The 55,917-nt window shown below is 34.8% G+C and carries 53 protein-coding genes, 3 tRNA genes, 1 pseudogene and 1 other annotated feature (1 of these 58 only partly in view); of the genes and pseudogenes, 35 read left to right on the top strand and 22 right to left on the bottom strand.

The genetic code is table 11. From position 1 onward, the window contains the following. Positions 1–235: 235 nt before the first annotated feature. Entirely contained in the window at positions 236–1,009 is a 774-nt protein-coding gene (locus tag DQM45_RS10090; protein ID WP_003082863.1) for a ParB/RepB/Spo0J family partition protein, read from the bottom strand. Between the two features lie 76 nt (positions 1,010–1,085). Beyond that, positions 1,086–2,288 (bottom strand): S1C family serine protease, encoded by a 1,203-nt coding sequence (locus DQM45_RS10085; protein WP_003084040.1) that lies wholly within the window; start codon positions 2,286–2,288, stop codon positions 1,086–1,088. 196 nt (positions 2,289–2,484) lie between these two features. Between DQM45_RS10085 and rlmH the strand changes: the two genes are divergently transcribed. Continuing rightward, the gene (gene rlmH, locus DQM45_RS10080; protein WP_039984949.1) at positions 2,485–2,964 is read left to right on the top strand and encodes a 23S rRNA (pseudouridine(1915)-N(3))-methyltransferase RlmH; all 480 of its coding nucleotides are present in this window, start codon (positions 2,485–2,487) and stop codon (positions 2,962–2,964) included. A 58-nt stretch (positions 2,965–3,022) separates the two neighbouring features. Here rlmH and DQM45_RS10075 read toward each other — a convergent pair. Next, positions 3,023–3,096 (bottom strand) — tRNA-Arg (locus DQM45_RS10075). Between the two features lie 177 nt (positions 3,097–3,273). Here DQM45_RS10075 and DQM45_RS10070 point away from each other — a divergent pair. Together DQM45_RS10070 and DQM45_RS10065 are read left to right on the top strand one after the other, a co-directional pair. Beyond that, a tRNA-Glu gene (locus DQM45_RS10070) sits at positions 3,274–3,345 on the top strand. A 38-nt stretch (positions 3,346–3,383) separates the two neighbouring features. After that, positions 3,384–3,457: transfer RNA gene (locus DQM45_RS10065), tRNA-Asn, on the top strand. Positions 3,458–3,483: 26 nt separating this feature from the next. On the opposite strand, the gene DQM45_RS10060 is transcribed toward DQM45_RS10065, so the two are convergent. From DQM45_RS10060 to DQM45_RS10050, 3 genes are all read right to left on the bottom strand, one after another. Beyond that, the gene (locus tag DQM45_RS10060; RefSeq protein ID WP_003083566.1) at positions 3,484–6,072 is read right to left on the bottom strand and encodes a YfhO family protein; all 2,589 of its coding nucleotides are present in this window, start codon (positions 6,070–6,072) and stop codon (positions 3,484–3,486) included. A gap of 57 nt (positions 6,073–6,129) precedes the next feature. After that, on the bottom strand, positions 6,130–7,749 hold the full coding sequence (locus DQM45_RS10055) for an ATP-binding cassette domain-containing protein (RefSeq protein ID WP_003084840.1): 1,620 nt from the start codon (positions 7,747–7,749) through the stop codon (positions 6,130–6,132). A 79-nt stretch (positions 7,750–7,828) separates the two neighbouring features. Beyond that, positions 7,829–8,701 carry a YitT family protein gene (locus DQM45_RS10050; protein ID WP_003084548.1) on the bottom strand — a complete coding sequence of 291 codons (873 nt, stop codon included), beginning with the start codon at positions 8,699–8,701 and terminating at the stop codon, positions 7,829–7,831. A gap of 125 nt (positions 8,702–8,826) precedes the next feature. Further along, positions 8,827–9,053 (top strand) — a binding site (T-box leader). 42 nt (positions 9,054–9,095) lie between these two features. On the opposite strand from DQM45_RS10050, the gene trpS reads away from it, so the two are divergent. The 3 genes from trpS to DQM45_RS10035 all read left to right on the top strand — a co-directional run bounded on the left by trpS (position 9,096) and on the right by DQM45_RS10035 (position 12,829). Beyond that, complete coding sequence (gene trpS, locus DQM45_RS10045; protein ID WP_039984714.1) at positions 9,096–10,118, top strand: tryptophan--tRNA ligase; 1,023 nt, start codon at positions 9,096–9,098, stop codon at positions 10,116–10,118. 206 nt (positions 10,119–10,324) lie between these two features. Further along, positions 10,325–11,806 carry an IMP dehydrogenase gene (gene guaB / locus DQM45_RS10040; protein ID WP_003085743.1) on the top strand — a complete coding sequence of 494 codons (1,482 nt, stop codon included), beginning with the start codon at positions 10,325–10,327 and terminating at the stop codon, positions 11,804–11,806. Positions 11,807–11,968: 162 nt separating this feature from the next. After that, positions 11,969–12,829, top strand: coding sequence for a GRP family sugar transporter (locus tag DQM45_RS10035; protein WP_003083633.1), 861 nt, complete (start codon positions 11,969–11,971; stop codon positions 12,827–12,829). A 58-nt stretch (positions 12,830–12,887) separates the two neighbouring features. On the opposite strand, the gene recF is transcribed toward DQM45_RS10035, so the two are convergent. Next, positions 12,888–13,979, bottom strand: a complete 1,092-nt coding sequence (recF, locus tag DQM45_RS10030) for a DNA replication/repair protein RecF (RefSeq protein WP_003084807.1) — start codon at positions 13,977–13,979, stop codon at positions 12,888–12,890. Position 13,980: 1 nt separating this feature from the next. Beyond that, positions 13,981–14,358 (bottom strand): S4 domain-containing protein YaaA, encoded by a 378-nt coding sequence (gene yaaA, locus DQM45_RS10025; protein ID WP_003084093.1) that lies wholly within the window; start codon positions 14,356–14,358, stop codon positions 13,981–13,983. Positions 14,359–14,667: 309 nt separating this feature from the next. On the opposite strand from yaaA, the gene yfmF reads away from it, so the two are divergent. From yfmF to DQM45_RS09985, 8 genes are all read left to right on the top strand, one after another. After that, complete coding sequence (gene yfmF, locus DQM45_RS10020; protein WP_003082930.1) at positions 14,668–15,915, top strand: EF-P 5-aminopentanol modification-associated protein YfmF; 1,248 nt, start codon at positions 14,668–14,670, stop codon at positions 15,913–15,915. Beyond that, a complete protein-coding gene (gene yfmH, locus DQM45_RS10015; RefSeq protein WP_003085043.1) occupies positions 15,912–17,195 on the top strand; it encodes an EF-P 5-aminopentanol modification-associated protein YfmH in 1,284 nt (427 codons plus the stop codon). Before yfmF ends, yfmH begins: the two co-directional genes overlap by 4 nt. 49 nt (positions 17,196–17,244) lie before the next feature. After that, positions 17,245–18,294 carry a helix-turn-helix domain-containing protein gene (locus DQM45_RS10010; protein WP_003083086.1) on the top strand — a complete coding sequence of 350 codons (1,050 nt, stop codon included), beginning with the start codon at positions 17,245–17,247 and terminating at the stop codon, positions 18,292–18,294. 15 nt (positions 18,295–18,309) lie between these two features. Beyond that, positions 18,310–18,852 (top strand): CDP-diacylglycerol--glycerol-3-phosphate 3-phosphatidyltransferase, encoded by a 543-nt coding sequence (gene pgsA / locus DQM45_RS10005; protein ID WP_003085588.1) that lies wholly within the window; start codon positions 18,310–18,312, stop codon positions 18,850–18,852. 2 nt (positions 18,853–18,854) lie between these two features. Continuing rightward, the gene (locus DQM45_RS10000) at positions 18,855–19,694 is read left to right on the top strand and encodes an energy-coupling factor ABC transporter ATP-binding protein (RefSeq protein ID WP_003083216.1); all 840 of its coding nucleotides are present in this window, start codon (positions 18,855–18,857) and stop codon (positions 19,692–19,694) included. Then, positions 19,670–20,512 carry an energy-coupling factor ABC transporter ATP-binding protein gene (locus DQM45_RS09995; protein ID WP_003085148.1) on the top strand — a complete coding sequence of 281 codons (843 nt, stop codon included), beginning with the start codon at positions 19,670–19,672 and terminating at the stop codon, positions 20,510–20,512. The genes DQM45_RS10000 and DQM45_RS09995 overlap by 25 nt, the downstream gene beginning before the upstream one ends. Further along, the gene (locus tag DQM45_RS09990; protein WP_003082660.1) at positions 20,505–21,305 is read left to right on the top strand and encodes an energy-coupling factor transporter transmembrane component T family protein; all 801 of its coding nucleotides are present in this window, start codon (positions 20,505–20,507) and stop codon (positions 21,303–21,305) included. The genes DQM45_RS09995 and DQM45_RS09990 overlap by 8 nt, the downstream gene beginning before the upstream one ends. 151 nt (positions 21,306–21,456) lie before the next feature. Further along, positions 21,457–22,098 carry a transglycosylase SLT domain-containing protein gene (locus tag DQM45_RS09985; RefSeq protein WP_003084441.1) on the top strand — a complete coding sequence of 214 codons (642 nt, stop codon included), beginning with the start codon at positions 21,457–21,459 and terminating at the stop codon, positions 22,096–22,098. Positions 22,099–22,153: 55 nt separating this feature from the next. On the opposite strand, the gene DQM45_RS09980 is transcribed toward DQM45_RS09985, so the two are convergent. Genes DQM45_RS09980 through sdaAB form a run of 3 tightly spaced genes read right to left on the bottom strand, consistent with a single transcriptional unit; the run spans position 22,154 to position 24,362 of the window. After that, entirely contained in the window at positions 22,154–22,792 is a 639-nt protein-coding gene (locus DQM45_RS09980) for an HAD hydrolase-like protein (RefSeq protein ID WP_003083082.1), read from the bottom strand. Between the two features lie 13 nt (positions 22,793–22,805). After that, on the bottom strand, positions 22,806–23,678 hold the full coding sequence (sdaAA, locus tag DQM45_RS09975; RefSeq protein WP_003085868.1) for an L-serine ammonia-lyase, iron-sulfur-dependent, subunit alpha: 873 nt from the start codon (positions 23,676–23,678) through the stop codon (positions 22,806–22,808). A gap of 12 nt (positions 23,679–23,690) precedes the next feature. Further along, positions 23,691–24,362, bottom strand: a complete 672-nt coding sequence (sdaAB, locus tag DQM45_RS09970; protein WP_003082625.1) for an L-serine ammonia-lyase, iron-sulfur-dependent subunit beta — start codon at positions 24,360–24,362, stop codon at positions 23,691–23,693. Positions 24,363–24,569: 207 nt separating this feature from the next. Here sdaAB and mnmA point away from each other — a divergent pair, with 207 nt between their 5' ends. The 9 genes from mnmA (at position 24,570) to rpsD (ending at position 33,956) form a co-directional block, all read left to right on the top strand. Next, positions 24,570–25,691 (top strand): tRNA 2-thiouridine(34) synthase MnmA, encoded by a 1,122-nt coding sequence (gene mnmA, locus DQM45_RS09965; protein WP_003085256.1) that lies wholly within the window; start codon positions 24,570–24,572, stop codon positions 25,689–25,691. Between the two features lie 34 nt (positions 25,692–25,725). Next, positions 25,726–26,337, top strand: coding sequence for a MarC family protein (locus tag DQM45_RS09960; RefSeq protein ID WP_003084160.1), 612 nt, complete (start codon positions 25,726–25,728; stop codon positions 26,335–26,337). Between the two features lie 222 nt (positions 26,338–26,559). Further along, entirely contained in the window at positions 26,560–27,009 is a 450-nt protein-coding gene (locus DQM45_RS09955; RefSeq protein ID WP_003083026.1) for an NUDIX hydrolase, read from the top strand. 16 nt (positions 27,010–27,025) lie between these two features. Then, a complete protein-coding gene (gene mnmG / locus DQM45_RS09950) occupies positions 27,026–28,927 on the top strand; it encodes a tRNA uridine-5-carboxymethylaminomethyl(34) synthesis enzyme MnmG (protein WP_003085153.1) in 1,902 nt (633 codons plus the stop codon). A gap of 87 nt (positions 28,928–29,014) precedes the next feature. Further along, a complete protein-coding gene (locus DQM45_RS09945; RefSeq protein WP_003085979.1) occupies positions 29,015–30,988 on the top strand; it encodes a DHH family phosphoesterase in 1,974 nt (657 codons plus the stop codon). Then, positions 30,988–31,440, top strand: coding sequence for a 50S ribosomal protein L9 (gene rplI / locus DQM45_RS09940; RefSeq protein ID WP_003084698.1), 453 nt, complete (start codon positions 30,988–30,990; stop codon positions 31,438–31,440). Before DQM45_RS09945 ends, rplI begins: the two co-directional genes overlap by 1 nt. 37 nt (positions 31,441–31,477) lie before the next feature. Beyond that, the gene (gene dnaB / locus DQM45_RS09935; protein ID WP_003084286.1) at positions 31,478–32,839 is read left to right on the top strand and encodes a replicative DNA helicase; all 1,362 of its coding nucleotides are present in this window, start codon (positions 31,478–31,480) and stop codon (positions 32,837–32,839) included. A 12-nt stretch (positions 32,840–32,851) separates the two neighbouring features. Continuing rightward, the gene (locus DQM45_RS09930) at positions 32,852–33,124 is read left to right on the top strand and encodes a Veg family protein (RefSeq protein ID WP_003085324.1); all 273 of its coding nucleotides are present in this window, start codon (positions 32,852–32,854) and stop codon (positions 33,122–33,124) included. A 220-nt stretch (positions 33,125–33,344) separates the two neighbouring features. Beyond that, entirely contained in the window at positions 33,345–33,956 is a 612-nt protein-coding gene (gene rpsD, locus DQM45_RS09925; protein ID WP_003084382.1) for a 30S ribosomal protein S4, read from the top strand. Between the two features lie 78 nt (positions 33,957–34,034). Here rpsD and DQM45_RS10310 read toward each other — a convergent pair. After that, positions 34,035–34,159: pseudogene (locus DQM45_RS10310) on the bottom strand (site-specific integrase); the annotation flags it as partial. Positions 34,160–34,586: 427 nt separating this feature from the next. Between DQM45_RS10310 and DQM45_RS09920 the strand changes: the two are divergent. After that, on the top strand, positions 34,587–35,267 hold the full coding sequence (locus DQM45_RS09920; protein WP_003085909.1) for a hypothetical protein: 681 nt from the start codon (positions 34,587–34,589) through the stop codon (positions 35,265–35,267). Between the two features lie 272 nt (positions 35,268–35,539). Here DQM45_RS09920 and DQM45_RS09915 read toward each other — a convergent pair whose 3' ends face one another. Further along, positions 35,540–36,079 carry a TetR/AcrR family transcriptional regulator gene (locus DQM45_RS09915; RefSeq protein ID WP_003083408.1) on the bottom strand — a complete coding sequence of 180 codons (540 nt, stop codon included), beginning with the start codon at positions 36,077–36,079 and terminating at the stop codon, positions 35,540–35,542. Positions 36,080–36,209: 130 nt separating this feature from the next. On the opposite strand from DQM45_RS09915, the gene DQM45_RS09910 reads away from it, so the two are divergent. Further along, entirely contained in the window at positions 36,210–38,471 is a 2,262-nt protein-coding gene (locus tag DQM45_RS09910) for a YhgE/Pip family protein (RefSeq protein WP_003084364.1), read from the top strand. Between the two features lie 230 nt (positions 38,472–38,701). Here the strand turns inward: DQM45_RS09910 and DQM45_RS09905 are convergent, their stop codons facing one another. Genes DQM45_RS09905 through DQM45_RS09895 form a run of 3 tightly spaced genes read right to left on the bottom strand, consistent with a single transcriptional unit; the run spans position 38,702 to position 40,504 of the window. Continuing rightward, positions 38,702–39,610, bottom strand: a complete 909-nt coding sequence (locus tag DQM45_RS09905; RefSeq protein WP_003083722.1) for a DUF4097 family beta strand repeat-containing protein — start codon at positions 39,608–39,610, stop codon at positions 38,702–38,704. Beyond that, entirely contained in the window at positions 39,607–40,191 is a 585-nt protein-coding gene (locus DQM45_RS09900) for a DUF1700 domain-containing protein (protein ID WP_003083914.1), read from the bottom strand. Before DQM45_RS09900 ends, DQM45_RS09905 begins: the two co-directional genes overlap by 4 nt. After that, positions 40,178–40,504, bottom strand: coding sequence for a PadR family transcriptional regulator (locus DQM45_RS09895; RefSeq protein ID WP_003085010.1), 327 nt, complete (start codon positions 40,502–40,504; stop codon positions 40,178–40,180). Before DQM45_RS09895 ends, DQM45_RS09900 begins: the two co-directional genes overlap by 14 nt. Before the next feature lie 193 nt (positions 40,505–40,697). On the opposite strand from DQM45_RS09895, the gene DQM45_RS09890 reads away from it, so the two are divergent. Beyond that, positions 40,698–41,312, top strand: a complete 615-nt coding sequence (locus tag DQM45_RS09890; RefSeq protein ID WP_003084229.1) for an NUDIX hydrolase — start codon at positions 40,698–40,700, stop codon at positions 41,310–41,312. Positions 41,313–41,405: 93 nt separating this feature from the next. Here DQM45_RS09890 and DQM45_RS09885 read toward each other — a convergent pair whose 3' ends face one another. Then, positions 41,406–42,248, bottom strand: coding sequence for a DUF368 domain-containing protein (locus tag DQM45_RS09885; RefSeq protein WP_003085923.1), 843 nt, complete (start codon positions 42,246–42,248; stop codon positions 41,406–41,408). A gap of 197 nt (positions 42,249–42,445) precedes the next feature. Here DQM45_RS09885 and DQM45_RS09880 point away from each other — a divergent pair, with 197 nt between their 5' ends. Beyond that, a complete protein-coding gene (locus DQM45_RS09880) occupies positions 42,446–43,030 on the top strand; it encodes a helix-turn-helix domain-containing protein (protein WP_003085931.1) in 585 nt (194 codons plus the stop codon). A gap of 28 nt (positions 43,031–43,058) precedes the next feature. Here DQM45_RS09880 and DQM45_RS09875 read toward each other — a convergent pair whose 3' ends face one another. The 4 genes from DQM45_RS09875 to rpmF all read right to left on the bottom strand — a co-directional run bounded on the left by DQM45_RS09875 (position 43,059) and on the right by rpmF (position 44,696). Further along, positions 43,059–43,550 carry an NAD(+) diphosphatase gene (locus tag DQM45_RS09875; RefSeq protein WP_003083973.1) on the bottom strand — a complete coding sequence of 164 codons (492 nt, stop codon included), beginning with the start codon at positions 43,548–43,550 and terminating at the stop codon, positions 43,059–43,061. 74 nt (positions 43,551–43,624) lie between these two features. Next, positions 43,625–44,185, bottom strand: a complete 561-nt coding sequence (locus DQM45_RS09870) for a GNAT family N-acetyltransferase (protein WP_003084576.1) — start codon at positions 44,183–44,185, stop codon at positions 43,625–43,627. A 163-nt stretch (positions 44,186–44,348) separates the two neighbouring features. After that, positions 44,349–44,498, bottom strand: a complete 150-nt coding sequence (gene rpmG, locus DQM45_RS09865) for a 50S ribosomal protein L33 (protein WP_002982147.1) — start codon at positions 44,496–44,498, stop codon at positions 44,349–44,351. Positions 44,499–44,513: 15 nt separating this feature from the next. Continuing rightward, positions 44,514–44,696, bottom strand: a complete 183-nt coding sequence (rpmF, locus tag DQM45_RS09860; RefSeq protein WP_003085054.1) for a 50S ribosomal protein L32 — start codon at positions 44,694–44,696, stop codon at positions 44,514–44,516. Between the two features lie 255 nt (positions 44,697–44,951). Between rpmF and hisS the strand changes: the two genes are divergently transcribed. The 5 genes from hisS (at position 44,952) to DQM45_RS09835 (ending at position 50,901) form a co-directional block, all read left to right on the top strand. Continuing rightward, complete coding sequence (hisS, locus tag DQM45_RS09855) at positions 44,952–46,229, top strand: histidine--tRNA ligase (protein ID WP_003083359.1); 1,278 nt, start codon at positions 44,952–44,954, stop codon at positions 46,227–46,229. 145 nt (positions 46,230–46,374) lie between these two features. Then, positions 46,375–48,123, top strand: coding sequence for an aspartate--tRNA ligase (gene aspS, locus DQM45_RS09850; RefSeq protein ID WP_003085473.1), 1,749 nt, complete (start codon positions 46,375–46,377; stop codon positions 48,121–48,123). Further along, a complete protein-coding gene (locus tag DQM45_RS09845; protein WP_003083371.1) occupies positions 48,116–49,057 on the top strand; it encodes a YitT family protein in 942 nt (313 codons plus the stop codon). The genes aspS and DQM45_RS09845 overlap by 8 nt, the downstream gene beginning before the upstream one ends. A 26-nt stretch (positions 49,058–49,083) precedes the next feature. Further along, positions 49,084–49,968 (top strand): YitT family protein, encoded by an 885-nt coding sequence (locus tag DQM45_RS09840; protein WP_003084599.1) that lies wholly within the window; start codon positions 49,084–49,086, stop codon positions 49,966–49,968. 51 nt (positions 49,969–50,019) lie between these two features. After that, positions 50,020–50,901, top strand: a complete 882-nt coding sequence (locus DQM45_RS09835) for a YitT family protein (protein ID WP_003082604.1) — start codon at positions 50,020–50,022, stop codon at positions 50,899–50,901. Positions 50,902–50,946: 45 nt separating this feature from the next. Here the strand turns inward: DQM45_RS09835 and argS are convergent, their stop codons facing one another. Beyond that, positions 50,947–52,635, bottom strand: a complete 1,689-nt coding sequence (gene argS, locus DQM45_RS09830) for an arginine--tRNA ligase (protein WP_003085125.1) — start codon at positions 52,633–52,635, stop codon at positions 50,947–50,949. A 287-nt stretch (positions 52,636–52,922) separates the two neighbouring features. Here argS and argR point away from each other — a divergent pair, with 287 nt between their 5' ends. The 3 genes in view from argR to mutS are tightly spaced (each overlapping or abutting the next) and all read left to right on the top strand, a layout consistent with a single transcriptional unit that may run on beyond the window. Beyond that, a complete protein-coding gene (gene argR / locus DQM45_RS09825; RefSeq protein ID WP_003083066.1) occupies positions 52,923–53,360 on the top strand; it encodes an arginine repressor in 438 nt (145 codons plus the stop codon). Continuing rightward, positions 53,357–53,710 (top strand): YlbF family regulator, encoded by a 354-nt coding sequence (locus DQM45_RS09820; RefSeq protein WP_003083629.1) that lies wholly within the window; start codon positions 53,357–53,359, stop codon positions 53,708–53,710. The genes argR and DQM45_RS09820 overlap by 4 nt, the downstream gene beginning before the upstream one ends. Then, positions 53,697–55,917, top strand: partial view of a DNA mismatch repair protein MutS gene (gene mutS, locus DQM45_RS09815; RefSeq protein ID WP_003085127.1) — the 5' portion only. Its footprint extends 329 nt past the window's final position; only the first 2,221 of its 2,550 coding nucleotides appear in the window; the start codon lies at positions 53,697–53,699; the stop codon falls past the right edge of the window. The genes DQM45_RS09820 and mutS overlap by 14 nt, the downstream gene beginning before the upstream one ends.

The raw sequence follows: 55,917 nt of genomic DNA, 5'->3' as shown, positions 1-55,917 counted from the left end.
CTTAGTGTCCTTCTATGGATAATACTAGAACTATTCTAACATAAAAAAAGCTAGTTTTCCACAGTCTCAATTTAAGAATTAAAGACTTACCCACAACTTGTGGAAAAAGTGTTAACAATGTGAGTTGAGGTTTTCCACAGATTGTGGAAAAGTTTACAAGGTAAGAGAATGAAAGCTTTTTCGGTTGTTTATTCGTGTGGATAAATATGATAAAGAAAAACAGAATATCAACAAGTTATTTTAATTTGTTGATAATTCTGTTGAGTTCTTCTTCATTATTAAAGAGGCAAGATAGTTGTCCACTACCATCTTTTTTTAATTTAACATGAATAGTAAGACCTAAAGATTTTGCAAGCTCTTCTTCTAGGGCTTTAATAAAAATATCCTTATTCATCTGTTGCTTTTTAGTTTTCTTTTTTAATTTTACGAGCTGCTCAGTCTGACGTACGCTGAGGTCTTGCTCAATAATACGACGAAAATAATTCTCTTGATCTTGACTCTTATTCAAAGTAACTAAACTACGAGCGTGCCCAGTACTAATTTTTCCCTCTTCTAGTGCAGTTAAAATAATATCAGGTAACTGTAAAAGACGGATACTATTAGTAATGTAAGGACGTGATTTACCCATAAAAGTAGCTAATTGTTCATGAGTTAATTGGTTTTTAGTAAGAATATTTTGAAAAGCTTTTGCTTCTTCAATTGGGTTTAAGTCGGACCGTTGAAGATTTTCAACTATTGCTTGGTGCATACTTTCAGTTGTTGAAATATTTTTAATGACTGCTGGAACTTTTTCTAAACCAGCTAGTTGAGAAGCTTTTAAACGTCTCTCACCTGCAATTAATTCATAACCATAAATTTCGGATGGTCGAACGATAATTGGTTGGATAAGTCCATTTATTTTAATAGAATTTGCTAATTCTTTTAGTTCTTCATGGTTAAAGTGAAGTCTAGGTTGATGTGGATTAGCAACAATATCTTCTATTTTTATTTCTTTTAATTCTTCTGTCATAGTTATCCTTCACATACTAAAATACCTTTACGATATTGTAAAGGTATTTTACATAACTTGTCAATACTAATTGACCTTATTCATTTAAATCTTTTGTGGTTTTTGTCAATTTGATAGTAGTTGTTTTCTTATCTTTACCGCGATAGTAAGTAACTTTAATGTTATCGTTTATCTCATGACTATAAAGTATACTTTGTAAATCAGATTTTGTGTTTACTGTTTCACCATCAATTTCAGTGATAATATCATATTGTTTCAGTTTACCAACAGCAGGCATATTGTCTATCACGGAAGCAACTACAATACCACCTTTAACATTTTCTGGTACTTGAAGTTGGTTCAAGGCATTTGTCGATAAATCACCAAGGTTAACCATTCTAATTCCGATAGCTGGTCGAATAACTTCTCCCTTAGCTTCCAACTGATTAATAATTTTAATGACATCATTAGCTGGAATTGCAAATCCTATTCCTTCAACTGCATTACCAGAAGCATTAGATTGCGATATTTTGCTTGAATTAATACCAATAACTTGTCCTTCAATATTAATTAAAGCACCTCCAGAATTTCCTGGATTAATAGCAGCATCTGTTTGAATAGCATTTGTTGAAATTGTCTGACCTTCATCATTTTTAAGTGTTACTGTTCTACTTAAGCTTGAGACTATTCCTTCAGTGACAGAGTTAGCATATTCAGTTCCTAAAGGACTACCAATAGCAATAGCTACTTCCCCAACATTTAAATTGGCAGAGTTAGCAAATTTAGCAACTGATTTTATTTTTTCAGAAGGAACTTTAACAACTGCTAAGTCAGAATAGGTGTCCGCTCCTACTAATTTACCTACTATTTTTGAACCATCAGCTAATAAGATTTCAATTCTATCTGTTTTGTCAATAACGTGGTTATTCGTTACAATATAGGCATCCTTACCTTCTTTTTTGTAAATGACTCCTGACCCTTCGCTGTAGATAGAGTAACCATTATCGTCATTTAAAGAGGATTTAGGTTCACCAAATATATCATTTGCTTGATTAGCAGGATTAGATTTTCGATAATTAATGACCGAAACGACAGCATTTTGAACAACCTTAACAGCTTTTGTAGTATTGGTTGTATTTTTATAAGTTACTTTACTGACTGTTGTAGGCTTAGTAATTCCTTCTTGATTGTTAGTAAAATCAGGGTGAAAGGCACTTAATGTGAAAAAAGCAATCATACCACCAAGAATACCAACAAATAAGACACCAATTAGTTTCCAAATATTTTTTATTATTGTCACACCTTTGACCTCCACTTATTTTTTTCATCATACAAAACTCTGCTTAATTATACCTTAATTTAGAGAAAAAGAAAAGAAATCCACAGCTTGTGGAAAAGTTTTCAGAACTATTGATAAGTCCTAGATTAAGAGAAAAAAAAGGAAAATATTTTTGTGGATAAATCATTTTTTTAAAGGATATGGTACAATGTTTTTTATGAAAGTGAAAATAATAAGTGTGGGGAAACTCAAAGAAAAATATTTAAAAGATGGGATTACAGAATACCAAAAAAGGCTATCCCGTTTTTGTCAATTTGAAATAATTGAACTTATTGATGAAAAGACACCTGAAAAGGCTAGTCAAGCTGAGAATACAAAAATTTTAGCAAAAGAGGCTGAACGTATTCAAAAAAAGATAGGTTCAAGAGATTTTATTATAGCACTTGCTATTGAAGGAAAACAGTTTCCCTCAGAAGTATTTAGTCAGCAAATTACAAATATTACAGTCCAAGGATACTCCACTATTACCTTTATTATTGGCGGTAGTTTAGGCCTTGATGTTTCTTTAAAAAAAAGAGCTAATGTACTAATGAGTTTTGGACTATTAACTCTCCCTCACCAACTAATGCGTTTAGTTTTAATCGAACAAATTTACCGTGCATTTATGATTCAAGAAGGGAGTCCTTATCATAAATAATAATGTTTCATGTGAAACATAAAAAACATCATGACTTATAAGTCATGATGTTTCACTTTGATCCCAGCAGGATTCGAACCTGCGACCGTTCGCTTAGAAGGCGAATGCTCTATCCAGCTGAGCTATGAGACCTTAACTTCCTTATTCTACCAGAAAGTAGGTATTTCTGTCAATGCTAATAACAGGAAAGATGGCTTCCTAAAAAAAGTTGAAAAACTTTTGAAATTTTTTTAAAAAAGTTATAGACAAAATCAAAAGTTCTGATATAATAATAAGAGTGTTAAGGGAAATATTCCTTATAAACCTTAAGGTCCGTTGGTCAAGGGGTTAAGACACCGCCTTTTCACGGCGGTAACACGGGTTCGAATCCCGTACGGACTATCATAATTGCTGAGAAGCAATTTTTTTTATAACAATTTTCCGGCATAGCTCAGTTGGTAGTAGCGCATGACTGTTAATCATGATGTCGTAGGTTCGAGTCCTACTGCCGGAGTAAATAGAGTAAATTAAAATCAGCCCTTAGTTATAGGGCTGATTTTTTCGATGTAGTAGTTTTAAAATAAACTGAATAGAGAATATGATAAAAGCTATTAATGACAGTACAAGACCTTCTTTAAAACCTTTAGGAATAAAAGTTAAATAAATTTTTCCTTTTCCTTTAGGAACATCTATAGCCATAAACCCTTTTTGTGCTTTTCTAATGACAATGGGTTTATTATTATGCTTAGCACTCCATCCTTGATCGTACGGCAAAGTCAACAGAATTGAAGAATCTCTAGTTGTCTGATAGCTCAAACTTAGTTTATTTTGTTTTTGACTAAGGCTAACTTTGCGGTTTTTAATTATAGAAAGTGCCTTTTGATAGTTATTAATATCTAGACTATAAAAATGTGGAGAATCAAAAGAAATAGATTTATTTTTAGGAAATATAATATGGATATCAACAATCTGTTCATCCTTAAAATAACCCAAATCAAAAAAGGTAAACGTATTATCTGTTGTATAGTGACTTGTTTTACCGTTAATAGTAATCAATATATCTTTTTCTTGTTGATTTTCAAAGGATATATTTGGTAAACTTAAATACATTTGTTTATTCTCTGGAATCTTAAGGCGATAGCTTACGACAGTATCTTCAGCATTAGTTTCTGCCTTGTTAGAAATCTGCTTACCTACCATTTTTCCTGTTGACTTCAACTCAGCACCTTGTTCTGTAAAGTAGGTATAATTCTTGCCAGAGAGTCTATTTAATAAGCGAGTCTGGTTGTCTAATGTATTAACAGTAAAGTTAGCGTCAACGTATTTACCATTAGTCATAATAGCAAGTGGGAGAGCATAGTTATTTTTATAGAGACTAACTCTATCGATTTGATTAACTTTTGTAAAGCCAAATTTTTTATTTTCGGATTCACTTAAATTATACTTAACTGCAAATAAGCTATCAGCAATTAAAGTGTTATTTTGGTATCTTAAATTTAAATTAGTTCCTTCTGATTTGAATCCAAGTCTATCAAGAACTCTACTTGATAGACGATTTCTGATAGATGAAAATTGAGAAATACCATGATAATTGAATTTCATACTATCATTCCCTGTTTGGGGAATAACACGCTCGGTTCTATAAAAATCTGTGTCAACTTCATTTTGTTTCTTTACCAAGCTATCAATTTCTTTTAAATTTTTATTATAGCCTTCTCGAGTGGGAAAGACCCATTCTTTTTCCAGTCCACTGACAACATAATAGGTATTTAAGGTGCTTTCTAGAGTTGTAAAGATAAGTGTAAATATAATGATAATAATGATAGGGAACTTAAATTCTTCCAGACTCAATAATATTATAGTATAAGCTGTTAAAAAAGCTATTGTTAAAAAAAATAAACTGGGTGTCAAAAAAGAATAGTGCTCTAAAAATAGATAAGGACTAGCTAGAGACAAACTAATAATCGTAAAGGCAAAAACAATTTTATTAATAGATAATTCTTCAATATGAGTGAGTGTTTCACATGAAAGTAGTATCAAGAGGAGTGGTATAGTCCAAGCGTAGCGATGTAGAAACATATTCGGCGCATGCATCGCTTGCCAAAATAAATCAAGAGGTTGAAAATAATAACTCAGACAGATAATAACAATAAAAATTAAATATGCAAATTTCACCTGCCACTTAATTGACTTCACTGTAAAATATAGAGTAGTAAGTAGTAAAGGTAGTAAACCCACAAAAATCATGGGGATGGCGTTAAATTTTGTTGTATCGTAAGTTCCTATAATGGACTTTGATAATAAATCAAGAGACCAACTATTTTCAGTTATAAGTTTTGAAATAGGTGTAAACTTTTCTCCTTGATTTCGTAAGTCCAAATATGTAGGTAAAAGCATAAAGGAGGCAGACAAGGCAGAAAGAATAGAAATGTTTACAAATCTTAAAAATGTTTTGACACGATCTTTACAAGACTCTTGATTTAGTAACTGAATAAGTAAATATATTGTCAAAAAGATAGAAGCCATATAGGCAAAATAATAATTTTGAATAAATAAAATGGTAAGTGTAAAATAATAGCAACCAATTTTTTGATTGATGAGTCGGTGTAAACCGAGGATAATTAGAGGAAGTAGTATAAAGACATCCAGCCAAGTGTTAATTTCCAGTTGACTGGTTAAAAAACTCATTAAGGCAAATGAAGTAGACAGAGTTAAGATTAAATAGGGCTTTACCTCTGTGTAAAGTTTCTGTAAAGTAAAGTTCGTTGATAGACCAATCAAACCAAATTTTAGTAAGGTAAATAAGTATATTGCATCAGGCATTGATTTTAAATTAAAGAAATAAACAAATGGAGAAAAGAAACTCCCAAGATAGTAGCTAATTAATGCATAAAAATTGAGTCCTAAACCACTTGTAAAGGTATAAAAGATACTATCTGAGCCATGTAAAATATTTCTAAGAGTTTGAGCAAATATAACATATTGATGAAATCCGTCACTGGCTAAAATAGTTTTGCCACTTCCCCAATAGATTCCCTTTGAAAGTAGAACTATAAACATGATTAGAGTTGGAAGGATAAAACTTGCTAGATAAACTAATAGTGTAGAAACATGTTTTTTTTGAATCATAGCTTATTCTTTCTAGTTAGTGATTAAAAAATAATAAGGCGTTGCCGCCTTATTATTCTATTTCCAAAGTTCAGCAACCTTTGCCTGTACTTCTTGATTTTCAAGGAATTCATCATATGTTTCATCAATCCGATCAATAACACCATTTTTTGAAATAACCACGATATGATTTGCGATTGTTTGAATAAATTCATGATCATGACTAGCGAAAATGACAGATTCTTTAAAGTCTTTAATGCCATCATTTAAGCTAGAAATTGATTCTAAATCTAAATGATTAGTAGGGTCATCTAAGATTAAAACATTTGATTTTAAGAGCATGAGTTTAGATAACATAACACGTACTTTTTCTCCACCAGAGAGAACGTTAACAGATTTTTTAACTTCGTCTCCAGAAAAGAGCATACGACCAAGAAAACCACGCAAGAAAGTATCATCATCTTCTCCCTTGGCAGCAAATTGTCTCAACCATTCTAGAATAGATTCTCCAGAGGCAAAATCTTTTGAGTTGTCTTTTGGTAGATAAGATCGACTTGTGGTAACTCCCCATTTAACAGTTCCCTCATAATCGATATCGTCCATTAAAGCACGCATTAAAGCGGTTGTTTGAATGTCATTTTGACCAATTAATGCAACCTTATCACCCGGACGAAGAATAAAATTAATATTATCAAGTATTTTTTCGCCATCAATTGTGACTGATAAATTTTCAACTGTTAAAAAATCATTTCCCATCTCACGCTCGGCTTTAAAGTTGATAAATGGGTATTTACGACTCGAAGGAACAATTTCCTCTAATTCAATCTTATCAAGCATCTTTTTACGAGAAGTTGCTTGTTTTGATTTCGATGCATTTGCTGAGAAACGAGCAACAAACTCTTGTAATTCTTTAATTTTTTCTTCTGCTTTAGCATTCCGATCAGATTGTAAACGTGCTGCTAGTTCGGAAGATTGTTTCCAGAAATCATAGTTTCCCACATACAGTTTAATTTTTCCAAAATCCAAGTCTGCCATATGGGTACAGACTTTATTTAAGAAGTGTCGATCGTGTGATACAACAATTACCGTATTTTCAAAATCAATTAAGAAGTCTTCTAGCCAAGAAATTGATTGAATATCAAGACCATTAGTAGGTTCATCTAATAAGAGAACATCAGGTTTACCAAATAAAGCTTTTGCTAGGAGAACTTTAACTTTATCACCATTTGCTAACTCACTCATTGTTTGATAGTGTAATTCTTCAGCAATATTTAAGTTTTGAAGTAATTGAGAAGCTTCACTCTCTGCTTCCCAGCCGCCAAGCTCTGCAAAAACACCTTCTAACTCAGCAGCACGAACACCATCTTCTTCAGAAAAATCTTCTTTCATGTAGATAGCATCTTTTTCTTTCATAATGTTATAAAGTTGTTCATTTCCCATAATAACAACATCAATAACACGTTCTTCTTCATAATCAAAGTGGTTTTGGCGAAGAACAGAAAGACGTTCATCTTGACCCAGAGAGATATGACCGGTAGATGGTTCAACATCACCAGCTAGAATTTTTAAGAAGGTTGATTTTCCTGCACCATTTGCGCCAATCAACCCATAGGTATTACCAGGAGTAAATTTAATATTAACTTCATCAAAAAGTTTTCGATCACTGAAACGTAGTGATACATCAGAAACTGTAAGCAATTCGTCACCTCATAATTATTTGTCTAAACCCCATTGTATCTAAAAACCCCTCTTTTTTCAATTGGAAAGGGGGCTTGTTTTACATAGGAAGTAGAATATCTTCATCTTCTCTTTTATATTGTTTTGTGACACTAAATCCGCGTCCCATAACTTGTGCTGCGGGCATAACAACTAAAAATGCAGTATCATCAATTTCGAGTATTTTTTCTTGTAAGCTAGGTAATTCATAGGTTGAGACAACAGCCATTAGCATGACTTTATCAGAAGTTGTATAACCACCACGAATTGGAATTTTAGTAACTCCGCGATCCATCACCTTTGTAATATAATCTTTAATGGTTAAATACTCTCTTGAAATAATCATTATATTTTTTGAGGAATCAAAACCATTTTCCATTACAGAAATAACGTAACCAATTACTAATAGACCAATTGTTGAATACATAACATCATCAGCAGTTAATGACATAAATCCCATCAAGACACTAATACCGTCGACGATTGTCATTGCAACACCTAAAGTTAGAGGTGAATACTTATGTAAAATTTGAGTTAAGATCCCAGTACCACCAGTTGAAGAATTCCCCCAAAAGACCATTCCTAAACCAATTCCAACAATAATTCCCCCAAAAATTGCTGCTAATAATTGATTATGAGTTAGAGTGGGTAAAAAACTTGTAAACCTGATAGCAATAGGGTAAATCCATGATCCATATAGTGTTTTAACAAAAGTTTGTTTTCCTAAGAAAAAATAACATAAGAGCAGTAAAGGAATATTACTAACCATTAAAAAAAGTGATGGGCTAATTCCAAGAAGTTCTTTGATAACAACTGAAATTCCGACCATACCACCTGAAGCAATATTATTATGGACAAACATTGTATTAAAACCTATTGCAGTAATAAAAGATCCTAATGTGACATATAGGATATCCATCACCTTTTTTTCCATTAGCAGTTTTCTCCTCACATTTATTAATAAAAAGACTAGAGAATCATTATCTCTTAAAAGTCCCTTATGAGTCAAGCAAATTTTTCTAAAATAAAAGGAAGTTGACAAATATTATAAATTTTCATAGAATGGTTGTGAATTAGAAGAGTAGCTTTTAGTGTGTTTTTAGAGAGCTAGTGGTCGCTGTGAACTAGTAACACAATTAGTGAAATGGACTAATGGACATTTTTGTAAGGAAACAATAACTTTCGGGATTGGCACACCTTATCGTGCTACTTCTTAATTTGAGAAGACAGAGATGATATTTTAGAATATCAACTGAGGTGGTACCGCGACTAATAACGCCCTCACGCAAGTTTTTGTGTGGGGATTTTTATATGTGAAAGGGATAAAAATGAAAAAACCAATTATTTTAACTGGCGATCGACCGACTGGTAAATTACACTTAGGTCACTATGTCGGAAGTCTAAAAAATCGAGTTATTTTACAAAATGAAGATAAGTATCAAATGTTTGTCTTTCTTGCCGATCAACAAGCTCTAACTGATCATGCTAAGGAATCAGAATTAATCAAAAATTCAATTGGAAACGTAGCACTAGATTATCTTTCTGTTGGTTTAGATCCAGCAAAATCAACTATTTTTATTCAAAGTCAAATTCCTGAATTAGCAGAATTGACTATGTATTACATGAATCTTGTTTCATTAGCAAGACTGGAACGTAATCCAACAGTGAAAACAGAAATTGCTCAAAAAGGATTTGGAGAAAGTATTCCTAGTGGCTTTTTAGTATATCCAATTTCTCAAGCAGCTGATATTACAGCATTTAAAGCAAATCTAGTTCCAGTTGGCAACGACCAAAAACCAATGATTGAGCAAACTAGGGAGATCGTTAGAAGTTTTAATTTTACTTATAAAACAGATTGTCTTGTTGAACCTGAAGGACTATACCCAGAAAATGAAAGTGCGGGTCGCCTACCTGGTTTAGATGGTAATGCAAAAATGTCTAAATCGCTAGGAAATGGTATTTACTTATCTGATGATGCAGATACTGTACAGAAAAAAGTTATGAGTATGTACACTGATCCAAATCATATAAGAGTAACAGATCCTGGGCAAATTGAGGGCAATATGGTGTTCCACTATCTTGATATTTTTGGTAGAGAAGAAGATCAAGCTGATATTCAGGCGATGAAAGAGCACTATCAAAAAGGTGGTCTAGGTGATGTAAAGACTAAACGCTTCTTATTAGATATTCTTGAACGTGAACTAACACCTATTCGTAAAAGAAGATTAGAATATTCACAAGATATGGGTGAAGTTTTTAGAATGTTAGAAAAAGGGAGCCAAGAGGCGCAAAAAGTTGCTGCACAGACCTTATCAGAAGTAAAGTCAGCAATAGGAATAAACTATTTTTAGTTAAAGGAGAAGTCAGTTCTAAGGAATTGACTTTTTGTTTATGGTGGGAATTTATTTCTAAAAAAAGATAAATTGTGGAATAAAACAACTTATAGATATGCAAATTATACTCTATTTATTGACAAATCCATTTAGCATGATATGATAGTAACAATAAAAATGACTAGGCTAAAAACCATCGAAAATAAAGAAAGAGGATTATTTCAATGTCGAATTGGGACACTAAATTTTTAAAAAAAGGCTTCACCTTTGATGATGTACTACTTATTCCAGCTGAAAGCCATGTTTTGCCAAATGAAGTTAATATGCAAACAAAGTTAGCTAAAAATTTAACATTAAATATTCCTATTATTAGTGCTGCTATGGATACTGTTACTGATAGTAGAATGGCCATTGCTATCGCGCGTGCTGGTGGGTTAGGTGTTATCCATAAAAACATGTCGATCATTGAACAAGCAGAAGAAGTTCGTAAGGTAAAACGTTCTGAAAATGGGGTTATTATTGATCCATTTTTCTTAACTCCAAATCATAAAGTTGCTGAAGCTGAAGAGCTTATGCAACGTTATAGAATTAGTGGTGTTCCTATTGTTGAAACAATGGGAAATCGTAAATTAGTTGGAATCATTACAAATCGTGATATGCGTTTTATTAGTGATTATGATGCACCAATTTCTGAACATATGACAAGTGAAAAATTAGTAACTGCAGAAGTTGGAACAGATTTAGTAACTGCAGAACAAATTTTACATCAGCATCGTATTGAAAAATTACCACTGGTAGATGATAGTGGTCGTTTATCTGGTCTTATCACAATTAAAGATATTGAAAAAGTTATTGAGTTCCCTAATGCTGCTAAAGACACTTTTGGTCGCCTACTTGTTGCTGCTGCCGTCGGTGTTACTTCAGATACTTTTGATCGTGCAGAAGCTTTGTTTGAAGCGGGTGCTGATGCGATTGTAATTGACACAGCTCATGGACACTCAGCAGGCGTTCTGAGGAAAATTGCTGAGATTCGTGCTCACTTTCCTGACAAAACACTTATTGCTGGAAATATTGCAACTGCTGAAGGGGCACGCGCTTTATATGATGCGGGGGTCGATGTAGTAAAAGTTGGAATTGGTCCTGGTTCGATTTGTACGACGCGTGTTGTTGCAGGCGTGGGTGTCCCTCAAGTTACAGCAATTTATGATGCGGCAACTATTGCTAAGGAATATGGCAAAACGATTATTGCCGACGGTGGTATCAAATACTCGGGTGATATTGTGAAAGCTTTAGCTGCTGGTGGAAATGCTGTTATGCTTGGTTCTATGTTTGCTGGTACCGATGAAGCTCCAGGTGAGACAGAAATATTCCAAGGGCGTAAATTTAAAACCTATCGTGGAATGGGATCCATTGCAGCAATGAAAAAAGGCTCTAGTGATCGTTATTTCCAAGGTTCAGTTAATGAAGCTAATAAGTTAGTTCCGGAAGGAATTGAAGGCCGTGTAGCCTATAAAGGTGCTGTTTCAGATATAGTTTTCCAAATGTTAGGCGGTATTCGCTCTGGAATGGGCTATGTAGGTGCGGCTTCTATTAATGAACTCCATAATAAAGCACAGTTTATTGAAATGTCTGGTGCAGGACTTATTGAGAGCCACCCTCATGACGTTCATATCACAAATGAAGCACCAAATTATTCTGTGCATTGATTTATAGATAAAGCTAAGTATATTTCTTGGCTTTTTTTTGGTCTTGTTTCTTATTAAATTTTAAGATATAATATTTTCCTAGGTTATTTTAATCTAAATTTTGTCAATTTACTTGTCATAGTTGTAAAGCAATTGTCAAGTTCTTTGTAAAGGAGTAGTATAGTGGAAGGTATACTTTTTGCACTAGTACCAATGGTTGCATGGGGAAGTATCGGTTTTGTAAGTAATAAAATTGGTGGTAAACCTAGTCAACAAACTTTTGGTATGACATTAGGTGCTGTTTTATTTGCTATTATGGTTTGGATAGTAAAAAGACCCGAAATGACAAGTCAGTTATGGATTTTTGGATTTTTAGGCGGTTTTCTGTGGTCTATTGGACAGACAGGACAGTTTTATGCAATGAAGCATATGGGAGTTTCTGTAGCAAACCCCCTATCAAGTGGTTCTCAGTTAGTTTTAGGAAGTTTAATTGGAGTCCTTCTATTTGGGGAATGGACACAAGTTTATCAGTATGTTTTAGGATGTTGTGCTTTAATCCTATTAATCATTGGTTTTTACTTTTCAAGTAAAAAGGATAAAGATGCTCAAAAAGCAGAATTACATCATTATGGGAAAGGTTTTAGATCTTTAACTTATTCAACTATTGGATATGTCTCCTATGTTGTCCTTTTCAATAATATTATGAAATTTGATCTCATTTCAGTTCTTCTACCAATGGCTATTGGAATGGTATTTGGAGCTAGTTTATTCATGTCATTTAAACTTAGTTTTGATACCTATGTTTTAAAAAATAGTTTAGTTGGAATTATGTGGGGTATTGGAAATGTTTTTATGCTTTTAGCTGCATCTAAGGCGGGACTGGCAATTGCCTTTAGTTTTTCACAATTAGGAGCCATCATTTCCATTATTGGTGGTATTATTTTTCTAGGTGAGAAAAAATCAAAACGTGAGATGCGTTGGGTTATATTAGGAATTATTTGCTTTATTGCTGGAGCTATATTACTGGGAATTGTTAAAGCTTAATAAATAAAAAAATCGAGGTTGATAGAATCCTCGTTTTTTATTTATATTGATAATATCCTTAAAAGTTAATTGTTCCTTGACTAACATAAAATGTTTTAATATCGGGCGGTAAGCTTGAAAGATGTTCTAAGCTTGTCGTAGTGATAAAGGTTTGAACATGCTCCTGAATGATAGTTTCAAGTAATTTTGTTTGTCTTAGATTATCAAGTTCACTCATAACATCATCTAATAGTAAAATAGGATTTTCTCCAGTTAGTTCTTTCATTAAGCTCACTTCAGCCATCTTTAAAGATAATATCAAACTACGATGCTGTCCTTGACTGGCAAAATTTGCATTCATGTCATTAATATAAAACATAATATCGTCACGATGCGGGCCCACACTTGTATTTTTTTTAAACATATCTTTTTGTCTATTATGTAGCAAGGCCTCCATAAACCTATCTCTAATTGACTCTTTTGCCTCTAATGCAATCGAGGATTGATAGCTTAATTTTAGTTGTTCTAACCCGTCTGATATGGCAAAATGGTGTCTATGAGCTTCTTGTTGTAAAGCTTCAATAAATTGCATACGTTGATGAATGACTCGTGTGCCATAATCAGCTAATTGTTCATCTAAGACATCTAAAAAATCCTTATTGATAGAAACAGCTGTTTTAAGATAGGTATTTCTTTGCTTTAAAACATAGTTGTATTGAGATAAATCTGATAAATAGACAGGTTTAATTTGTCCCAGATCAATATCAATGAATTTGCGTCTTAGACTAGGTGCTCCCTTTATAAGTTGTAAATCTTCTGGAGCAAATAAAACAACCTTCATATTACCAACATAATCAGATAATTTTGCTTGTTTTAAGGAATTAATTTTTGTGATGCGTCCTTTTTTAGTTAAGGTAATTTCTAAACTGATAACGCCACTTGTTCTTTCTATTTTCCCATAAACCTTTAAATCATCTTTTAAGAAGTGAATTAACTCCTTGTCAGTTCGAGTTCTGTGGCTTCTAGTTAAGGCGATGAAATAAATTGCTTCTAAAAAATTTGTTTTTCCTTGGGCATTGTTTCCGATAAAAACGTTTAGTCCTGGGACAAATTTTGTTTGTATTTGCTCATAATTACGATAGTTTATTAAAGTTAATTCTTTTAGCCACATATTACATACCAGGGAATCGAATAGGTTTTTGCTTGTCTTTTAGAGGCTTTTTCTGTTTTGATGAAGTAAGTTGTTTTTTGTTGGCTTTATTTATTTCTTTAACTCGTTTTGCGAGTCGTTCTTTTTCAAAAGCTTCCTTCTGGAAGACTTCTTTTTCAAGGGACGTTGGTTCAATTAAACGAATAATGGTTTGACGACTTGGAATTTCGATACTATCGCCAACTCGTAGTTTTTTTCCACGCCGCTTTTCATCTTGACCATTAAATAAAACAGTAGTTTCAGAAAGAAAAGATTTGATAGCTCCTCCACTTTGTATTATGCCTACTTCCTTTAATAGGGCTTGTAAAGTAATAAATTCTGTAAAAAGTTTATAGTCCATTATTATTCTCCAATTGCTAATTCAAGTCATTATAGCATAAATTAGCGGTAATTAATATTATTCAAATTAGTAGAAATATTTTGGTTAATATTATTACATAAAAGAGCTATTGTATGTTATAATATTTTCAGTATTTTTAAGAATAGTGCCCTAAGAAATAAAACAATTTTATTTCTTAGGGCTTTTATGATTAATCTGTAATGATATGTGTTCTATTGCCACAAGATAATAAAAAATAAGTTTCTCTTAAATCAATTGGTCTAAAAATGGTATAATTTAAGGAACTAGACAAATGAGTAAGGAAGAACTATGAAAATCGTTGAAGGTGTCCAATTACATCTTATAAAAACAGAGAAATTTAAAACTAATCATATTACTTTAAGATTTTCTGGTGACTTTAATCAGAAATTAGTCGCAAAGAGAGTCCTAGTTGCCCAAATGTTGGCGACAGCTAATGATGATTACCCTACTGCTAAGCTTTTTAGAGAAAGGTTAGCTGAGTTGTATGGTGCAAGTTTATCAACAGAGGTATCTGTTAAAGGTAAAGTGCACATTGTTGATATTGACATCACGTTTATTCAGGATAAGTACAGTTTTCAAGGTGAAAAACTATTAGAAGAAATTATTCTTTTACTCAAAGGAATTCTTTTTTCACCGCTACTTTCGATTGCCCAATACCAGCCAAAAGTTTTTGAAGTTGAAAAGACTAACTTAATGAATTATATTGAGTCTGATAAAGAAGATTCTTTTTACTATAGTTCGTTACAACTCAAAAAACTATTTTACCATAATCAAGATTTACAACTATCAAAGTATGGCTCTGTGGAACTGATTGATAGAGAAACGGCATATACTAGCTATCAAGAATTTCATAAAATGTTATTGGAAGACCAAATTGATATCTATATTTTAGGGGAATTTGATGAGTATAAAGTTGTTCAACTTTTCCATCAATTTCCATTTGAGGGGCGTCAAAAGGAACTTTCTTATTATTATCATCAGGAATATGCTAATATTGTTTCGGAAAAAATTGAAAAAAAATTCTTAAACCAATCCATTTTAGATTTAGCTTATTATTTCCCAGTTGATCCATTTAAAGAAGATTATTATGCTTTACTAGTTTTAAATGGTTTACTAGGATCTTATACTCATTCTTTATTATTTACCAAAGTAAGAGAAAAAGAAGGTATTGCTTATAGCATTGGCAGTAGCCTAGATAGACATACTGGTCTATTAGAAATTTTTGCAGGTATTAATAAAGAAGATAAAGCGCGAGCTTTACAATTAATTGTCAAAGAGATGAATGATATCAAGATGGGAAGATTTTCTAGTCATTTAGTTGAAAAAACTAAAGTTATGCTACAGACAAATGGAAAGCAGTCAGAAGATTACTGTAAAGCTTTAATTGATAGTTCATATATAAGATCCTATGTGACTCCTGAGTTTAGTCTAGAAAAATGGTTGACTGGAATAAGAGCTGTAAAGAAAATGGATATTATAAAAGCAGCTAATAAATTGAAATTACAAGCAGTATACTTTTTGGAGGGGAATAAGTGACAAAGTTAAATAAAATAACCTATCCTAGAGTAAATGAGAGCGTTTATCAAGTAGAATTCAAAAATGGATTTCAAGTTTTTTTTATTCAAAAACCCATGTTTACGGAAAAGACTGCTATGTTGACGGTTCATTATGGATCTCTTGACAATGCCTTTACAGTTAGAAATAGAGAATATTCTTATCCTGAAGGGATTGCCCATTTTTTAGAGCATAAGGTTTTTGAGGATAAAAAAGGACAAGATGTTTCACATCGCTTTACACAGTTCGGGACAGAAGTAAATGCTTTTACAACCTTTGATAAAACTTCTTACTTTATCTCTGCCAGCAATCACTTTACAGAGTCGTTAACTTTGCTTCAAGAATTTGTAATGTCTGCATACTTTACAGAAGCATCTGTTGAAAAAGAGAAAAAAATTATCGCCCAAGAGATTGATATGTATATGGATGATCCTGATTATCAGTCTTATATTGGTATTCTACAGAATCTTTTCCCAGATTCTTATCTATCAAGAGATATTGCTGGAAGTCGACAATCAATTGAAGCTATTAGTGTTATTGATTTAGAAAAAAATTACAAGCAATTTTATCATCCTTCAAATATGACCCTTATCGTAGTGGGTGACATTAATGTTGAGGAAGCCTTTAAGTCGATTGAGGAATGTCAAAATCGTTTAAAAAGACGAAAACCTGCTAAACCGAACATTTCTCCTCTACCCTATTATCCAGTAGTAAAAACTAGTTCTATCAGTATGGATGTTTCTACACCTAAATTAGCAGTTGGTTTTAGAGGAAAAAAACTTCCTAAAGATATCTCATTATTAGAATATAAAATTGGCTTACGTTTCCTTTTATCTATGCTATTTGGATGGACATCAAAAACTTATCAAACTTGGTATGATGATGGGAAAATAGATGACTCGTTTGATATCGAAATCGAAATACAAGCAGATTTCTCCTTTATTCTGATAAGCTTGGATACCAGTGAGCCTATTGCGATGTCTAGTAATATCAGAAAAAAAATCAAAGATTTTATGAAATCAAAGGATATTAATCAAGATCATCTAACCCTTTTAAAGAAAGAAATGTTTGGTGATTTTGTGCAAAGTTTAGATTTTATGGATCAATTTATAAGTCAGTTTAACCTTTATTTATCTGCTCAGGATTCTTATATGGATATTCCACAAATCATCGAAAAAATTAATCTTGAAGAGATATTATTTATAGGTCACGATTTTTTTGAGTCTGCGGAAATCTCTGATTTTACTGTCTTTCCTAATTAGCATATATTTTGATATAATAGAAATAATATTTTAGTATTGAGGTACCTGTATGAGAAATAAAACTTTGGGCGAGTTCCTGAGAGAATCGCGAGTTAACAGAAAAGTTACTTTGGATGAGATTGAAGATAAAACTGGGATATCTTCTCATTACTTACTAGCTATGGAATTAGATCAATTTAAAATTATTCCAGAAGATAAAATTGATTCTTTCTTTAGTCAGTATGCTAATATGGTATCGTTAGACTTTGAAATGATAAAGAAAATGTATTTGGATCAAATATCAAATACTCAGTATAACGAAGAACCTAGTATTACTCAGCAGGTTGAAGAAAAATTAAGTCAAAGACGAGAGTCGTTTGTTTTTCCTCTAAAATCTGAACCGAGAGTCTCTGAGCCAAGTGTTTTAGTCAATAAAGAAAATGATTTTAAGAAAGAAGAAATAGATGTTGAGGCGAGTGTTTTAGCTGATGACAGTCAGGAAGAAAAAAAACGTGATAGTTTATTGGCAGATAATAACAGAGATAGAGATGTGTCGCGTCTAAGTCGCTATCAAGATGATCATAAGAAATCAAAATCTGTTTTTTCAGTAATCTTGCTAACTGTTATCGCCTTAGCGGTGTTTGCCTTTATTTTCTTTGCTGTTTGGCAACAATTTTCAAAAGAAAACAATCTTACTCTTGATAAGGCAAAGAGTGTCTTAATGAAAAAAGGTGAAAACAAGGCTTCAAGTTCTAAAACTCCTGAGGTGTCAAGTCAATCAAGTAGTAGTGAAAAGAAAACTGTTATTAAGACAGAAGGTCAAGATAATTATTTAGTAGCTGATATTCAAAAAGCAAAGGATGCTGTTGAAGTTTCAGTCTCATTAGCCGGTGCTGAAAGTGCTTGGATTGCATTATCAAATTCAGATATTGGTGAAGCCGGTACAACCCTTACCCAAGAAACACCTACCTACACAACAACCTTACCTGCTGATACTAAGGAGTCACTCTTAATGCTCGGTGTTAGAGAAGGGGTTTCAGTTACTGTTGATGGACAGAAGTTAGACTTAACTCCTATGACAAGTAATGATGTTAGTTATATCACGCTAAAAATTCAATAATTTTAAGGAAAAATAATGATAAAAAAAGAAAATATTCCTAATTTACTAACTGCAATTAGAATTGTGATGATTCCACTTTTCTTAATTGTCACAACCCTTTCACAATCTCTTACTTGGCATATTGTCGCAGCTATTATTTTTGCAGTTGCTAGTTTTACTGATTATCTTGATGGCTATCTTGCAAGGAAATGGCGTGTCGTGACGAATTTTGGTAAATTTGCTGATCCCCTTGCTGATAAAATGCTTGTCATGAGTGCCTTCATTATGTTAGTTGGTGCAGACCTAGCACCAGCTTGGATTTCTGCTATTATAATTTGTCGAGAATTGGCCGTAACAGGCCTACGTCTCCTATTAGTTGAATCAGGTGGTGAAGTTTTAGCTGCAGCAATGCCTGGAAAAATCAAAACTGTTTCCCAGATGCTTTCAATTATTTTCCTATTTTGTCATCTGTCATTTGTGGGAACCGTCCTATTGTATATTGCTTTATTCTTCACAATTTATTCAGGTTATGATTACTTTAAGGGAGCAGGTTTTCTTTTTAAAGATACCATTAAGTGACGATGTCGAATATAATTGAAGTTAAAAATATTAAATTTAAATACCAAGAGAACCAAGAAAATTATACCTTAAATAATGTATCGTTTCACGTGAAACAGGGTGAATGGTTATCGATTATTGGGCATAACGGCTCTGGAAAATCTACATCCGTTAGGTTGTTAAATGGACTACTTGTAGCTGAGTCAGGTTCTATTCAAGTAGACGGTGGCTTTTTGACAGAAGCTAATGTTTGGGAAATCAGAGAAAAAATAGGCATGGTTTTTCAAAATCCAGATAACCAATTCGTTGGAGCTACTGTAGAAGATGATGTTGCCTTTGGATTAGAAAATAAAGGTGTTCCGCATGAAGAAATGGTTGAACGAGTTGATGAAGCATTAAAACTTGTGGGAATGTCAGAGTTTAAGACACGAGAGCCTGCTCGACTATCTGGAGGACAAAAACAAAGAGTTGCTATTGCCGGTGCAATTGCAATGAGACCTATGATTATTATTTTGGATGAATCCACTAGTATGTTAGACCCCAAAGGACGTATGGAATTGATTAAGACTATACAATCAATCAGAAAAGATTATCAATTGACAGTTATTTCAATTACTCACGATTTGGATGAAGTTGCGCTAAGTGATCGCGTATTAGTAATGAAAAATGGACAAGTCGAGTCTAGTTCAACCCCAAAAGAACTTTTTTCTAGGGGGGAAGAATTATTAGGTTTAGGTCTAGATATCCCTTTTACAAGTACAGTAGCAAAGGGTTTAATAGAGGATGGGTATGATTTAGACAAATCTTATCTAACAGAGAAGGAATTAGAAAATCAGCTATGGCAATTAATTTCCAAAATGTAAGTTTTACTTATCAGGCAGGGACACCCTTTGAAGGGCGTGCCCTTTTTGACATTAATCTTGAAATTGAGGATTCTTCTTATACCGCTTTTATTGGGCATACGGGTTCTGGAAAATCAACTATAATGCAATTATTAAACGGTTTATTAACGCCTACTTCTGGTATTGTGAGTGTTGGTGGAAAAACAATTACCAGTCAATCGAAAAATAAGGATATTAAACTTATTCGTAAGGAAGTTGGGCTTGTTTTTCAGTTTCCTGAAAGTCAACTTTTTGAAGAAACTGTCTTAAAAGATGTTGCTTTCGGACCTCAAAATTTTGGGGTTTCAAAAGAAGATGCTGAAAAATTAGCACGTGAAAAATTAGCTTTAGTAGGCATTGCAGAGACTCTTTTTGAAAAGAATCCTTTTGAACTCTCTGGTGGACAAATGCGTCGCGTAGCTATTGCAGGAATTCTAGCAATGGAACCAAGTATCTTAGTTTTGGATGAACCAACAGCAGGACTTGATCCTAAAGGGCGTAGAGAATTGATGACTCTATTTAAAAAATTACATAAGTCTGGAATGACACTTGTGCTGGTTACTCATTTGATGGATGATGTGGCTAATTATGCAGATAAGGTATATGTTCTTGAAAAAGGTAAGATTATTTTATCTGGAAAACCAAATGAAATTTTTCAAAGAGTAGAATTATTAGAAGAGAAGCAATTAGGTGTTCCTAAAATTACTAGGTTTGCTTATCATTTAGAAAAAAAAGGTTTCCATTTTTCAAGATTACCAATTACTTTAGAAGAATTAAGGGAGATGTTGAAATATGGATAAACTTATTTTAGGGCGTTACATACCAGGCAATTCCATAATACATCGTCTTGATCCAAGAAGTAAACTAATTGCAATGATGATTTATGTTGTTATTATTTTTTGGGCTAATAACTTAGTAACAAATGTAATCATGTTTGGTCTGACAATGTTGGTTGTTATTCTCTCTCAAGTGAAAATTTCGTTTTTTTTAAATGGATTAAAACCTATGATTGGTATTATTTTATTTACTACCATGTTTCAAGTTTTCTTTACAAAAGGTGGTCAAATATTAGTAGATTTTTGGATTATTAAAATAACAAGTCACGGCTTAAGCCAAGCTTTATTAATCTTTATGAGATTTATTTTAATTATCTTTTTTTCAACTTTACTGACATTAACAACCACTCCATTAAGTTTATCTGATGCAGTAGAGTCTTTACTTAAGCCATTTAGATTATTGAAAGTTCCTGCACATGAAATTGGACTAATGCTCTCCTTAAGTTTAAGATTTGTGCCAACTTTAATGGATGATACTACGTTAATTATGAATGCTCAGAAAGCAAGAGGCGTCGATTTTGGTGAAGGAACTCTAGTTCAAAAAGTAAAATCAATAATTCCTATATTAATTCCCCTTTTTGCTTCAAGCTTCAAACGCGCTGACGCTCTAGCAATTGCCATGGAATCAAGAGGGTACAAAGGTGGTAACGATAGGAGTAAGTTTAGATTATTGAAATGGCAATTAGGTGATACTTGTGTAGTAGTTGGAATGCTTCTCTTAGGTGTAGTCCTATATTTTCTAAAAAGCCCTATTTAACTCTATATCTAGTAGTTGAGCTTCTCTTGTCCGCTAAAAGTTCTGAACTTCTTATAAAATCAATACTATTGTAATATTTTTAATATAACTTCTATAGATAAGTAACAAACTTAGGTTAGTATGATACTTGGAGAAAAAAGAGGTGTATTAAATGTTTAAAAATGAGAATTTTAAAAAACGATACGTTAGTTTTGGGGTATTTGCATTCGCAATTTCTTTAATTGCTCTTGTCTTTGCATTTTCAAGTAGAAGTGTTGATACGGAATCTTTTGCAAAAAAACCAGAAACTAAAGTTATCAAAAAAGAAACAAAACCAACTTCAACTAATACAGAAGTTAAAAAAGAAAAAACAAGTGATTCAACATCGTCAACTCAATCGAGTTCAACGAGTCAACCGGAAGCGGTAACTGTGGAAGGTTCAGCTACTGAACCAATGACAGAGATAGTTCAGACTCCTGCGCAGGAAGTTAATCCAGTAGTTCAAACGCAACAAGTTACGGTGCAGCAATATGCTTCACCTACTAACGTTTATCAATCCAATGGTAATACTGCGGGCGCGATTGGTAGCCAAGCAGCTGCTCAAATGGCTGCAGCTACGGGTGTTCCACAAGCAACTTGGGAAGCTATTATTGCTCGCGAGTCAAACGGTAATCCAAATGCATCAAATCCTTCAGGAGCTTCAGGTTTATTCCAAACGATGCCAGGGTGGGGATCAACAGCAACGGTCCAAGACCAAATTAATGCAGCTACTAAAGCTTATCATGCTCAAGGTTTATCTGCTTGGGGTTATTAGAGTACATAAAAAAGCACGAGTTATTTTAAGTCGTGCTTTTTTTATGTAGTGGAAACTAAGTCATTTTTTCTACAGTTGCAATAATTTGACTTGGCTTATGATTGATATAGTCAGCGCCAGCCTTTACTAAATCAATTTCCGATCCAAATCCCCATGTTATTCCTAGGGTTGTAATACCAGCAAATTTTCCGCCCACAATATCAAAGTGTGTATCTCCGATAATAAGAGTCTCACTTGCTGGAATATTTTCTTGTTTCAAACATGCTTTTATGATATCTGCTTTTTTGAATCTATCAGGTAGTGAACCATAAATTCCAGAAAAGTAGCTATGAATTCCAAGTTCTTCAAGCATATGTAAAGCCATAGGTTCATGCTTGCTAGTGGTAACAAACAGATGATAACCAGAATTGCTAAGTTGGGCTAGCATTTCTTCTATACCTTCATACATCTTAACTTGATAGACCCCAGTGTCTTGATAATATCTTCGAAAATGTCTAATGGCAAGATCAATATCTTCTTGATTGGAAAAGTAATCCGAAAATGTTGTTTCTAGCGGAGGGCCAATATACGTTGATAAGAGGTTTACATCTGGGACTTCCAAGTTAATATTGGTAAAGGTATATGTAAAGGCGTTTATAATCCCTTTACTGGAATCAACTAATGTTCCATCTAAATCAAATAATATATTTTTCACTTTATCACCTTAATTAGTCACCAAAAATTTTTTTACTGTAATGACGTCCAGTTGGAGTTGCCGCAAGGCCTCCTTCAGCAGTCTCTCTGAAAGCGGTTGGTAAAGCTGAGCCTACCTGATACATGGCATCAATAACTTCATCAACAGGGATCTGTGATTTTATCCCCGCTAATGCCATATCGGCTGCTATAATTGCAAAGCTTGCGCCTAAAGCGTTTCTCTTAACACAAGGTACCTCAACAAGTCCAGCTACTGGATCACAAATTAAGCCTAGCATATTCTTAATGACAAAGGCAATAGCTTGGCTGGCTTGGAAAGCAGTACCTCCTGCAGCTTTAACCATTGCGGCGGCACTCATTGCAGATGCAGAACCGACTTCTGCTTGACAACCTCCCTCTGCACCCGAAATAGAGGCATTGTTTCCAATAACTAATCCGAAAGCACCAGCTGTAAAAAGAAAGTCAAGCTGTTCTTCTTCATTTAATTTCAATTTATCGATGGCAGTTGCTAAAACAGCAGGTAAGCACCCCGCAGACCCAGCGGTAGGGGTTGCGCAGACAAGTCCCATTTTAGCGTTTAGTTCGTTAACCGCCATGGCATTACGGACAGCAGTAAGTACTGTTACATCAGCAAGCGTTTTACCAGAATTGATATAGGTGTCCATTTTTAGTGCATCCCCGCCAGTTAAGCCACTTATAGATTTACTAGAGGTTAATCCATTAACAACAGATTCCTTCATAACTTCTAAATTATGCCCCATAATCAAACGAATCTCATCACGGGATCGACCAGTCATTTCAACTTCTGTTGCAACCATCAATTCTGCAACATTGCCATCAAATTTTTCATCAGCTTGTTTAACAAGTTCTTCGATTGTATAAAACATAGAGTAATCTTTCTAGTCAAAGAAGTTGACATTATGTAAATGTGGAATATTTGCAATTTTATCAACAACATCTTGACAATCACGAGTATCAACTTCAATAATCATTATAGCCTTTTCGCCGGCGCTTTCACGAGTAACGTTCATTTGTGCGATATTAATATCATATTCTGATAAGATGTCAGTAACTTTAGCAATCATGCCTGGAATATCTTGGTGAACGATGATAAGGGTTGGTGTATTCATCGTTAGAGAAACAGAGAAACCATTTAACTCGGTTACTTGAATATTGCCACCACCAATGGAAACTCCAGTGATACTCATTGATTTGTCTTTCTTTTTGACTGCGATTTTAACAGTATTTGGGTGAGGAGCGTTGCTATCTTTTAAAATATCCCAATAAATACGGATTCCTCTTTGGTGAGCAATTTCTAAGGCATTTTTGATATCAGGGTTATCAGTGTCCATGCCAAGAATACCGGCGACTAAAGCTTTATCGGTTCCGTGCCCCTGATAGGTTTTGGCAAAGGAATTATAAAGATGAAATGTGACTTCGTCAGGAGTCCCACCAAAAATAGAATGGACGACTTTACCGATTCTGACAGCCCCTGCGGTATGACTACTTGATGGTCCAATCATCACAGGTCCAATAATATCAAAAACAGATTGAAATTTTTGTGTTTTCATAGTTACTCCCAAATTTTACTGTAGGTTTATTATAACAAACTAGTGGATATCTTGTCTTAATTTTTGTGAATATTAAGTAGTTGATTTCGTCTGAATTCTTGTTATAATAGTCAGTGCGTCAGAGACGCTTCAAAATCGACCTTCAAATCGACTTTTGGGAACGACGACCTTCAATCGTACGTTAAACGAAAAGATGGGAGACTATATATGACGGATAAGTCAAAAACGCGTGTCGTAGTCGGCATGAGTGGTGGCGTTGATTCATCGGTAACTGCTCTTTTATTAAAGGAACAGGGTTATGATGTGATTGGCGTTTTTATGAAAAACTGGGATGACACAGATGAATTCGGCGTCTGTACAGCAACAGAGGATTATAAGGATGTGGCAGCAGTAGCTGACCAGATTGGTATTCCTTATTACTCTGTTAATTTTGAAAAAGAGTATTGGGATCGGGTGTTTGAATACTTTTTAGCAGAGTATCGTGCAGGACGAACACCAAATCCGGATGTTATGTGTAATAAAGAAATAAAATTTAAAGCTTTTCTTGATTACGCCTTAAATTTAGGGGCAGATTATGTAGCTACTGGACACTATGCACAAGTTGAACGTGATTCAGATGGAATAGTACATATGTTAAGGGGGGTTGATAATGGCAAAGATCAAACATATTTTCTTAGTCAATTATCCCAAGAGCAACTGCAAAAAACTTTATTCCCGTTAGGTCACTTACAAAAATCTCAAGTTAGGGAAATTGCTGAGCGGGCAGGACTTGCAACAGCTAAGAAAAAAGATTCGACTGGAATTTGCTTTATTGGTGAGAAAAACTTTAAACAATTTCTAAGTCAATACTTACCAGCTCAAAAAGGAAGAATGAGAACTGTTAATGGTCGTGATATGGGAGAGCATGCAGGCCTAATGTATTATACAATCGGTCAAAGAGGTGGTCTTGGTATTGGTGGACAACATGGGGGCGATAACCAGCCTTGGTTTGTCGTTGGTAAAGACCTTAGTCAAAATGTTTTATATGTTGGCCAAGGATTTTATCATGAATCCTTAATGTCAACATCACTAGATGCTTCGATGGTTCATTTCACACGTGATATGCCTAAGGAGTTTACGCTTGAGTGCACTGCTAAGTTCAGATATCGTCAACCAGATAGTAAAGTAACTGTAAAGGTATCCGGAAATAAGGCAGAAGTTCTATTTGCTGAGCCTCAACGAGCTATCACGCCGGGACAAGCAGTAGTCTTCTATGATAATCAAGAATGTCTAGGTGGTGGTATTATTGATCAAGCTTATAAAGACGGTCTTGTTTGTCAGTACATTTAGATATTACACAACTGTCAAGTGATAAGAGGAAACAATGATTAGTAAATTGACACTTACTTTTATGGCATTTTTTGCGATAATGAATCCTATTTCAAATTTACCAGCCTATATGGCCTTAGTTGCAGATGATGATCAAAAAATTTCAAAAGCCGTTGCAAAGAATAGTTTAATAATTGCTTTTATCATTATTTTAGTTGTTACTTTCAGTGGACACTATATTTTTCAAATTTTTGGGATTACGATTCATTCTTTAAGAATTGCAGGAGGCATTTTAGTAGCCCTAACAGGTTACCACATGATTAATGGCGTTCATGCGCCTTTGATAAATCATCTTGGTGCAAATGAGAAAACGAATCCAATGGATATTGCAATCTCTCCTTTGGCGATGCCTTTATTTGCAGGTCCAGGGACTATTGCAACTGCAATTACACTTTCACAAGGAAGTTTTGAAAATCAGTTAATTACCCTAATTTCATTTTTTATCCTTTGCTTAATTACTTATGGTTTGTTAATTAGTGCTAAAACAATTTCAGAGTTTCTCGGAAAAAATGTGATGAGTGTGATTACACGTTTGATGGGGTTAATTTTAACAACAATCGGAATTCAGATGCTAGTCATAGGAATTAGAGGGTCCTTTCATATTTAGCCTTTACAGGATCTTTACAACTATTGAAAGTCGTGTAAAGATTTGTTGCTGAAAATAGAGAGTCGACATCGTTCATTATTGACTTTTAATATCTATTTGCTAAAATAAATTTATAAAAACTGTGATGGTCAAAGCTCATGGAAATTGTAAGCCTTTTTGTGTACAATTTTCGAGGGTTTTGGCTATTTTTCTTTAACTTTAATGACCAAGTGTGAGGATTCGATGAGTGATTTTAGATTTACTAAAGAACAGACAGTAAGTTCAATTAGGGCAACAGCTCTCCTAGTTAGGAACGGTCAGATATTTTTAATAAGAGATAGTAACAAACGTTATTATCCAATTGGAGGAGCAGTTCATATCGGAGAAAGGACTGAAACAGCTGTTTCACGTGAAACGATAGAAGAGCTAGGGATAGAAATTTCAGTAAAAAAGTTAGCATTTATTGTCGAAAATCATTTTTGGGATGAACAGTTTTATTGGCATAATATTGAATTTCATTACATGGTTACACCATTAGAAGAGCCTAGTTTAAATATGCGAGAAGGAACTAAAGTTCAAGTTTGTGAGTGGGTAGATATCAATAGACTGTCAGAAATTGATTTAGTTCCAGAGTTTTTAAAAGATAGCTTGCCGAATTGGAATGGACAATTAAAACATATCATCAATCAGTAAAAAAGAGGAAATTAAAATGGTACATGAATTTACAGAATCCTATGACGTCATTGTTATAGGGGCGGGTCACGCTGGTGTTGAAGCAAGTTTAGCTGCAGCTCGTATGGGTTGTAAAACTTTACTAGCTACTATCAACTTAGATATGCTTGCTTTTATGCCTTGTAATCCATCAATTGGAGGATCAGCAAAAGGGATTGTTGTCCGTGAAATTGATGCTCTTGGTGGCGAGATGGGTAAGAATATTGACAAAACCTATATTCAAATGAAAATGTTGAATACTGGAAAAGGACCAGCTGTTCGCGCCCTTCGTGCTCAAGCTGATAAGGCTTTGTATGCTAGGGAAATGAAGCAGACCGTTGAAAACCAAGAGAATTTGACGCTCCGCCAGAGCATGATTGATGATATCTTGGTAGAAGATGGAAAAGTGGTTGGTGTTTTGACAGCTACTGGTCAGAAATTTTCTGCTAGAGCAGTTGTAGTAACAACTGGAACTGCTTTAAGAGGAGAAATTATTTTAGGAGAATTAAAATATTCTTCTGGACCTAATAATAGTTTAGCCTCTATTACCTTGGCTGATAATTTAAAAAAGCTGGGCTTAGAAATTGGTCGTTTCAAAACAGGGACACCTCCACGTGTTAAGGCCTCGTCTATTGATTATTCACAAACAGAAATTCAGCCCGGTGACCATAACCCAAATCATTTCTCATTCATGTCTAAAGATGAGGATTATTTGAAGGATCAAATTCCATGTTGGCTAACGTATACTAACAAAAATAGTCATGATATTATTAATAAAAATCTTTACCGTGCTCCAATGTTTTCAGGAATTGTAAAGGGTATTGGACCTCGATATTGTCCATCCATTGAGGATAAAATCGTCCGTTTTGCTGATAAAGAGAGACATCAGTTATTTTTGGAACCCGAAGGACGTGATACTGAGGAAGTTTACGTTCAAGGACTTTCAACAAGTTTACCTGAAGATGTTCAAAAGGACCTATTGCATTCGATTAAGGGTTTAGAAAATGCTGAAATGATGCGGACAGGATATGCCATTGAATATGATATTGTTCTCCCTCATCAACTGCGCGCAACGCTTGAGACCAAAGTTATTTCTGGCTTATTTACAGCGGGTCAGACTAATGGGACTTCTGGTTACGAAGAGGCTGCTGGGCAAGGGATTATTGCTGGGATTAATGCTGCTCTTAAGGTACAAGGTAAACCGGAACTTATTCTTAAAAGAAGTGATGCCTATATCGGTGTTATGATTGATGATTTAGTGACTAAGGGAACCTTAGAGCCGTATCGTCTCTTAACTTCTCGTGCTGAGTATCGGTTAATTTTACGTCATGATAATGCAGATATGCGATTAACAGAACTGGGTCGTCAAATTGGACTTGTTGACGATGAGAGATGGAGTATTTTTGAAACTAAGAAGAAACAATTTGAGAAAGAGCTAAGGCGTCTAAGTAGCATCAAACTAAAACCGATTAGAGAAACTAATGAAAAAGTAGAGGCATTAGGGTTTAAACCTTTAACAGATGCTATGACAGCTAAAGAATTTATGCGTCGTCCAGAAATTGATTATGCTACTGCTATTTCGTTTATCGGTTCTGCTGATGAAAACCTCGACACTAAGGTTATTGAGTTACTAGAAACAGAAATCAAATATGAGGGGTACATCAATAAAGCTTTGGATCAAGTTGCAAAAATGAAACGAATGGAAGAAAAAAAGATTCCAAAGAATATTGACTGGGATGCTATTGATTCCATAGCAACGGAAGCGCGTCAAAAATTTAAAAAAATTAATCCCGAAACGATTGGACAAGCTAGCCGGATTTCAGGAGTTAACCCAGCTGATATATCTATCTTAATGGTCTATATTGAAGGGAACGGTAAAGCAAGAAGAAAGACACAATAGGTCACAAAAATGTAACCTTAATAGATACGTAAAGCTCTGTATTTCAGGGCTTTTTTGTGGTATAATAAGTCCTTAAGAGGTTATAGGATGAAAAGATTTCGTTTTGAAACCATCCATTTAATGTTGATGGGTTTAATTTTATTTGGATTATTAGCACTCTGTGTCAGTATCGTTCAATCAAAAATGCTACTTTTGCTAGCTATTTTTCTTGTGCTCTTATTTATTATTGCACTTCTCTGGTATCAAAAAGAGGTTCATGAATTATCTGATTTAAATCATATTGAAATTTTAAATGAACAAACAGAAAATAATTTAAAATCCTTACTGGATAAAATGCCTGTTGGGGTTGTTCAATTTGATAAAGAAACTAATTTAGTTGAGTGGTATAACCCTTATACTGAGCTAATTTTTACAAGTGAAGAAGGCTTATTTCAAAATCAAATGATTCACGATATTTTACTAGAAAAGCGAAAAGGTAATATATCTCAAACTTTTGAAGTTTCAGGAAATCGATACACATCTTATTTAGATGAAGCTGCAGGCGTCTTTTATTTCTTCGACGCTTTTATCGGTAACCGTCAGACAATAGATGCTAGTATGCTGCGACCGGTTATTGGTATTATTTCAATTGATAATTACGATGAAATTACTGATAATTTAACGGATGCCGATATTTCAAAAATTAACAGCTTTATTGCTAATTTTATTGCTGACTTTATGGATACACGCCACATTTTTTACCGTCGTGTTAATATGGATCGCTATTATTTCTTCACAGATTATCAAAATCTAAAAGAATTAATGGATAATAAATTTGCTATTTTAGAAGTTTTCCGAAAAGAAGCTCAGGAAAGACAGTTGCGCCTAACATTGAGTATGGGTATTTCCTTTGGGCAAAAATATCACGACCAAATTGGTCAGGTTGCTCTTGAAAATTTAAATATTGCTTTAGTACGTGGTGGGGATCAAACAGTTATTCGGGAAAATGAAGAGGGGAAAACCCCAATTTATTTTGGTGGCGGATCTGTGTCAACTGTTAAGCGATCAAGAACTCGAACAAGGGCAATGATGACAGCTATTTCTGATCGAATTAAGACAGTTGACAATGTTTTCATTGTAGGTCATAAAAAATTGGATATGGACGCTTTAGGAGCTTCAGTTGGTATGCAATTTTTTGCTAGTAACATTATTGATAATTCTTTTGCAGTTTATGAGCCAGATGATATGGCGCATGACATTGAAAGAGCTATTGAAAGACTACAAGCGGATGGAAAAACTCGCTTGATAAGTGTCACTCATGCTATGCGTTTAGTCACAAAAAATTCACTTTTAGTTATGGTGGATCATTCGAAAACTTCATTAACGTTATCTAAAGATTTTTATGAGATGTTTGATGATGTTATTATTGTAGACCATCATAGAAGAGATGATGATTTTCCTGAGAATGCTATCTTAACCTTTATTGAAAGTGGAGCAAGTAGTGCTGCTGAGTTAGTTACAGAACTAATCCAATTCCAAAATGATAAGAAGAGACTTAGCAAGGTTCAGGCTAGTATTTTGATGGCTGGAATCATGCTTGATACCAAGAACTTTTCTACTCGAGTAACAAGTAGAACTTTTGACGTTGCTAGTTATTTACGAAATAAAGGCAGTGATAGTGTTGAAATTCAGCAAATATCAGCTACTGATTTTAATGAATATAAACAGGTTAATGAAATTATACTTCGTGGCGAACGTCTCTGTGACAATATTATTGTGGGAACAGGCGTGGAAGATCATCTATATTCTAACGTTATTGCAAGTAAGGCTGCAGATACTCTCTTGTCTATGGCAGGAATTGAGGCTAGTTTTGCGATGGTTCAGACTCAAAGTGATAAAATTGTCATCTCAGCTCGAAGTAGGAGTAAAATAAATGTTCAACGCATAATGGAAAAGCTAGGCGGTGGAGGACATTTTAATCTAGCTGCCTGTCAAATTGAAAATCAACATTTTGATGATGTGAAACAATTATTAATTGAGACAATTGAAAACACACTAAAAGAAACAAATGAGGTGGAATAATGAAGGTTATTTTTTTAGAAGATGTTAAAGGTAAAGGGAGAAAAGGACAAATAAAAGAAGTCCCTACAGGCTATGCTCAAAATTTTCTTATTAAGAAAAATCTTGCTAAAGAAGCAACAAATCAATCAATTGGTGAATTGAAAGGGAAGCAAAAAGCTGAAGAGAAGGCTCAGGCTGAACTACTTGCAGAAGCTCAAGCTACAAAAAAGGCGCTTGAAAATGAAAAAACAGTTGTTTCCTTTACTGAAAAAGTTGGTCCTGATGGGAGAACTTTTGGTTCAATTACGGCAAAGAAAATTGCTGATGAATTAAAAAAACAGTTCAATATTAGTGTTGATAAGAGACATATTGACTTGGATCATCCAATTAGAGCAATTGGTTTAATAGAAGTCCCTGTTAAGCTACATAAAGAAGTCAAAGCAGAAATTAAATTAAAAGTTGATCAGGCTTAAGGTCTTGATTACTTAATTAGAAGTGGAGGTGTAAGATTTGCCTGAAATACCAGAATTAAGAGTTCAGCCACAAGATTTACTGGCAGAACAGTCTGTCTTAGGCTCAATATTTATTTCGCCGGACAAACTCATTACAGTTAGAGAATTTATTAGTCCTGACGATTTTTATAAATATTCTCATAAAATTATCTTTCGGGCAATGATTACCCTTAGTGATCGGAATGATGCTATTGATGCTACAACAGTTCGAACTATTTTAGACAATCAAGGGGATTTACAAAATATTGGTGGCTTGTCTTATATTGTTGAACTTGTTAATAGTGTCCCAACGAGCGCAAATGCAGAATACTATGCTAAGATAGTCGCGGAGAAAGCCATGCTCCGAGATATTATTTCGAGGTTGACAGATACTGTAAACTTAGCATATGAAGGGGCCTCTGATTCTGAGGATATTATTGCTGGTGCGGAAAAAGCATTAATTGAAATTAATGAACATAGTAACCGAAGTGGGTTTAGAAAAATTTCAGATGTTTTAAAAGTTAACTATGAAAATCTTGAAATTCGTTCTAAACAAACTACAGATGTCACAGGGCTTCCTACTGGTTTTCGGGATCTCGATAAGATTACAACAGGTTTACATCCTGATCAACTTATTATTCTTGCAGCACGTCCAGCGGTTGGTAAGACAGCCTTTGTGCTCAATATTGCTCAAAATGTTGGAACTAAACAGAAACAAGCTGTTGCTATTTTTTCTTTAGAAATGGGTGCTGAAAGTTTGGTTGACCGGATGTTGGCTGCGGAAGGTATGGTAGATTCTCATAATCTAAGAACAGGACAATTAACAGAGCAGGATTGGAATAATGTAACAATTGCTCAAGGGGCACTTGCAGAGGCTCCTATTTATATTGATGACACACCAGGAATCAAGATTACTGAAATTCGTGCTAGAGCTCGTAAACTCTCTCAAGAAGTAGAAGGTGGCTTAGGACTTATTGTTATTGACTATCTTCAGTTAATAACCGGAACTAAGCCAGAAAATCGTCAGCAAGAAGTTTCAGATATATCGCGTCAGCTAAAAATACTGGCTAAGGAGTTAAAAGTTCCTGTTATAGCACTTAGCCAATTATCACGTGGTGTTGAACAAAGACAAGATAAGAGACCAGTATTATCAGATATTCGAGAATCAGGATCTATTGAGCAAGATGCTGATATTGTTGCTTTTTTATACCGAGATGATTATTATCGTAAAGAGGGCGAAGAAACTGAGGATGCTATAGAAGATAATACAATAGAAGTTATTTTAGAAAAAAACCGTTCAGGAGCGCGTGGGACTGTTAAATTAATGTTCCAAAAAGAATACAACAAGTTTTCAACTATTGCACAATTTGAAGAGAGATAAGAGGAATAGAATATGAGTGATGCATTTGCAGATGTTGCAAAAATGAAAAAAATTAAAGAAGATATTAAAGCTCATGAAGGTCAACTGGTGGAATTGACCTTAGAAAACGGTAGAAAAAGGGAAAAAAATAAAATTGGTCGTCTGATTGAAGTTTATAGTTCTTTATTTATTATTGAATATAATGACAATGTTGATCAATCTGGAGGTTATAACAATACCTATGTTGAATCCTATACTTACTCAGATATTCTGACAGAGAAAACCTTAATTAGATATCTAGATTAAAAAAGGAACAAGAAGCATGTGAATTTAAAAATATGTTTTACAGATTTTGATAATCGTGTTATAATACTTTTTGTGTGAAATAATAGCAGAAAAATATGAAGCTCGTCAACAGGTGGTTATCTATTCAAGTAACCTTTGCTGTTTAGGTGAAAACCCTCTGCACGAATCAGGATTTTTCAAATAGTTATTTCCTCAAAATATTTAGAGGAGGACATTAAATATGTCACGTTATACTGGTCCATCATGGAAACAATCACGTCGTCTTGGCTTATCGCTTACAGGCACAGGTAAAGAATTAGCACGTCGTAACTACGTACCAGGTCAACACGGTCCTAACAACCGTGGTAAACTTTCTGAGTACGGTCTACAACTTGCTGAAAAACAAAAATTACGTTTTTCTTACGGTTTAGGTGAAAAACAATTCCGTAACTTGTTCGTACAAGCTACAAAAATCAAAGAAGGAACTCTTGGTTTCAACTTCATGGTTCTTTTAGAACGTCGTCTTGATAATGTTGTTTACCGTTTAGGTCTTGCAACTACTCGTCGTCAAGCACGTCAATTTGTTAACCATGGACATATCCTTGTTGATGGCAAACGTGTTGATATCCCTTCATACCGTGTAGAACCTGGTCAAGTGATTTCAGTTCGTGAAAAATCAATGAAAGTTCCTGCAATCCTTGAAGCTGTTGAGGCTACACTTGGACGTCCAGCATTCGTATCATTTGATGCTGAAAAACTTGAAGGATCATTAACTCGTTTACCAGAACGCGATGAAATCAATCCAGAAATTAACGAAGCACTTGTCGTTGAATTCTACAACAAAATGCTTTAATTCTTACATTAAACACTTTAAAAGCCTATTTAATAGGCTTTTTTGTTGTGTAGAATGCTAAAAATAAAATTTAATCAGTTACAATGAATTTACCGCCGTTTCAAAGATGAGACGGCTTTTTTTACGCTCTCTTTTGAGAGGTGAGAATAGGTATCTATAGTCATTGCTAAAGTAGGATGTCCAAGACGATGTTGCAATGCTTTAGAGGTGAAGTTTTTGTATTAATATATAATTAGCCTAAAAATAGAATTCATACTCTTACTTGTAGGCTAATTTTTTTGAAATCATATATTTTTGATTGGTATAAAAAATATAAAATAATCTTTTTTATAAAACGTAGATTTAAATTTAAAAACTTATAAATCGCTCAGTATAAAGGTTTTTGATGATTTCTCCAAAAAGAATAATTATAACTACTGTAAGAGAGGTACTTTATACTAGTTCATCTATAAAACTATTTTATAAATAATGATTATAGAAAATACTCAAGGTTAAAGTATAATAATTGAGTAAAAATTATTATACTGCCAAAGCTAAAGTTAAATTGAAATTATTAAAAATAGAATTGGTGTTTTGACCAAGAATTATTAACATGATAATTAATATAATGCTTAACTTTAAAGGAGAAAAATGAACAAAAAAATAATTTTAGTTGTTATTTTATGCTTGTCAGCGTGCGCTATGAAAGTTAGTGCGAATGCTAGTGTTTCTGAAATCTACTCAGATTCAGAAACACAGAATAACTTTATCTTTGATGAGCCCCAGCAAACTATTAAAGATGATAGTGGAAAACCTATATCTATTAAAGGTTTATATGTTGGTAGTAGAGAAATCACAGTTAATATACCTATAGGTTGGTGGGTCTACCTTTACCGACAAAGTGATCCTAGCAATAAAAACCGTGGAAATTTAGTTATCCCTCCTGAAAAAATTAAATACTTGGGAGAAGAGACTGATTCATATAAAACGGATATTTTCCGTCAGTACTACTCAGGAACCCCCTATACTATTGATTTGAAGGACACACCTCTGAAAAAAGGAGAAAGGTTGACATTCTCATTCAAACGTGATGATGGTTTCTATGCTGGCTCTTCCTTTTACAAAGATTTCTTATCTATGGAAGAAGATAAACAATACAATGAAGAAATTAAGAAAATTGAGGATGGCCTAGAGAGACAAGATCAAGAAAATAATGCCTTAGAGTTATTTAAACAACAGCAACAAGAGGAAGCTAATAAGACTTGGTATCAACGCTTGGGAGATAGCATTCAAGACCAATTGTGGAATTTCAATAACTGGTGGAAAGAATAAATTTCCTCTTTTAGTGAATTAACTGCTATTTCAAAATATGAAACGGCTTTTTCTCGTTCTCTTTTGATAAGTGACTGTAATTACCCATTATCATAGGAATAGTGGAATGTCCTAACCTTGTTTGTAATTTTTAAAATTATTTTGTCACTGAAGATTACAATAGATATCAGAGGAAACTAAAGTTTTGGTATAACTTTCAATTAAATATATAGTTAACTTAATAAAAGTATATCTAATTTAGATCAAAATAAAAGACACTTTCAAAGTGTCTTTTATTTTGATCTATTAAGCATTTTTAAAACAAAATCAGTCATTTGTTGAGGAGTTTCTTTTTTTCCTCTAGCAATCCAAGTCTGACAAGTACCAAAGAAAGCATAAGCCAAATAAATACTTTGATAATCTAATTCAATTTTTGACATCCCTTCTTTTGCAAGTCGTTCATGTAATTCAGAGGAAATTAAAATTCGAACCTTGTTAATTATAAAATTTTGAAGCTCTTTAGTTCCATTCGATGAGATGAGAGCAGATAATAGTTTTTCACGTGATAAGAAGGTAAAAACCTCTAAAAAAGTTTGTTGATTATCTTCATAATCTTTATCAAAAATATATTCAAGTTGATGAAATAAGGTCTGTTGGTAGCTATCAATCATTTCATATTTATCTCGATAATGGGTATAAAAGCTAGAACGGCTTATTCCTGCTGTTTCTGCTAGTTCAGTTGTTGAAATATCGTCAAAACTCTCTTTATTTAAGAGTCTAACCATTGCATCTAATAGAGCACGTTTTGTATTTTCTTTGCGACTATTCTGCATTAAGGTCTCCTTTTTGAACAATTTGGACAATGTGTCTAAAAACAGTGATTATTTCTTGAGTTTTTTTTGCTTCAATGTATAATATATTTTATCATAAAATGAATGAAGTACAATCGTTTGAGGAGTAAAAATGTTAGAAGAGTTAAAAGCACTTTTAAAAAACCCAAAATTAATTATCACAATGATAGGTGTGGCACTAGTTCCAGCCTTATATAATTTATCTTTTCTTGGTTCAATGTGGGATCCTTATGGTCGAGTAGAAGATTTACCAATAGCAGTAGTCAACCATGATAGGGAAGCTAAGTTGGATAAAAAAGATTTACATATCGGTAAGGATATGGTAGACAAGATGTCTAAAAATAAAGATTTAGATTATCATTTTGTCTCAGAAAAAAAAGCTAAAAATGGTTTGCAAAATGGCGAATACTATATGATTGTCACTCTACCAAAAGATCTTTCGAAAAAGGCAACTACTTTATTAGAGAATAATCCTGAGAAGTTAGTTATTCAATATCAAACAAGTAGAGGTCACGGTATGGTCGCTTCCAAGATGAGTGAAGCAGCTATGGCTAAATTGAAATCGTCAGTCTCTGATAATGTCAGTCGAACTTATACAACATCAGTTTTTCAAAGTATGAGTAAGCTTCAGGCTGGCTTAGAGGATGCTTCAACAGGCAGTGGTCAATTGGTTCAAGGTGCGAATGATGCTAAAGTGGGTAGTCAAGAAATCACAACAAATCTTGCTAGCCTTGCCAATGGTAGTCAATCATTAAAACAGGGAGTTAGTCAGCTTAATTCAGGATTAGTGACTTATACTGGTGGTGTAAATCAACTGAACAATGGTATTAGTAAATTCTCTTCGCAGCTGCCACTTTATCTAGATGCGGTTAGTCAGCTCTCTAATGGGGCAACTCAACTGACAGCCGGTTTAAATAAGCTATCATCAGAAACTACAATGAGTCAAGAAGAGACTCAAGGGATTCAAGCTTTACAAGTAGGATTACCACAGTTGAATAATGCCATACAAGAGCTAAATAACGCTGTAGGTGGTTTGTCTGTTCCAAATACAGCTGACTTAATGGGAGCCTTAACTGGTATTTCAGATTTAGCGCAAGAGATTATTGCTACTGAAGCTACTTCAGCAAATAGTAAGCTAGCTTCGCTACAAGCAACATCAACTTATAAAAGTTTGAGTCCTGAACAGCAGGCTGAGTTAAACCATGCGATTTTGGGGACACCATCGAAAGCGACTAGTGATGCTCAAACTATTGTTAATACTATAACTGTTTTGAAAACAAAATTATCAAATCTGCCAAGTAATTCAAATACTGGACAGTTGAGTCAATTACAAGCAAGTGTTAATAAAATTGCTAATTTGTCAAATCAAGCTTTACCACAAGCAAGTGCAGCACTAACAAAACTTTCAACGGGAGTAAAAGCTGTCAATAGCGGTGTCACAAATCAACTTTTACCAGGAAGTAACAAGCTAAGTTCAGCTCTTGCAAGTCTTAATAGCAAAAATCCAGAAATATTGACTGGCTTGACAGCAATTTCAAGTGGTTCTACACAATTGAATGCTAATTCAAATGCTTTGTTGAGTGGCACTCAGAAGTTATCTTTGGGAACGAATGTCTTGACACAAGGAGCTGTAAAATTGACAAATGGTAGTGCTAGCTTGACAGATGGATTGACAAACATGTCAAATGGTTTGTCAAGTTTACAACTGTCATTGGCAGAGGCTTCTCATAAACTTAATTTAGTAAGTGTCAAAGAGAAGAATGCAAAGGCGGTAGCTTCTCCGGTATCTTTATCTGAAAAAGATAAAGATAATGTTAAAACTAATGGTATTGGTATGGCTCCCTATATGATAGCTGTTTCATTAATGGTAGTAGCCTTGTCAACTAATGTTATCTTTGCCACCTCACTGTCAGGGAGACCTGTTAAGAATCGTTGGGATTGGGCTAAACAAAAATTCATTATCAATGGTTTTATATCAACTTTAAGTTCTTTGATTCTATATGGAGCAATTCAGTTTCTTGGCTTTGAAGCAAATTATGAATTAAAAACTTTAGCTTTCATTATCTTAAGTGGCTGGACTCTTATGGCCTTAGTGACTGCCCTTGTTGGTTGGGATGACCGTTATGGTTCTTTTGCCTCTCTGGCAATGCTATTACTACAAGTAGGTTCATCAGGAGGGTCCTACCCAATAGAATTAAGTGGTCGATTCTTCCAAACTTTACACCCGTATCTTCCAATGTCTTATATCGTTTCAGGTTTACGCGAAACAATTTCTTTAAATGGCCATATTGGACTTGAGGTAAGCATTTTGACAGGATTTTTAGTAGGCTTCTTAGCACTCGCTCTAATTATTTATCGACCAAAAAGCTCATAGTAAGGAGTAAAAATGTCTTCCTTAGCTCTGCTACTGTAAATTTTGACAGTAGTTAAGCAGCACTGTGTTGTGTTTTTAGAAACTTTTGTAAGAACTTTGTGTGGCAAGATAAAAAGTATTTAACTTAATACAAGAAGAATTAGAAGATAAAAAAAGTAGTTAGTTATCGTAGCCTTAATCAGCAATTATATAGTAAAATGAAGAGGCCTGAAAAAGCCTCTTCTATTTTACTATTCTACTGTAATATCGCCAAGTTTATTAGTAATGTCCAGTTGATTTTTAGAGTTACCTTTTAAGTCAGATGTTATTTCGGAATTACCTAAACTTTTATTGGTTTTAAGTGCTAAATCATGATTTTTTAAGTGGATGTCAGCGTTACCCATATCTAATCTTAAACTGTTTTTATTGCTAAAGCTAACATTAGTAGCGGTAAAGTCACCAGCCTTCAATGTTAACTGTGAATTTGCAATACTTGAAGTTCCAAATTCTATATTTCCGGCATTAACATTTATCTTACTGTTACTAATATGGCTATCCGTAAATGTCATATCACCTGTATGTAGGGTTACTTGTCCATTCATTATCTTAGAAGAACTAACTGAAAAATTTCCGGATGATAGTAGGAAGTCAATCGTTTGAATCTGACTATTTTCTATCTCTAATTCTCCAATTTTTAAATTTCCTTTGAGACTGCTGAGCTTATGACCTTTAGGAAGGGTAATTTGGATAGAATAGTTAGTTTTTATGCCAAAATAACTATTTTTTTCGATATTAGTGAGATTTCGCAAAGTTAAAAAGTTGATGCTTGGTTTATTTTGAAAAATTTTAGATTTTTCACTTATGGATAAGGTCTTCCCAGTCTGCTCAATCTTGATGGGGTATTTTTTATCGACATAATAAGTAATACTGGCTTTCTCTTGATTTCCAGTCTTTATGATAACATCTGAAACATTGCAGTTAAGTAAAAGGTGATCAAAATTTGCTACTTTCTTAGTTTTATAATGATTACTCTTTGATGGATTGGTGTAACTTGATAAATCTGACCAACCCCCTCTAACATAGCCAAACCCTGCCAAGGTAAGTCCTGAAAGCAATAAACAAAGTGCTGTAATAAAGCTTATTTTTTTAAAATTTTTCATACTGTTCGACCTCTCTTAATCATTTTCTGAATGAGGAGTGCCCCACCACGTATAAGGGCAGCACAAACTTCAAATCCAAGCATTATAGCTAATAGAGAGCCTCCAATCATCATTAAACCTATACCGAAACTAAGGATTGTTGAATTGATAGAACTTGATAAGTAGCTGAAACTGTCAAATAGCACGTAACAACCATTTGCGAAAAATGAGATACCTAGAATAATTAATGAAAAGATAACTACTGTGATGACTACTATTATAGCTAATACTAGGGATACGATAGCTAGAAAGATTGGTATGGCAGTCGGTGCTGCTAGGATTGATAAAATTGTCAACCAAATAATTTTAGCGTAGTGTTTTGGTCTCTTATCTTCACTTTCAATTTTGTTTTCAAGTAAGCGGCCTATAATTTCGCGGGCTGCTTCTTTAGGACTGCCAAGGTCAGTGATTACTTTATCTTCGTTTTCAGGACCAGCTTCGTCAAAGTATTCGGTAAAGTAATCCATTGCTTCTAGATAATCGTCTTCTGGCAATTTTCGGAGCTGATTTTGTAACTCTGTTAAATACTCAGTTCTTGTCATGGCGGAGACTCCCTTCTATAATTGCATCTAAATTTGCTTTGTAGTTTTCCCACTCTTCTTCAAGAAAAGCAAGTTGTGTTTGTCCTTCTGTAGTTAATTGATAGTACTTGCGTCGACGTCCTTGATGTTCTTGGCTATAGGTTCTAAGATACTCGGCCTTTTCCAACTTTTTGAGGATGGGATAAAGGGTTGATTCCTTGATATTGGTTACCAGTTTGATGTTTTGACTGATATCGTAACCATAAGAATCCTGCTCTTTGACAATAGACAAGATTAAAAATTCAATCAAGGTAGCTGATACGGGAAAATACATACCATTACCTCCTTAATGGGTAAAAATTTTATATATAAATATTTTATATATAAAGTATATGATAGAAATTAAAAGAAGTCAATAGATTATATGTAAAAATTTTATATATTTAAAAAAACATAAAAAGCAATTTCTTGACCTCTACTATTATTTTTTGTACCCTTGGAACATAAGAATGACAAAAAGGAATAATATGAAGAAAACAATTAAGGATTTGATTGAAGAACATAAACCACAACCCTTGGGCGAACAAAAACAGTATGCCGTTTTTTTACCTCTGCTTTGGCAAAATGAAAGGTGGCATATTTTGTATGAGGTAAGGAGTCAACATATTTCACAGCCAGGTGAAGTATCGTTTCCTGGTGGTCGAGTTGAAAGGAATGAATCATATCAAGCTGCTGCTATTAGAGAAACTGTGGAAGAATTAAATGTTTGTGCAGATAGCATTGATATCTGGGGTGAAATTGACTACATTGTACAGTCAAAGCGGACAATTCACTGTTTTGTCGGCCAATTACATTGTCAAGATTGGAAAGAATTAGCATATAATGAAGAAGTTGACCATCTGTTTGTAGTTCCGTTAAACTGCTTACAGGAAATAAAGCCAGTTTATTATGAGTTACCTCAAAGAGTTAAAGAAGACAATAATTTTCCTTTTGATCGGATTCGTAATGGGCAAAAATATGCTTTTTCAAATCAGGTTGCACGCATTCCTTTCTATGAAGGTTTAGAGGAGATAATCTGGGGGATGACTGCTCAGTTTACAGACTGTTTCATTCAATTGATAAAAGATAATGAAAAAGAATAGTATGATAGTAGGGTTTAGTTATTATTTTAGACGTAGAAAATTGATGAGCTAAAATACAAAAAAGTGTTGGATTTCCAACACTTTTTTGTGATACTATTTGTATTTGTCCTCTAATTTGCTCATCCATAGACCTAACCAAATACCAAGTCCGAATAGAAGCAAAGCCATACCCCAAGTAAATAATCCTGCTCCGCTATAATCAATAGCTTCGGGACTATGTGGAACAGGGATAAGTATCAGAAGGGTACTAGATAAAATAATACCAATAATAAAATGATAAACGCGTGAATGGTGGTATTCTAGAGCAAAGTCCATTGCTTTTGAAAATCCAGCAATAGCTAAGATGCCACCAATTGTGATTGGGAGAAAGGTACCTAATAAATCAAGAGATTTAAAACCATTAAGCATCGGTGAGTATAGACCAAGAATCAACAGTAGGTTTGATGGACTAAGACCAGGTACTAGTACACCAAGGGCGATGAGAGCTCCAGCTAAAATAAAACTTAAGAAGTTAACGGGAATATTACCAACTAAATCGTTTAGAAAGTAAAGTAGTACTCCAGAAATTACAAAAGTCATTATAAGCCAAATACAATCAATTAAATCACGTTTAGATCGTTTGGTAGATTCCTTGATTAGACTAGGAAGAGTTCCGATAATTGCTCCAGCAAAGCCCCACAATATTGGAACTTGGAAATGTTTTAAGAGGTATTCTACAGGGAAGGAAAAGAGTGCAATACCTAAGATACCACCAATCCCGACGGGAAGAAAGAAAAGTACATTCTCCCAAAAATTCTCACGGATATGGGCTAGAAAACGGATTAAGCGTTCATATATGCCTAAAATAGCTGCTAAGACGCCACCAGATACACCTGGTAAAATGAAGCCAAGAGCAATAATCATACCTTTTATAAGGCGATTTAAAATAGAAAACATTATTTCCTCCTTGATAATGGTCAACTAATTGTACCATAAACTTATTGCTAAATAAATTGGAGGCATTGTCAAGGACCTTACAAGGGTGTAAAGTAAGAGTACCTAGACGAATAAAAGGGACAAATTATGGTTATGTCAAAGATATTTGATAGTCAAGAAAGCTCTACTAAGATAAACTTAAGCTGAAAGGAGAAAAAATGGAGTTAGGAAAAAAATTGAGTTCGTGCAGAAAAAAGGCAGGATTCTCGCAAGAAGACTTAGCAGAAAAAATCTATGTTTCACGTCAAACGATTTCAAACTGGGAGAATGACAAATCTTATCCTGATATTCACAGTTTAATTGCTTTGGCCAATCTTTTCAACCTAAGTCTTGATCAGTTAGTAGAAGGAGATATTGATGAAATGAAAAAACTTGTTCAAAGTGACGACTTACAGCAATTTAACCGAGATGGTTGGGCAATGACTATCGGCTCACTGATCATGGCTCTAACAGCTTACCCACTTATCCATTTTTTAGGTAAAGTAGGTTTTGTTATTTTTATTTTTGAATGGTTTACTGTCATGGTCTTTGCCTTACGTATTGAAAAATTTAAAAAAGAAAATAGGATTCAAACTTATAAAGAAATTTTAGCTATTTCTAGAGGACAAGCTTTAGATAAAAATGAAAGCATTGAGGAAAGAGCTAAGTATCCTTATCAAAAACCTATGATTGTCATAGGTTTTACCATTGTTTTTTGTCTAATAATGGGTTTGACAATCTTATTAATAAATAGTCTTTTCTAAAAAGGAATAAGGTGCCCTTTGGAGCACCTTATTTTTTCTTATCTAAATAATGGTCTAAAAACTTAGCTGCTAAGCTATTTTGGAAGATGTGTTGTCGTGCTTCCTCAGGATAATACCAGTCGTAAGCATCTATCTCGTGATTAGCTTGAAAATCACTGTCGTCTTTGACAATTACTGTAAAGTTGCACATGAGAGTGTTTGAAGGTTCAAAGAATTGGCTTTTGTTAAAGGAAATTGACAAGCCTGTCAAGCCAGTTTCTTCTTTCAATTCCCGTATGGCAGTCTCTTCAAGGTTTTCACCTTTACCAACGTAACCCGCCACGAGGATTTTTCGCGGGCGACCATATTGTTGGATAAGGAGAATTTTATTATTGCTTTGATTGACCACAATTAAGCTAATTGCAGTGTTGAAACTTGGGAAACGAAATTGGTCACAGGACTTACAAAAAGGGATTTGTCCTTCATTTTCCAATTCCTTGGCAATCAGTTTTGCACCGCATTCTTGACAGTATTTTTGCATAAGTAACTTCCTTATATGTTTTTGATTATTATAGCATGTCTTCAAAAAAGAAGCCCTATGGACTTCTTAAATAACTAATCTAAAGGTTGCTCATGTAAAGTTTTACTATAAATAACCTTGTCCCCCCACTCCCCATCTTCAAAGGCAAACTTGGAACGGCGACATTCATAGACAAAACCTAACTTTTCAGCCAATTGCTGTGACGCTCTATTTCTAGGAGAGATCTGAGTTTCTAAGTGGTGAAATCCAAGCACCTTCCAGCAGGTCTCTACTAACGCTGATAAGGCCTCATAAGCAAAGCCTTTACGCCAGTACTGGTTATGAATGAAATAGCCCAGTTCACCCCACTGCATGTTGGTACGGGCTAAGGTGGCAATATTAAGCATACCAAGGTGCTGTCCATTCTTATCAAAAACAGCAAAGATATAGGTGTCATCCTTTTCCCAAAGCTCTTGATGCCGAGCCACTAACTGCTGAAACCACTTAAGGTCACAAACAGACATATCCAGCTGACCGTCGTCAAAAGCATGTTGTGCAACTTTCCGGCCATCAAAACCTTGATACCAGGTTTCGTAATCCTCAGTAACAAGTGGGCGAATAATTAAGCGATCTGTTTCAATTTTACATTTTTCCAAAAATAATCCTCTTTCTTAATAAACTTTCTAATTCCTGAGTCAGTTTTGCTTGCTTGAAATTGAAACATAGGCTAACCTCCTTGATTTTATTGCTTTAATTGTAACATAATGAGTATTAAAAAAGTCCTTGAAAGTTATCTTTCAAGGACTTTAGTTGTTTCAATTATTTTACTTCAGTAAAGGTTACGTGTTTACGTAATTTTGGTGAATATTTTTTCAATTGAAGTCGGTCTGGAGTGTTACGTTTGTTTTTTGAAGTAAGGTACAAGCGTTCACCAGATTCTTTGTGTTCAAGTGTAATATTTACGCGCATGGTATCTCCCTTCTATTATTTAGCTTCGTTAGCTTTAGCGATTTTACGTCCTTTGTAGTATCCTTTAAGTGATACGCGGTGAGAACGTGAGAAATCTCCAGTAGTTTCGTCGAATTGTACAGACGGAGCTGTTAATTTATAATGTGTACGACGTTTATTCTTTTTAGCTTTTGACGTGTGACGTGCAGGTACTGCCATTGTTTCTATCCTCCGATTAAAATGTTGGGCATTGGAAATAAACTTTAAAGCTTATAGCCCAGAATATTTTTGTGTCTATGGCTTTCGCCAACTTTAATATAGTAACATAACTTTTTTGTAAAGTAAAGTTACTTGACAAAAAAGTTTTTTTAGAGTTCCGCTCTACCCAAAAGGCTTAGAAAAATGCTAAAATAGGAGTGATTAGAATGCAGAAAGGAAGAGAGTGTTTTTATAGACACTCAGGCACCAATTATTATGAAACTTCAAAAACCTAAAGGAACTCAGGATATCTTACCTGAAGAAGCTGCTAAGTGGCAATATGTTGAAGCTGTTGCGCGTGAAACATTTGAAAAATATAATTACGGAGAAATCAGGACTCCAATGTTTGAACACTATGAAGTCATTAGCCGATCGGTCGGTGATACGACTGATATTGTGACCAAAGAAATGTATGATTTCTATGACAAGGGGGAGCGTCATATTACGCTTCGTCCGGAAGGGACAGCTCCTGTAGTGCGTTCTTTTGTTGAGAACAAGCTTTTTGCGCCAGAGGTTCAAAAGCCAGTTAAGTTGTATTATATCGGATCAATGTTCCGTTATGAACGTCCGCAAGCGGGGCGTCTGCGTGAGTTCCACCAGATTGGGGTAGAGTGTTTTGGTTCTGCCAACCCAGCCAGTGACGTGGAAACAATTGCTATGGCCAATCATCTTTTTGAAACATTAGGGATTAAAGACATTACTTTACATATCAATAGTTTAGGTAATCCTACTAGTCGTGCTGCTTACCGTCAAGCCTTGATTGATTACTTGACACCTATGCGTGAGCAATTATCTAAAGACAGTCAACGACGTTTGGATGAAAATCCATTGCGGGTTTTGGATTCTAAGGAAAAAGAAGATAAAATAGCTGTTGAGAATGCACCATCGATTTTGGATTATTTAGATGATGAGAGTCAGGCTCACTTTGAAACTGTTAAGGCTATGTTAGCTGACCTTGAAATCCCTTATGTTATTGATACCAATATGGTACGTGGCTTGGATTACTATAACCACACGATTTTTGAGTTCATGGCAACTGTAGATAACTCGGAATTAACTATTTGTGCAGGTGGCCGCTATGATGGTTTGGTTAGCTACTTTAATGGACCAGAAACGCCAGGTTTTGGTTTTGGTTTAGGGCTTGAACGGCTTTTGCTTATTTTGGAAAAGCAGGGCATCACACTCCCTGTAGTACCTGGAATGGATGTTTATGTTGCCGTATTGGGAGATCGTGCTAATAGCAAAGCTTTGGCATTAGTACAGTCCCTTCGTAGACAGGGTTTTAAAGTAGAGCGTGATTATTTAGGACGTAAAATTAAGGCACAATTTAAATCAGCAGATAGTTTTAAAGCGAAAGTGATTATGACTCTTGGCGAAAGTGAAGTTGAAGCTGGCAAAGTAACCCTTAAAAATAACCAAAGTCGTCAAGAAATTGAAGCTAGCTTTGAAGAAATAAGTAACGATTTCCCTAGGTTATTGTCTAAATTAGTTTGATAAGTATTGAGGGTTTTTAGCCCTCTTTTTGATTACGTTTTGTGTGCTAATCATTGACTGGTTTTAATTCTCTTTAAATGGGTGGGGTTTTTAGATGGATTTTGTTATAATAGTAAAGACTAAAAAATATATCGGAGATAACTAGATGAAACGTAGCATGTATGCTGGACATGTTCGGTCAGAACATATTGGACAAGAACTTACTTTAAAAGGTTGGGTTGGACGTCGTAGAGACTTGGGCGGCCTTATTTTTATTGATTTACGCGACCGTGAAGGTATTATGCAACTTGTTATTAATCCAGAGGAAACTAATGCTGATGTGGTAAAGAATGCAGAGGCTATTCGTAGTGAATATGTTATTGAAGTTCAGGGTGTGGTTCAGGAGCGTCAACAGGCAAATGATCAATTAGCAACAGGTTCTGTCGAGCTAAAAGTTACTGAGTTAACTATTTTAAACACCTCTAAAACAACACCTTTTGAAATTAAAGATGCTGTTGAGGTCGGTGATGAGACTAGACTTCGTTATCGCTATTTAGATTTGCGTCGTCCGGAGATGTTGGAAAACTTCAAGCTACGTGCTAAGGTAACACATTCAATTCGTAATTATTTAGATGATCTCGATTTCATTGATGTTGAAACGCCAATGCTAACCAAGTCCACACCAGAAGGGGCGCGTGACTACTTGGTACCAAGTAGGGTTAGTCAAGGGCATTTCTACGCTTTGCCACAAAGTCCGCAAATCACGAAGCAGCTATTAATGAATGCTGGTTTCGATCGTTATTACCAAATCGTTAAATGTTTCCGTGATGAGGATTTACGTGGTGATCGTCAACCAGAATTTACACAAGTTGACTTGGAAACCTCTTTCTTATCGGAACAGGAAATCCAAGATTTAGTTGAAGGTATGATTGCTAAGGTTATGAAAGACACCAAGGGTATTGACGTCAAACTTCCTTTCCCGAGAATGTCTTATGACGATGCCATGAACTTTTACGGATCTGACAAACCAGATACCCGCTTTGATATGCTCTTGCAAGATTTGACTCAACTTGTAAAAGACGTTGATTTTAAAGTTTTTTCAGAAGCACCAGCAGTTAAAGCTATTGTTGTAAAAGATAAAGCAGATCAATTCTCACGCAAAGATATTGATAAGCTAACTGAGTTTGCTAAGCAGTTTGGTGCAAAAGGTCTAGCCTGGGTGAAGAAGGTAGATGGCTTGCTAGCAGGTCCCGTTGCTAAGTTCTTAACAGAAATTGACAGCAGGTTGACAGAAGCTTTACATATAACTGACAATGACTTAATTTTATTTGTCGCTGATGAATTAACCATTGCCAATAATACACTCGGTGCTCTGCGTAACCGCTTAGCCAAAGAACTCGGTTTAATTGATAACAAAAAATTTAACTTCCTTTGGGTTGTTGACTGGCCGATGTTTGAATGGTCAGAAGAAGAAGACCGTTATATGTCGGCGCATCATCCATTTACACTACCAACAGAAGCATCTGCCAAAGAATTGGAAGGAGATTTAGCCAAGGTTCGAGCTGTAGCTTATGATATTGTTTTAAATGGATATGAACTTGGTGGTGGTAGCCTAAGGATTAATCATAGAGACATGCAAGAACGTATGTTTAAAGCTCTAGGGTTTACAAGAGACGCTGCTAATGAACAATTTGGCTTCCTACTAGAGGCTATGGATTATGGCTTCCCTCCACATGGCGGCTTGGCTATCGGTCTTGATCGTTTTGTAATGTTACTTGCTGGTAAAGATAATATTCGTGAGGTTATCGCTTTCCCTAAAAATAACAAAGCAAGTGATCCAATGACACAGGCACCGAGCTTAGTGTCAGACAAACAACTAGATGAATTAAGTCTTCAAGTAGAAAGTCATGATTAGAAAAACAACTTACAAGAAAAAAGTAAAATATGTTATTAGTCGCGGTGCTAAAAAAGTAGGACTACTACATGCCCTGCGAAGCATTTCTAGGGAGAAATACGCAGAAAAAATTTCTGCTTCTATCTTATATGGGATTCTTTCTAGTATTGCTGTTAATTTATTTTTTCAACCGGGTCATGTCTATTCCAGTGGAGCAACAGGTTTAGCACAAGTTATTTCGGCGGTGAGTCATCGTACTTTAGGAATGTCACTGCCAATTTCACTTGTTTTTTATGTGATAAACCTTCCTTTACTAGTTTTAGCTTGGTATAAAATTGGACATAAATTTACAATTTTCACTTTTATAACAGTTACCATGTCCTCCTTCTTTATTCAGATTATCCCACAGTTGACACTGACAGAAGATCCATTAATAAATGCCATTTTTGGAGGACTTTTTATGGGGATTGGTGTCGGTTTTGGGTTAAAATCACGAATCTCAAGTGGAGGAACTGATATTGTTAGCTTAACTATTCGTAAGAAAACTGGCAAAGATGTGGGGCAGATCGCTCTAGCTCTTAATGCTGTTATTATGGTTTTTGCTGGGATTTTATTTGGTTGGCAATATGCACTTTATTCCATGGTAGCTATATTCGTTAGTACACGGATAACGGATGCTATATATACTAAGCAAAAGAAAATGCAAGCGATGATAGTAACTGAACAACCAGATAAGGTTATAAAAGCTATTCATAAAAAATTACATCGTGGAGTAACATGTATAAATGATGCTGAAGGGACCTATAAACATGTTCATAAGACTGTCCTTATTACCATATTGACTCAGGAGGAGTATATCGGTTTTAAGGTATTAATGTTAAAGACAGATCCAGATGCATTTATCTCTGTGGCCGAAAATGTTCGGATAATAGGCCGTTTTGTTGAAGATGATTAGTGTTTAGACTCACAAAGGAGGTTGGGATGCCATTTGACAGTAAACTTGAATTTAAAAAACTATCATATATCATTGGTGGATCAGCAATATATGCTTTTGCCTTTGTTTATTTTTATATGGCAAACCGTATCGCAGCTAATGGGATGTCGGGGCTAACACTTGTCGGAAAGGCATTGTTTAATATTGATCCCATTATTTCAGGCTACCTCATCAACTTACCACTAGTTTTTATCGGAGCTAAGTATTTTGGTAGAAGATCTACAGTTTATACTGTGACGGGTGTTTTATCTCTCTATTTTTTCGTTTGGATGTTTCAAAAAATACCACTCTTGATTGACCTTAATCATGATAAGTTAGTTATTTCTTTGATGGCGGGGATTATTGGGGGACTTGGTGGAGGCCTAGTTTTTCGTAGTGGAGGAACGATTGGCGGATCTGATATCATTGGTAAAGTTATTGAGACTAAGTTTGGTTTACAACTCAATCAAGCACTACTTGGAATTGATATTTTTGTTATGATTCTATCTTTGACTTATATTTCTATCCCAGATATGATGTATGCTCTAATTGCTAGTTTTATGTACGGAAGGATTGCTCATATTGTTCAAAATGGTGGTTATTCCGTTAGAGGAACAATTATTGTTTCAGACTTTTCCACTGAAATATCACAATTTATCATGGAAGAATTAGGTAGAGGAGTCACTTACTTGAATGGTGAAGGTGCTTATTCTGCTCGAGAGAAAAAAGTTATCTATGCTGCTCTGAGTAGAACAGATGTACGTGAGCTTAAAGAAGTAATAAGTGAGATTGATCCGAGAGCATTTGTTTCCATTTTTGATATGGATGAGATAAACAGTCCGGACTTCTTTATACCTAAGAAGAAAAAAAGAAAAAAGAAGATAGGTAACTAGTTTGCTTCTCAAAGAAGCAACTAGTTTTTTATCGATAGAGGAGGGAATGATATGACACAATTTCATATTTGGTTTGGACGCTTGAAAGCTTTGTTTGTGATTACGTTAGGCGTTGCCATTTATTCTTTTGGCTTTGTTAATTTTAATATGGCAAATAGACTTGCAGAAGGTGGAGTATCTGGACTGACATTAATGTTACATGCTTTAATGGGAGTTAATCCGGCCTTTTCTTCTTTGCTATTTAACATTCCGTTATTTATAGTAGGAGCCATGATATTTGGACGACGTTCCTTGGCGTTAACTATCTATGGGACAGTAAGCATGTCTATTTTCATATGGTTTTGGCAGAAAGTACCGATTGCCTTGGGACTGGAGCATGATATGATGTTAGTAGCAGTTGTTGCCGGTTTATTTTCAGGTGTGGGGTGTGGTTTAGTTTTCCGATACGGTGCCACAACAGGTGGGACTGATATTATTGGTCGTATAGCTGAAGAGAAGATGGGTATTAAACTGGGTCAGACCTTGCTTGCTATTGATGCTGTTATTTTAATAGCTTCTTTAACTTATATTGATTTGAAACAGATGCTTTATACTTTGGTTGCTAGTTTTGTTTTCAGTCAGGTCTTAACTATCGTTCAAAACGGTGGTTATACTATACGGGGAATGATCATTATTACAAAACATTCTAAAGCAGCAGCACAAGCTATTTTAACGGAAATTAACCGAGGGGTTACTTATCTTAAAGGAGAAGGAGCCTATTCAGGTAATGAGTATAATGTTATGTATATTACTCTAAGCCCTAATGAAGTTAGAGATGTTAAGCGTATTCTAGCAGACTTGGATCCAGATGCCTTTATTTCAATTGTTGATGTTGATGAAGTCATTAGTTCTGATTTTAAAATTAGGCGTAAGAACTATGATAAGCCAGTTTAACCACTAAAAAAGTTCTGTACCTTAAGAGGGTACAGAACTTTTTTCTTACATTTTTTCTGGAGCTTGAACACCTAGAAGGCGAAGTGATTCTTTGAGGACGACTGCTGTAGAATAGCAAAGTGCTAGACGACTGTCGCGTTCATCAGACTCATCAAGAATACGCGTATGGGCATAATACTTGTTGAAAGCTTGCGCCAGTTGGATAGCAAATTTTGCGATAATTGATGGATCATATTTATCTGCTGCACGCTGAATGTTAGTAGCAAAGCTTTGAAGCAATTTGATAATCTCCCAAGATTCATCATCATTTAAGGAATAATCTTTGTTTATTTCTGGCGTGAAATTTGCCTTACGTAGAATAGATTGAATACGAGCGTATGTGTATTGAACATAGGGTCCAGTTTCACCTTCAAAAGAAACCATTGCTTCAAGGTCGAAATCGTAGCCATTATCACGATCAGTTTTAAGATCGTAAAACTTCACTGCACCAACACCAACGGCATGTGCGACAGCTTCCTTATTTTCAAGGTCTGGATTTTTAGATTCAATTTGAGTCAAAGCACGAGCAACTGCTTCATCAAGAGTTGGCTCAAGACGAATAATGTTTCCTTTACGAGTAGATAATTTTTTCTTGTTTTTTGTAACTAAACCAAAAGAAACATGAATCATGTTATCTGCCCAGTCAAAGCCCATCTCTTTTAGAACGGCTTTAAGTTGCTTAAAGTGGTGAGATTGTTCTTGTCCTACAACATAGATGTTTTTAACAAAATTGAAGGTGCGTTGGCGATACATTGCTGTCGCCATATCACGCGTAATATAGAGAGTTGCTCCATCTGATTTTTTGATAAGAGCAGGTGGTAAATCATATTTTTCAAGGTCTACAATTTGGGCACCTTTAGACTCTTTAAGAAGATGTTTATCTTCAAGGATTTGAATTCCTTCATCCATTTTGTCATTGTAGAAAGCTTCGCCATGGAAATAATCAAAAGTAACATCCAGTTTATCATAGATACGATTGAACTCAACAAGACTTTCATCGCGGAACCATTGCCATAAATCCCAAGCTTCTTTATCCCCGTCTTCAAGTTTTTTGAACCATTGACGAGCTTGTTCATCCAATTCAGGATTTTCTTCAGCTTCTGCATTGATTCTTACATAAAGTTTAAGAAGCTCATCGATTGGGTTAGCTTCAATAGCTGCTTGATCTCCCCAAAGTTTGTAGGCAACAATCAGCATTCCGAACTGTTTACCCCAGTCACCTAGATGGTTAATACGGATTGAGTTGTAACCAAGTTTAGAGTAAATGTGTCCAATAGCATCAGCAATGACAGTAGAACGTAAATGCCCAACTGAGAATGGTTTAGCAATGTTAGGACTAGACATGTCTAATGTGATATTTTGGCCATCACCAATATGCTGTTGACCATAATCAGATTTTTCTTCAATAACGGCGTGGAGCACATTTTTTGAAATCGTGGTTTTATCAAGGAAGAAGTTGATGTAAGGACCAACTGCCATCACTTTTTCAAATTGACTTGAGTCGATTTTTTCGGCAAGCTCTGCAGCAATCATTTGAGGGGCTTTGCGTAGCACTTTAGCAAGGCTAAAGGTAGGAAAAGCAATATCCCCCATGTCAGAATTTTTTGGTGTTTCAAGCAAATTATAGATAGTCTCTTGGTTCAATTCAGGAACCACTTTTGCAATCTCACTTGCAATCAATGATTTAGTATCCATCTTGTTTCTCCTAAAATAGTTTGTCAATCCATTTTAACACAATTTCTTAAAATAAACGAGAAATGATTTGATAAATTATACTGTCATTATATTTTACATAAAAATGTGATAAATCTAACACTTGCTTTTATTGTGAAAGTTTAAAATAAAAGGGTTAAGTGGATTTTAAAAGGTTTTTGAAACAAGAAAAATGTGATAGTCGATAAAAATATAGGGTAAGATAATGAATTATTAAGTTTTTTTTGTTATAATTTGAAAGGATAATTATACAATTAGGGTGGAATCATATGAATAAAATTGAGCGTCAAAATCAGATCAAGCGAATTATTCAATCAGAACATATTGGTACGCAAGAAGAAATTAAAAATTTTCTCAGCAAAGAAGGAATTAGTGTTACTCAGGCAACCCTATCTCGTGACTTGAGAGAAATAGGTCTCTTAAAATTACGTAATGAAAAAGGAAAACTCTATTACAGTTTATCAGAACCAGTTACTTCTCCCTTTAGTCCGGATGTTCGTTACTACGTTTTGAAAGTTGATCGTGCTGGTTTTATGTTAGTTCTCCACACCAATCTAGGTGAAGCAGATGTCTTAGCAAATCTGATTGACAATGGCGATATTGATGAAATCATAGGCACAGTTGCAGGAGCGGACACGCTATTAGTTATTTGTCGCAATGAAGATATTGCTGAGCGTTTTGAAAAAGATTTGGCTCTAAGTATATGACCCCATATGATACTTCCCTAAAGCAGTTATTAGATACCATTGAAAAACATCCTAGCGTACAAGCATACAAGCAGATTGATAATCAGATGAAGGAAAATCCTGAATTGACTGCCTTGGCCTTTGAAATGAAAAAGAATCAGCAAAAAGCTATTCTTTTTGATAAAATAGAGAAGAAGCAGGCAGCAAAACAGTCGCTGACCTTGGCTGAAAACTTAGAAGAAAATATTATAGATCAGCCCTTGGTAACAGAATACCGAGATAAAATGCAAGATGCTAGTGACTTATTACAATACATTACAAAAACAATCGAAGAGAAAATAAATAAGGAGGTTAGGAATGACCAATCCTAAGATTTCTCCTGGAATGCAACAGTATCTGGACATCAAAGCCAATTATCCAGATGCTTTTTTGCTTTTTAGGATGGGAGATTTTTACGAATTATTTTATGAAGATGCAGTAAAAGCAGCTCGGCTACTAGAAATTGGTTTAACTAGTCGCAATAAAAATGCTGAAAACCCTATTCCCATGGCAGGAGTGCCCCATCACTCCGCCCAACAGTATATTGATGTTCTTATTGAGATGGGGTATAAGGTTGCCATCGCTGAACAGATGGAAGACCCCAAAAAAGCAGTTGGAGTGGTCAAACGTGAAGTTGTCCAAGTTATTACACCAGGAACAGTAGTTGATTCTGCTAAACCAAGTACAGCTAATAACTTTTTAGTTGCTATTGACTATGATGGCCAGACTTATGGTTTATCCTATATGGATTTAGCAACAGGAGAATTTTTTGTGACAAGTTTGGCTGACTTTACAAGCCTTAACAGTGAAATATTAAATTTAAAAACTAAAGAGGTTATCCTTGGTTTTGAATTGAATGACGATCAAGAAAAACAGTTAAAACAAGACAGTAATTTGCTTTTGTCTTATAGTAATGAGAGCTATGAAGATTCGACCCTGCTAAATCCGCAACTAGCTCCAATTGAACTGAGAGTGGCGGGAAAATTATTAGCTTATGTTAACCAGACTCAAATGCGCGAACTATCGCACCTGCAAAAAGTTAGCCATTACGAGATTAAAGATTATCTGCAGATGACTTATACCACAAAAGCGAGCTTAGATTTGCTAGAAAATGCTCGTACGGGTAAGAAACATGGGAGTCTTTACTGGCTGTTGGATGAGACGAAGACTGCTATGGGGATGCGTCTGTTACGGACTTGGATAGATCGTCCACTCATTCATCAAGCGGCCATTGAAAAAAGACAAAGGATTATCCAAACCTTTCTTGATAATTTTATCGAGCGGGCAGATTTAAGTGATAGTTTAAAAGGGGTCTATGATATTGAACGTCTATCCAGTCGAGTTTCTTTTGGGAAGGTCAACCCCAAGGACCTCCTTCAATTAGGGCAGACATTAGCCCAAGTTCCTTATATTAAGGCTGTTTTAGAGTCTATGACCAGCGCAGACTTAGGAGATCTGGTTGATCAGATTGATGCTATTCCAGAATTGGAAAACCTTATCCGCTCAGCTATTGATCCAGATGCTCAAGCCACCATTAGTGAAGGTAACATTATAAGGACCGGCTTTGATGAGCGTTTGGATCACTATCGGAAGGTGATGAAAGAAGGGACCGGTTGGATTGCTGATATTGAAGGTAAGGAACGCCAAGCCAGTGGTATTAATAATCTAAAAATTGATTACAACAAAAAAGATGGCTACTACTTCCATGTGACGAATTCTAATCTACCACTAGTTCCTGATCATTTCTTTAGAAAAGCGACGCTGAAAAATTCAGAGCGATATGGTACAGCAGAATTGGCTAAAATTGAAGGGCAGATGCTAGAAGCGCGTGAAGAATCCGCCCAGTTGGAGTATGACATTTTCATGAGGGTCCGAGCGCAGGTGGAGACTTATATTGCACGATTACAATCATTAGCCAAGGCTATTGCAACCGTAGATGTCTTGCAAAGTTTAGCTCAAGTTGCAGAGCAGAATCACTATGTTTGTCCCCGCTTTAATCAAGATAAAGAAGTTAGTATCGTAGATGGGCGTCACGCGGTCGTTGAAAAGGTAATGGGCGTGCGAGAGTATATTCCAAATAGTATTCGCTTAACAGATCAAGTTTCTATTCAATTAATCACTGGGCCAAATATGAGTGGTAAGTCGACCTATATGCGTCAGCTAGCTTTGACCATTATTATGGCTCAAATGGGATCCTATGTATCTGCGGAGCAGGCTAATCTTCCACTATTTGATGCTATCTTTACTCGTATAGGAGCTGCGGATGACTTGATTTCAGGTCAGTCTACTTTTATGGTGGAAATGATGGAAGCTAATCAAGCTATTCAGCGTGCTAGTCAAGACTCACTTATTCTATTTGATGAGCTGGGACGAGGAACAGCAACCTACGATGGAATGGCTTTAGCGCAATCAATCATTGAGTATATCCATAATCATGTGGGGGCTAAAACACTCTTTGCGACTCATTACCATGAGTTGACAACCCTGTCAAGTCAGCTACAAGGTTTACAAAATGTTCACGTGTCTACTTTGGAAAAAG

The sequence above is a fragment of the Streptococcus porcinus genome (assembly GCF_900475415.1).
Classification (GTDB): Bacteria; Bacillota; Bacilli; order Lactobacillales; family Streptococcaceae; genus Streptococcus; species Streptococcus porcinus.
Note: the sequence above shows the minus strand (reverse complement) of the source record. Positions and strands in the feature narration are given on the sequence as shown.

Coding starts and splice junctions, on each gene's coding strand:
- DQM45_RS09960 (WP_003084160.1), top strand. CDS start 25,726: ATGATTAGTAAATTGACACTTACTTTTATGGCATTTTTTGCGATAATG.
- DQM45_RS09910 (WP_003084364.1), top strand. CDS start 36,210: ATGTTAGAAGAGTTAAAAGCACTTTTAAAAAACCCAAAATTAATTATC.
- DQM45_RS10060 (WP_003083566.1), bottom strand. CDS start 6,072: ATGATTCAAAAAAAACATGTTTCTACACTATTAGTTTATCTAGCAAGT.
- DQM45_RS09885 (WP_003085923.1), bottom strand. CDS start 42,248: ATGTTTTCTATTTTAAATCGCCTTATAAAAGGTATGATTATTGCTCTT.
- DQM45_RS09920 (WP_003085909.1), top strand. CDS start 34,587: ATGAACAAAAAAATAATTTTAGTTGTTATTTTATGCTTGTCAGCGTGC.
- yaaA (WP_003084093.1), bottom strand. CDS start 14,358: ATGGACTATAAACTTTTTACAGAATTTATTACTTTACAAGCCCTATTA.
- DQM45_RS09880 (WP_003085931.1), top strand. CDS start 42,446: ATGGAGTTAGGAAAAAAATTGAGTTCGTGCAGAAAAAAGGCAGGATTC.
- guaB (WP_003085743.1), top strand. CDS start 10,325: ATGTCGAATTGGGACACTAAATTTTTAAAAAAAGGCTTCACCTTTGAT.
- DQM45_RS09835 (WP_003082604.1), top strand. CDS start 50,020: ATGACACAATTTCATATTTGGTTTGGACGCTTGAAAGCTTTGTTTGTG.
- DQM45_RS09820 (WP_003083629.1), top strand. CDS start 53,357: ATGACCCCATATGATACTTCCCTAAAGCAGTTATTAGATACCATTGAA.
- DQM45_RS10090 (WP_003082863.1), bottom strand. CDS start 1,009: ATGACAGAAGAATTAAAAGAAATAAAAATAGAAGATATTGTTGCTAAT.
- DQM45_RS09890 (WP_003084229.1), top strand. CDS start 40,698: ATGAAGAAAACAATTAAGGATTTGATTGAAGAACATAAACCACAACCC.
- pgsA (WP_003085588.1), top strand. CDS start 18,310: ATGATAAAAAAAGAAAATATTCCTAATTTACTAACTGCAATTAGAATT.
- DQM45_RS09895 (WP_003085010.1), bottom strand. CDS start 40,504: ATGTATTTTCCCGTATCAGCTACCTTGATTGAATTTTTAATCTTGTCT.
- sdaAA (WP_003085868.1), bottom strand. CDS start 23,678: ATGTTTTATACAATCGAAGAACTTGTTAAACAAGCTGATGAAAAATTT.
- rlmH (WP_039984949.1), top strand. CDS start 2,485: ATGAAAGTGAAAATAATAAGTGTGGGGAAACTCAAAGAAAAATATTTA.
- DQM45_RS09905 (WP_003083722.1), bottom strand. CDS start 39,610: ATGAAAAATTTTAAAAAAATAAGCTTTATTACAGCACTTTGTTTATTG.
- argS (WP_003085125.1), bottom strand. CDS start 52,635: ATGGATACTAAATCATTGATTGCAAGTGAGATTGCAAAAGTGGTTCCT.
- rpmG (WP_002982147.1), bottom strand. CDS start 44,498: ATGCGCGTAAATATTACACTTGAACACAAAGAATCTGGTGAACGCTTG.
- DQM45_RS09840 (WP_003084599.1), top strand. CDS start 49,084: ATGCCATTTGACAGTAAACTTGAATTTAAAAAACTATCATATATCATT.
- DQM45_RS09915 (WP_003083408.1), bottom strand. CDS start 36,079: ATGCAGAATAGTCGCAAAGAAAATACAAAACGTGCTCTATTAGATGCA.
- argR (WP_003083066.1), top strand. CDS start 52,923: ATGAATAAAATTGAGCGTCAAAATCAGATCAAGCGAATTATTCAATCA.
- sdaAB (WP_003082625.1), bottom strand. CDS start 24,362: ATGAAAACACAAAAATTTCAATCTGTTTTTGATATTATTGGACCTGTG.
- DQM45_RS10010 (WP_003083086.1), top strand. CDS start 17,245: ATGAGAAATAAAACTTTGGGCGAGTTCCTGAGAGAATCGCGAGTTAAC.
- mnmG (WP_003085153.1), top strand. CDS start 27,026: ATGGTACATGAATTTACAGAATCCTATGACGTCATTGTTATAGGGGCG.
- DQM45_RS09900 (WP_003083914.1), bottom strand. CDS start 40,191: ATGACAAGAACTGAGTATTTAACAGAGTTACAAAATCAGCTCCGAAAA.
- yfmF (WP_003082930.1), top strand. CDS start 14,668: ATGAAAATCGTTGAAGGTGTCCAATTACATCTTATAAAAACAGAGAAA.
- trpS (WP_039984714.1), top strand. CDS start 9,096: ATGAAAAAACCAATTATTTTAACTGGCGATCGACCGACTGGTAAATTA.
- DQM45_RS09985 (WP_003084441.1), top strand. CDS start 21,457: ATGTTTAAAAATGAGAATTTTAAAAAACGATACGTTAGTTTTGGGGTA.
- rpsD (WP_003084382.1), top strand. CDS start 33,345: ATGTCACGTTATACTGGTCCATCATGGAAACAATCACGTCGTCTTGGC.
- DQM45_RS09955 (WP_003083026.1), top strand. CDS start 26,560: ATGAGTGATTTTAGATTTACTAAAGAACAGACAGTAAGTTCAATTAGG.
- DQM45_RS09945 (WP_003085979.1), top strand. CDS start 29,015: ATGAAAAGATTTCGTTTTGAAACCATCCATTTAATGTTGATGGGTTTA.
- DQM45_RS09875 (WP_003083973.1), bottom strand. CDS start 43,550: ATGCAAAAATACTGTCAAGAATGCGGTGCAAAACTGATTGCCAAGGAA.
- DQM45_RS09995 (WP_003085148.1), top strand. CDS start 19,670: ATGGCAATTAATTTCCAAAATGTAAGTTTTACTTATCAGGCAGGGACA.
- rplI (WP_003084698.1), top strand. CDS start 30,988: ATGAAGGTTATTTTTTTAGAAGATGTTAAAGGTAAAGGGAGAAAAGGA.
- DQM45_RS09845 (WP_003083371.1), top strand. CDS start 48,116: ATGATTAGAAAAACAACTTACAAGAAAAAAGTAAAATATGTTATTAGT.
- mnmA (WP_003085256.1), top strand. CDS start 24,570: ATGACGGATAAGTCAAAAACGCGTGTCGTAGTCGGCATGAGTGGTGGC.
- DQM45_RS09930 (WP_003085324.1), top strand. CDS start 32,852: ATGAGTGATGCATTTGCAGATGTTGCAAAAATGAAAAAAATTAAAGAA.
- hisS (WP_003083359.1), top strand. CDS start 44,952: ATGAAACTTCAAAAACCTAAAGGAACTCAGGATATCTTACCTGAAGAA.
- DQM45_RS10050 (WP_003084548.1), bottom strand. CDS start 8,701: ATGGAAAAAAAGGTGATGGATATCCTATATGTCACATTAGGATCTTTT.
- DQM45_RS10000 (WP_003083216.1), top strand. CDS start 18,855: ATGTCGAATATAATTGAAGTTAAAAATATTAAATTTAAATACCAAGAG.
- recF (WP_003084807.1), bottom strand. CDS start 13,979: ATGTGGCTAAAAGAATTAACTTTAATAAACTATCGTAATTATGAGCAA.
- aspS (WP_003085473.1), top strand. CDS start 46,375: ATGAAACGTAGCATGTATGCTGGACATGTTCGGTCAGAACATATTGGA.
- DQM45_RS09990 (WP_003082660.1), top strand. CDS start 20,505: ATGGATAAACTTATTTTAGGGCGTTACATACCAGGCAATTCCATAATA.
- rpmF (WP_003085054.1), bottom strand. CDS start 44,696: ATGGCAGTACCTGCACGTCACACGTCAAAAGCTAAAAAGAATAAACGT.